Below are 55792 nucleotides of genomic sequence, written 5' to 3' on the forward strand. Positions count from 1 at the left end.
GCGCTCGACCCCGGCTCCCGGCGCGGCAGACGGTCCGAGCCCGAGCGGAAGAGGAAGGCGGCCCGGAAGGCGGAGGGCGGCGCGTGAACCTTGCGGACCCGATCTTCGACACCGGAGCTCCCGGCCTGGACGAGCCGGTGCTCACCGTGCGCGACCTCAGCGTCTCGTTCCCGAGCGAGGCCGGGCGCGTCCCGGCCGTGCGCGACCTGAGCTACGACGTGGCGGCGGGCGAGGTGCTCGGGATCGTCGGCGAGTCCGGGTCCGGGAAGTCGGTGTCGTCGATGGCGGTGATGGGCCTGCTGCCCGGCAGCGCCCGCGTCACCGGCTCGGTGCGGTTCCGCGACACCGAGCTGCTCGGCAAGCCCGACGCCGACCTCTCCCGGATCCGCGGCCGCAGGATCGCGATGGTCTTCCAGGACCCGCTGTCCGCACTCACCCCCGTCTTCACGGTGGGCGACCAGGTGGCCGAGGCCCTGCAGATCCACCACCGCGGCATGGGGCGCGACGCGGCGCGGGCGCGCGCCGTCGAGCTGCTCGACCTGGTCGGGATCCCGAACGCGAAGGCGCGAGCGACGTCCTTCCCCCACGAGTTCTCCGGCGGGATGCGCCAGCGTGCCGTGATCGCGATGGCCATCGCGAACGACCCGGACCTGATCATCGCGGACGAGCCGACGACGGCGCTCGACGTCACGGTGCAGGCGCAGGTCCTCGAGGTGCTCAGGACGGCCCGGGAGGTGACCGGGGCCGGGATCCTGCTCATCACCCACGACCTCGGGGTGGTCGCGGGCGTGGCCGACCGGGTGATGGTGATGTACGCCGGGCGCGCCGTGGAGACCGGCCCCGTCGACGAGCTGTTCGCCCGGCCGCGGATGCCCTACACGCTCGGCCTGCTGGGCTCGATCCCGCGGCTCGACGTGGGCGAGCGCCGTCCGCTGGTCCCGATCGACGGCCAACCGCCGGCGCTCACCGACCTCCCGACGGGCTGCTCGTTCGAGCCGCGGTGCCCGCTGGCGGTCGACCTCTGCCGCGAGGTGGAGCCCGCCCTCGACCCGGTCGGCACCGGTCACCGGGCCGCCTGCCACCGCAGCAGCGAGCTCGAGCGCCGCGACGCCGCGGAGGTGTACGACGCGCCGGTGGTCGACGCCCCGCCCGAGGTGCCGCGGGAGGACCGGCCGGTCGTGCTGCGCGTCGAGGACGTGCACCGGCACTACCCGGTGACGAAGGGCGCGATCCTGCGCAGGCGGGTCGGGAGCGTCCGCGCCGTGGACGGGGTCAGCTTCGACATCCGGGAGGCCGAGACCCTCGGGCTCGTCGGGGAGTCGGGCTGCGGCAAGACCACCACGCTCATGGAGATCCTGGACCTCCGCTCGCCGCAGCGGGGACGGCTCGAGGTGCTGGGCCGCGACGCCGGCACGCTGAGCCGGACCGACCGCACCCGCCTGCGGCGCGACATCCAGGTGGTGTTCCAGGACCCGATCGCCTCGCTCGACCCGCGGATGCCGATCGCCGACATCCTGGCCGAGCCGCTCACCACCCACCACGTACCGCGGGAGCGGATCCGCGAGCGGGTGCCGGAGCTGCTGCGCCTCGTCGGTCTGCGGCCCGAGCACGCGAACCGGTACCCCGCGGAGTTCTCCGGCGGGCAGCGGCAGCGCATCGGCATCGCCAGGGCGCTCGCCCTGGAGCCGAAGCTCCTCGTCCTCGACGAGCCGGTGTCCGCCCTGGACGTGTCGATCCAGGCCGGCGTGATCAACCTGCTCGAGGAGCTGCGCGTCCGACTGGGCCTCGCCTACCTGTTCGTCGCGCACGACCTGTCCGTGGTGCGGCACATCGCCGACCGCGTGGCCGTGATGTACCTCGGGCGCATCGTGGAGATCGGCGACGTGCGCACGGTGTTCACCGCGCCACAGCACCCCTACACGCAGGCGCTGCTCTCGGCGATCCCCGTCCCGGACCCACCCACCGAGCGGGCCCGCGAGCGGATCCTGCTCACCGGGGACCTGCCCAGCCCCGCGGACCCGCCGTCGGGCTGCCGGTTCCGCACCCGGTGCTTCCGCTACGCGGCACTCGACGCCACCGATCGGGCACGGTGCGAGAACGACGATCCCCGGCTGCTGCCGCCCGGCACCGACCCGGCCCCCGACCACGCAGTGGCGTGCCACTTCGCCGCCCCGCACGCCGTGCTGTGAGCCCGACGCCGTGACCGAGAGGGAAACCCGTATGAGAACCCGGCCCCGTTCCCTTGCGCTGACCGCGATGGCCGCCGCCACCGCGCTGGCACTGGTCGCCTGCGGCGGCGGCAACGGTGCGAACGACCCCGGTCTCGCCCCCGCGGAGCAGCAGCCCCAGGGCGTGAACGACGTCAACCCGCTCCCCCGCGACCAGGTGCGCGACGGCGGCGACCTGCGGTGGCCGCTCGACGCCATCCCGGACAACTTCAACATCAACCACGTCGACGGCAACCTGCTCGAGAACCGCTTCGTCGTCGACGCGCTGCTCCCGGGCGCGTTCACGCGCCAGGCCGACGCGAGCGTGGCGCTCGACGAGGACTACTTCACCTCCGTGGAGCTGACCGCGGAGAGCCCGCAGGTCGTGACCTACACGATCAACCCCCAGGCGAGCTGGGACGACGGCACGCCGCTGACCTGGAGCGACCTGCAGGCCCAGTGGCAGGCCCTCAACGGCACGAACCCGGCGTACCTGCCTGCCGACACCGCGGGCTACGACAGCATCGCGTCGGTCGAACGGGGCGTGGACGACAAGCAGGCCGTCGTCACGTTCGCCGAGCCGTTCGCCGAGTGGCGCGCGCTCTTCGAGCACATCTACCCCGCCGCGACCAACCTCGACCCCGACGCGTTCAACACGGGCTGGCTGACCGGGATCGGCACGACGGCAGGGCCGTTCCGCACCGAGTCGGTGGACACCACGGCGCAGACCATCACGCTGGTCCGCAACCCGAACTGGTGGGGCGAGCCCGCGAAGCTCGACCGGATCATCTTCCGGGTGGTCGAGCGCAGCGCCCTGGCCGATGCGCTGGCCAACAACGAGATCGACTTCTACTCCATCGGCTCGGACGTGAACCTGTTCGCCAGGGCGCAGACGATCCAGGGCGTCACGGTGCGGCAGGCCACCGAGCCGGTGTACAACCACATCACCTTCAACGGAGCCCCGGGCGCGATCCTGTCCGACCCCGCGCTGCGGCACGCGCTCGTGCGCGGCATCGACCGGCAGGCGATCGCGAGCGCGCTGATCGGCCAGATCGTGCCGGACGTCGAGCCGCTCAACCAGTACATCTACCTGCAGGGCTCCGCCGACTACGTCGACCACGCGCAGGACGTGTCCTTCGACCCGGCCGCGGCGAACGCCGAGCTCGACGCGCTCGGCTGGGTGTCGCCCGGGCCGGGCCAGCCCCGCACCCGCGACGGGCAGACGCTGACCGTGCGCTACGTCGAGACCACGGGCAACCCGATCAGCGAGCGCATCGTCGGGCTCACCGCCGCCCAGCTCACCGCGATCGGCGTGAACCTCGAGCGCGTCCCCGTCGCGTCGGCCGACCTGTTCGACCAGTACGTCACGCCGGGCAACTTCGACATGATCGGCTTCGCCTACTCCGGATCGCCGTTCCCGATCGTGAGCAACCGCTCGGTCTTCGTCTCCGGCAGCGAGTCGAACGTCAGCCGGATCAACACCCCGGAGATCGACGCGCTGTTCCAGCAGGCCGCCACCGAGCTCGACGACGCGGCACGCACGGAGCTCAACCAGCAGATCGACCAGGCCCTCTGGGAGGCGCTGCCGCTCCTGCCGCTCTACCAGGCCTCGGGCGCGTACGCGGTGCGCGAAACCCTGGCCAACTTCGGCGCGGGAGGGTTCGCCGACGACGTCTACACCGACATCGGCTTCACCGGCTGATGGCGACCGCGGGCGTGGCCGTTCCCCGCCGCAGCCCGGCGCTGCGGCACGGGCTGGCCACGTCCGCGTTGGTCCTGCTCGTGTGCGCCCTGCTCGCCGTCGTGGCGGGCACGGCGTTCACGTCGGCGGCCCACCGGCTCGACGCCGCCACCGCGCGCACGTTCGGGACGGTCACCGCCGCGGACGGCGACGGCGCGCAGCTGCGCTGGACGCCCGCGGGCAGCGCGGAGCGGACCGACACCCTCGAACTGGCCGGCCCGGCCCCGCCGGCGGGAACGCGGACCGAGGTGGCGTACGACCCCGCGGCTCCTGACCGTCCGCTGATCCCCGGAGCGGCGGTCCTCGCCGCCGCCGACCGCTCGCTCGGCACGCTGTTCCTCAGCGCGGCCACCGCGCTGGTCGTGCTCACCGCCTGCGGCTGGCAGCTCGCCAGCAGGCGGCGGGCCATGACCCGGGTAGCGCGGACGGTGCCCGTGCGCCGGGTCCAGGTGCAGACCGGCCTGCTCACCCGGTCGTGGCTGGAGACCGACACCGTGCCTCGGCGCTTCATCCCCGTGCACTTCGACCCCGTGCTCGTCACGCTGCCCTCGCCCACGACCGTGCGGCTGCACGGGAACCCCCTGGACCACCGGCTCGTCACGGTCGAGATCAACGGGCACGTGCTGCACCCGTCCGGGCCGGTTCGCGCGGTCGAACCGCGCGGCCGTCGGACCGACAACCCCGCCCAGCCGGACGAGTCCACCCGGCAGCGCGCCGCCCTTCTGGCCGCGCGGTCCCGTCAGTGGCGAGCCGATCTGCCGATGCTCGTGCCCGCGCCGGTCATCGCGCTCCTCTGGACCTACGTCGACGGCGGCGGGCTGAGCACCTGGCTGTCCGCCACGGCGCTGCTCGGCGCCCTCGGCCTCTGGCTCGCCGCCCTCCGCGGCTCCGACCCCAGCAGCCACCGGACGTACTGATCGTTCCCACCCGAACACGTGCGCGGTCACGACGACGCCGATGTACGTCTCGTACCGATCACCGCGGCTTGATCGGACCGAGCCGCACGTCACCGCCCCACGAACCGCCGCCACGTACGACTCGCACCGATCGCCGCAACGTGACCGGACCACCTCGCCCACCACCGTCACGTACGGCTCGCCGCGAACCGCCGCCGCCCGCCCATGCCGTGGTGTGCGCCTCGGACGGATCAGTGCCCCGGTGGCCTACGCCGGGATCGTCAGGTCCGCGATCCGCGCGCGGTGGGTGCCTGCGTCGCCCCACTGGGCGGCGAGCCGCTTGGCGCGCTTGTAGAAGAAGTGCGCCTCGTGCTCCCAGGTGTAGCCGATGCCGCCGTGGTACTGGATCATCGCCGCGGTGGACTGCAGGGCCACGTCGCTCGCCTTCGCCTTCGCCACGCTGACGGCGAGCGGCGCGTCCGGCAGCCGCTCGTCGACGGCGTGGGCGGCGTAGAGGGTGGCGTGCTCGGCCATCGTCACGCCGACGTGCAGGTCGGCGAGCGCGTGCTTGATCGCCTGGAACGAGCCGACGGGCACGCCGAACTGCTCGCGCTCCCGGTCGTAGGCCACGGTCCGGGTGAGCGACTCGCGGGCGATGCCGACCAGGTCGGCCGCGACGAGCACGGTGGCCCGGTCCGACAGCTCGGCGAGGACCTCCGCGCTCGTGCCCGCGAGGGCCTCGCCCGCGCCCGCGTCGAGGTCGGCGAGGCGGGTGGTGCCGTCGTAGGAACCGCGTGGGGTGGCCGCGGCGCCCTCGACCAGCACGAGGCCCTCACCGGCACGCGCGACGACGACGTCGGCCACCGCCCCGTACTCGACGGCCGGCAGCACACCCGGTGCGCTGCCCCGCGCGGCGAACGCCCCGACGGCCTCGCCCGCGGCGAGCCGGGGCAGCCAGGCCGCCCGCTGCGCGTCCGAACCCGCGAGCCGGACGGCCTCGGCCGCCAGCACCGTGCCCCGCCACGGCCCGGGCGCCACGCCCGCGCCCAGCGCCCGGGCGATGACCTGCGCCTCGACCAGGCCCAGCCCGAGGCCGTCGTGCTCCTCGGGCACGAGCACGGCGAGCCAGCCCTGCTCGCCCGCCGCCTTCCACAGGGAGTCCGGGTTCCCGGCCGACTCGGGCGCCTCGACGACGGCGCGGACCGCGTCCAGGTCGAACCGCTCGGCGAGGTACCCGCGCACCGCGGCGTCGAACTCGCGCTGGTCCTCGGTGAGTGCGAAGAACATGACCGGCTCCCTACCGAGGCAGGCCGAGCACGCGCTCGGCGGTGACGTTGCGCTGGACCTGCGACGAGCCGCCCCAGATCGTGACCGACCGGGACCACATGGCCTGCGCGTGCAGCGGCCGCAGGTCGATCCCGTCGACGGCGTCGAGCGTGGCGTCCTCGCCGAGGACCTGGTCGTAGACCTCCCAGAGGTCCTGGAACGCCTCCGACCACTGCAGTTTCGTCATCGACGCCTCGAACCCGAGGTCGCGGCCCTGCTCGACCTGCGTGAGCACGTGCATGGCGTGCAACCGCAGGCACTCCAGCTCGGTGAGCACGCGGGCGAGCTCGTCGCGCACCACCGGGTCCCGGTCGCGGCCCAGCTTCCTCGCCACTCCCACGATCTCGTCGTACTGCCGCCGGAACTCGGTGTACTGCGCGATCCCGGACGCGCCCCGCTCGAACGACAGCAGCAGCATCGCCGTGCGCCACCCGTCGCCGATGTCGCCGAGGGAGTCGGTGGCCGGGACGCGGGCGTCGTCGAAGAACACCTCGCCGAACTCGCTCGCCCCGCTCATCTGCTTGAGCGGGCGGGCGTCGACGCCGGGCTGGTGCATGTCGATCAGCAGCATCGAGATGCCGCGGTGGCGCTGCGAGCCCGGCTCGGTGCGGACCATCGTGAAGATCTTGTCGCCGTGCACGGCGTTGGTGGTCCACACCTTCTGCCCGTTGACGACGAAGTGGTCGCCGTCGCGCACGCCGCGGGTGGAGATCGCGGCGAGGTCGGAGCCTGCGCCGGGCTCGGAGAAGCCCTGGCACCAGATCACCTCGTTGCGCAGCAGCGGCCCGATGATCTCCTTCTTCTGGGCGTCGGAGCCGATGGCCATGACGGTGGGCGCGAGGAAGGTCAGGCCGAGCGCGTTGACGGTGCGCGGCGCGTTCGCCCGCACCGTCTCCTCGTCGTAGATCGCCTTCATGCCCGGCGTGCCGCCGCGCCCGCCGTACTCGGTGGGCCAGGAGATCCCGGCGAACCCGGCGAGGGCCTTGTCGCGCTCCCAGTCCCGCCGCACGCGGAAGCTCTCGTCCTCACCGAGCGACTCCCAGAACCCCGGACGCCCCCACTCCTGCGGGATGTTCGCCTGCAGCCACGACCGCAGCTCGCGGCGGAAGTCCTCCTCCGCCGGCGTGTAGGTCAGATCCATCGCGGCCTCCTCGCAGCGTCGGCGCTCGTCGCCCGGCCCACCCTGGCATACCCACGGGTAACCTGCGCGGCCCGGCCGAATCACCTGACGGTGGGTGAGCGAGATGTCCGTTCCCAGGTACCCTCCGCTCATGCGCACTGAGCGGGTGACGGTGAGCCTGCCGGCCGAGCTCGTGGCCGAGGCTCGCAACGCCGTGCGGCGGGGCGCCGCGCGGAGCATCTCGTCCTACATCGCCGACGCCGTGTCCGCACGCCAGCTGCGGGACCGGTCGCTCGCGACGCTCGCCGACCTCTACGGCGGCCCCCCACCTCCCGACGAGCTCGCCGAGGCGCGGCGGACGCTGCGCCTGGTCTCCCGCGCGGCCGCCGTCTGATGCGGCGGCCGGCCCGCGGGGCCGCCGCATGATCGGCGGGCGGGTCCTCGACGCCACCGCCCTCGCCGCGTTCGCCATCGGGCGGCCGGTCTACGTACGGGCCCTGGTGTGGGCCGCGGTCGAGGAGAACATCGTGCTGGCCGTGCCCAGCACCGCGCTCGGGCGGGCGTGGTCGCTGCTCGAGCCCGAGCACCACCCGGCGCTGCAGGTGCTGCTCGACCTGCCCAACACCGTGATCGACGAGCTCGGCCCGGCCGCGGCGCAGGAGTCCGGTCTGCTGCTGGCCGCGTCCGGCCACGACGACATCGTGGCGGGGCAGGTCGCCTCCAGCGCCCGCCGCCGCGGCTGGCCGGCGGTCACCGGCGAGCCCGGCACCCTGCGCAAGCTCGACGCGTCGGTGGCGATCGAAGAACTCCCCTGACGAACGGCACTCTCGTCGCCACCTAGCCGACGAGAGTGCCGTTCGTCGCAGGTCAGGCGCTCAAGCGGGCGCGCAGGTGCGCGAGCGACCCCTCGTCGAGACCGTGGGCGAGCAGCCAACCCGCTGACCCGCCCGCGCCGTTCGTGCCGTACTCGGCGTCGAGGTGCGCGAGGACCACCGCCATCGCCTCGGCCCTGGGCAGGTGCGGGGTGAGGTCCTCCGGCATCGGCTCGCCGGACGCGGCCGTCCAGCGCCGGAACAGCGCCTCCACCTGCTCGGCCGAGAGGGCGTAGTCGGCCACCACGGCGTCGCGTTCGACGCCCACCGCGTCCAGGACGAGCGCGACGAGCACCCCGGTGCGGTCCTTGCCCGCCGCGCAGTGCACGAGCGTCGGGCCGGCGTCCGCCGCGGCGAGCCTGCGCACGGCGGTGACGACGTTGTCCGCGCGGTCGCGCAGGTAGCCGAGGTAGTTGTGCACCAGCGGGTCCACGTCGTCGGACTCGGGCAGCTCGCGGCCCTCCTCGGGGATGAAGGAGAGCGCCAGCGTCTCGACGCCGGCCCTCGCGAGCGCCGTCGGGCCGCCGTCCGCGTCGATCTCGCGCTGCGTGCGCAGGTCGAGCACGAGCCGCAGCCCGAACTCGTCGACGAGGTGGGTCACGTCGGCGGGTGTGCAATGGCGCAGCGAGCCGCTGCGCAGCAGGACACCGGACCGGGTCGTGCCGCCGTCGCGCATCGGCAGCCCGCCGACGTCGCGGACGTTGTCGAGACCTTCGAGTGCGAGCCAACGCTCCACGGGTGCAGCCACACCTCCACCCTCGCCCATGAGCGGTCCCGGCCGCCAGAGCGGAACGCGCCACACGCGCGCGTACCGCGGATCGGCGCGCACGGGCAGCGTGGAGCGTCCGAAACAGCCGATCATGCGGTGGCCGGTCCCGTCGGAGTGCACGCAGGTCCCCGGCGTGCGGCGCGATCATGGCGCCGGGCGCCCGGCGAGGCGGACCGGCCGCCCGGCGCACGTGCCGGACGAGTGCGGGACACCACACCGTAGGCTGCGACGGATGAGTGGCCGACGATGGTCACGCAGTGTCGCCGCCCGGACCCGAGGAACTCGATGACGGACCCCCGCGCCAACCTGATCCGCCAGCAGCTCGCCGACCTCGGCAGGCGGCATGCCGCCGACGAGAGCGGTGGGGCCGCGCCACGCAACACCCGCGTGCTCATCATCGGGAACTTCGGCAACGGCAACACCGGCGACGAGGCGATGCTCGCCCGCACGTTGCAGGAGCTGCCGGAGGGCACCGACGTCCGCGTGGTGTCGCGCAACCCGCGGATGGTGGAGGCGCTGCACCGCGTGCCGGGCGTCCCGATGGAGGGCATCTCCTTCGTCAAGGCGCTCAAGTGGTGCGACGGGATCGCGGTGGTGGGCGGCGGCCTGTTCGGCACCGGGGCGTCGTCGCTGGTGAAGATCCTCCCGGCGATCGTGTGGGCCGCCACGGCCCGCGGCCGCGACATCACCTACCTCGCCATCGGCGTCTACCCGGGCACGCCGGAGCGGGTGCTCGACCTGCTGCGCCGCTCGGTGCGCAAGCCCGGGCGCATCAGCGTCCGCGACGAGGTCTCCGCCGCAACGCTCGGGGACCGGATCGTCGCGCCCGTCGTCGGCGACCTCGCCATGGGCCTCAAGCCGGCCCCGCCCGCCGACGCCCGGCGCGCGCTGGCCGCCGCGGGCGTCGACCCGGCGGTGCCGCTGCTGCTCGTGGCGCCGAAGGCACTGCCCAACCCGATCCTGGTCGACGCGCTGCAGGACGCCGCGGAGATCCTCGCCCGCCGCTGGATCGAGCGCGGCGGCGCCGTCGCCGGGCTCGCGATCAGCACCCACGCCGACTACGGCCTGGGCCTGGCCCGCCGCGACGAGGTGCTGGTGGGCGAGCTGGGCCAGCGACTCGGCCGCCGGGTGCCGGTGATCGGGCCGCAGCTGCCGCCCGCACTGGCCAAGGCCGTGGTCGGCGAGGCCGACGCGCTGTTCGGCCTGCGCATCCACTCGCTGGTCTTCGCCGTCTCGACCGGTGTGCCGTGCCTGGGCGTCGGCTGGGAGGAGCGCACCACGGCGTTCCTGGCCGAGCACGAGCAGTCGGCCATCAGCACCCGCCCGCCGGTGGAGGACCTGCACAGCTGGGTCGACCAGACCCTTCCCGCGCGCTGGTCCGCCCGGCCGAGGCTGCTCTCCTCGTAGCCCGGCGCGCCTTCTCTTCCCCCGGGTCGCGTGGGCGCGCCGTTCCCGGCTCGAGGCGAGCTGCCCCACCCCACCCTGGCCTTCGGTGCGATCACTTCAGCGCGGAGCGACACCGGGCCGTGCGGCCGTGGCCGGGTTGGCACAACTAGCGAGTGACGTGGTCGCCCGGGCGGCTGTCCCCGACCGGGCTCCAGCCGGTTCCCGACGAGAACGCCCCTGCCGGGTGCCACGCATCTGGCTGTGGTGCCGTTCACGCCCCTTGCCACGCCATGATCAGCGGAAACTCCCACCCGGACGAACGGCACCCTCGTCGGTACCTAGCCGACGAAAGTGCCGTTCGTCATGCGGATCCCGTTCCGGAGCCCCTGGGTCAGGCGCGCACGACCGGGCCGATCGGCAACGGAACGCGCCTGTGCAGATCCGGTCGACGTCATGGGTCTTCGGTCGCGATCGCAGACTCGTGGTGTCGATATCGTCGTGGGATCTCCTGTGGGCTGGCCGTTCCCGGCTCGAGACCACTGCCGCCCGCTCCGGCCCGGTCCTCGCCACCCGTCGGTGAGGTGGCCGGGTTGGGTCGACTACCGGATGTTGTGGTCGGCCGGGCGGCCGTCCCCGACCGGGCCCAGGCCTGTCTGGACGAGTCCGTCGCTGCTGGGTGGGTGCGCACCTGGCGGTGGACCCGGTCCGGTCCGCGGCGATCCAGGCGCACTTGCTCGGCGGAAACGGGACATGTGCTGCAGGGGGAGCCCGTTGCCGGATGGTCAGGCCGGGAATGATCGGCGGGAGCGGTGCGAGGGCGACAGATCTGTCGCCGTGACACCACTCCTGGCGATCATCCCGGCGAGAAGCACGTGAACGCGTCGCGAGGACGCTGCGACTCGCGCCGATCACGCAGCGCTCGGCAGGACAGCTAGACGCCGTCCGCAGGGGTCCTGCGCAACATCGGGGGCAGCAGGCGGGCGCCGGGGCCCAGCTCCGACACCCGGTCCTCCGGGTTGTAGAGGCGGCAGCGCTGCAGGGAGAGGCACCCGCAGCCGATGCAGGAGTCGAGGCCGTCGCGCAGGGCGACGAGGGCCTGGATCTGCTCGTCGAGCCGCCCGCGCCAGGACTTGGACAGCCGCGACCAGTCCGCCTTGGTGGGAGTGCGCCCGTCGGGCAGCTGGTCGAGGCCCTCGCGGACCTCGTCGAGGCCGACGCCGATGGTGCGGGCGGCGCGGATGAAGGCGAGCCTGCGCAGCACGGACCGCTCGTAGCGGCGCTGACCACCCGACGTCCGGGTGGTGCGCAGCAGCCCTTCGCGCTCGTAGTACCGCAGCGCCGACTGCGGGAAGCCGCTGCGGTGCGCCACCTCCCCGATGGTGAGGAGGTCCTTCGTGTCCATCCGGCGCCACCTTCCTTGACCTCAACCTGACTTCAAGTAGCACCGTACAGGCATGAGCTGCGCACCCGCCATCGTCACCGCGGACCCGCGGTGACCGCTCCCACCCGGCGAACGGGCCGGCCGGCCGCCGAGCCGCCGGAGGAGAGGGGCATCGCCCGCGACGAGGTCCGGCTGCTCGTCGCCCGCGAGCGCGGACCGCTGCGGCACACGACGTTCCGGGCGCTGCCCACCGCGCTGCGCCGCGGCGACCTCGTCGTCGTCAACACCTCCGACACCGAGCCCGCCGCCGTCGACGGCCTGCGCGCCGACGGCAGCGCCGTCACGCTGCACGTGTCGGGCCCCGCGCCCGACGACCTGCACGTGGTCGAACTGCGGACACCGGACGGGCGCACCGTCACCGACGGGGTGGCCGGCGAGTCCGTGCACCTGCCGTGCGGCGTGGTGGCGGCCTTGGTCACCGGTCATCCCGACCCCCGCGCCGTCTCCGGCAGCGGGCCGTGGCGGGCGCGCATCCCGGTGGCGGGAGGCCTGCGCCCGTGGTTGGCGTGCACCGGACGGCCGATCTCGTCGTGCGGGTCGCCGCGGTGGCCGTTGGAGAGCTACCGCACCATGTTCTCCCGGCCGGAGCCGGAGTTCGGCAGCGCCGAGATGCCGAGCGCGGGCCGGCCGTTCACCCCGGAGGTCCTGTACGGCCTGCGCGCGCGGGGCGTCGGCGTGGCGCGGCTGGTCCTGCACGCCGGGCTCTCCTCGCCGGCCGCCGGTGCCGCTCCGCTGCCGGAGCGCTACCGGGTGCCCCCGGCCACCGCGGACGCGGTCAACGCCGCGCACGCCGGAGGTGGGCGCGTCGTGGCGGTCGGCGCGACGGTCGCGCGCGCCCTCGAGACGGTGGCCGACCCGTCCGGCCGCGTCACGGCAGGCGCCGGCTGGACGCACCTCCTGCTCGGAGCGCGGCGCGGCCCGCGCGTCGTCGACGGGCTGCTGACCGGCTGGCACGACCCCGCGGCGGCACACCTGATGGCACTGCTCGACGCCGTCGCCGGCGCGCGCCTCGTCGACCGCGCGTACGCCGCGGCCGTGGAGCACGGGTACCGGTGGCACGAGTTCGGCGACTCGTGCCTCCTGCTCTCGACATGCCCCGCTCATCGCGTTCGGTGACCGCTCGCCGTCGGCGGTGTTGCCGCTCGCGGTTGCCTCCAGCCGACGAGCGGCACCTGAGCTGCGGTGAAACGCAGGTGATCCTCTTGTACGCACCGACGACTCGTCATAAGGTGTTGCCCAGCGTCACGATCTGATCACGAGCGCAGCAGGACCGGGACTCCCCACCCGGTCCCCGGACCCCCGACCGGCAGCGCCGCGAGCAGATCGCTCCCCAGCGCTGAAAGGGTTGCTACGTGGCAGGTCACCGCTCCCCCCGTGGTGTGCGCGCGCCCCGCACCTCCCAGACGGGCCGCCACCAGGCCGCTCACCGGCCGCCGCCCGCCGGGCCGTCGCTCGGCACGACGGTGCTGGCCACCACCGCGGCCGTCGGCGCCGTCGCCACGGGCGCGTTCACCGCGCTCCTCCCCACCCCCGCCGACGGAACCACCACCACCGCCGCGGCGGACGCCCCCCTCGACGCCATGCTGGCGGCCGAGAGCAGCGCGCTCGAGTCGGCGGCCGCAACGGGCGTGGCGTCGGTCGCCGTACTCCCCGTCGAGCTCGCGGCCGAGTCGGTCCCGGCGGACGAGCACCTGGCCCGCCTCGTCCAGGGGGCCGAGATCGCCGAGCTCCACGCGGAGCAGGCCCGCGAGGAAGCCCGCATCGCCGCGCTGATCGAGCGTGGTGGGGTGGACGGCTGGATCGCCGAGGCCCTGCAGGTCCTCGACCTGCCGCAGGACCTCGCCTCCGGCGTCAAGAAGATCGTCATGGCCGAGTCGGGCGGCAACCCGCGCGCGATCAACAACTGGGACAGCAACGCCCGCCGCGGCACCCCGTCGCAGGGCCTGATGCAGACGATCCCCTCGACCTACAAGCACTACGTGCACCCCGAGCTCGACGGCCGCCCGATCACCGATCCGGTCGCCAACATCACCGCCGGGGTCCGGTACATGATCGACAACTACGGCATGGACACCCTCGAGAAGGGTGGCCGCAGCAACAGCGCGGGGAGCTACGTCGGGTACTGAGCGGCCCCCGGCCCTCGCTCGCCCGGGTTCCGCCGCTCCGCCGCGCACCTTCCACCCCGAGCTGCAGGGCCTGCGCGCGCTGGCCGTCACGCTCGTCGTCCTCCACCACGTCTGGACGGGCCGGGTGTCCGGCGGCGTCGACGTGTTCTTCGTGATCTCGGGCTTCCTGCTGACCGGGCAGCTCGCCCGCGCCGCCTGCCGGGGTCCGCTCGAGCTGCGCCGCCGGTGGAGCCGCATGATCCTGCGGCTGCTGCCGGCCGCCGCGACCGTGCTGCTGGGCACCGTCGTCGCCGGGGCGGTGCTGCTGCCCGAGGCGCGCTGGCAGCAGACCGTGCGCGAGATCGTCGCCAGCGCGTTCTTCGTGGAGAACTGGCAGCTGGCCGCCGACGCCGTCGACTACGCCGCCCGCTCGAACACCACGAGCGTGGTGCAGCACTTCTGGTCGCTGTCCATCCAGGTCCAGTTCTTCGTGGTGTGGCCGCTGCTCGTCGCCCTGGTGGCGCTCGTCGCGCGGCACGCCGTCCACCGCCTGCACACCCACCTGACGCTGGTGCTGCTCGGGGTGTTCATCGCCTCCCTGTCCTTCTCGGTCGCGCTCACCGCGACCGACCAGCCGCAGGCCTACTTCCACTCGCTGACCCGGGTGTGGGAGTTCGCGCTGGGCGGGCTGCTGGCGCTGTGGATCGACCGCATCCCGTGGACGCGCGACGAGCGCGTCGCCTTCGGCTGGATCGGCGTGCTCGGCCTGCTCGCCTGCGGGTTCGTGCTCGACGGCGCCTCGGTGTTCCCCGGCTGGGCCGCCCTGTGGCCGGTCGTCTGCGCGGTGCTCGTGCTGCAGGCAGGCGTCACGCGCTCCCGCTACGGCGTGGACCGCCTCCTGACGTGGCCGCCGGTGCGGCGGCTCGGCGACCTGAGCTACCCGCTCTACCTGTGGCACTGGCCGCTGCTCGTGCTGTACATGGCGAGCCGCGAGCGCGACGTCGTCGGGCCGCTGGGCGGCCTCGCCGTGCTCGCCCTCTCGGTCCTGCTCGCGGTGCTCACCTCGCGCCTCGTCGAGGCCCCGGCCCTGCGGCTTCCCGTCGGCGTCGGCGACGCCTACCGGTTCGGCGCGGCCACCTTGACCGTCGTCCTGCTCGCCGCGTCGCTGTGGCAGGCGGCCGCCACGCAGCGCGACCGTCCGTCCGACGGGCTCGGCGGACCCGAGAACCCCGGCGCCGTCGCGCTCGCCGACGGTGCGCCCGAACCGGCCCCGTTGCTCCCGGCGCCGGTGTCGGTGAACGAGGACTGGGTGCGGGTCGACGAGTGGGACTGCTCCCCGCTCCCCGGGTTCCGCACCGACGTCTGCACCCAGCCGGTGGAGTCACCGCCGGACCGCCGGATCGTGGTGGTCGGGGACTCGCACCTGCAGCAGCTCACCGGCGCGCTCATCCCGATCGCCGCGCAGCACGGCTGGCAGCTGACCACCATGCTCCGCGGCGCCTGCCCGTTCTCGACCGCGTCGGAGGTCGACCCGGACGACGCCGGGTGCGCGGCCTGGAACGACGCGGCGGCGGCCGAGATCGCCGCGCTCCGACCCGACGCCGTCGTCACCCTCGCCAGTCGCGACGTCCGCAGCGGCCGCACCGAGCAGACGCCGTCCGGATTCGTCGAGCGGTGGGCGGAGCTGGACGAGCTCGGCATCCCCGTGCTCGCCGTCCGCGACAACCCGCGGTTCGACCACTCGGTGCCCGACTGCGTCCGCCGGCATGGCCGTGACGCGCAGGGGTGCGGCGCGGACCGGGACGACGTCTACGCGCCCGAGCCGCCCTACGCGCTCCGCGAGGACGTGCCGGGCGGCGTCACCTTCCTCGACCTGGCCGACGTCGTCTGCGACGAGACCCGCTGCCCGGCCGAGATCGGCAACGTCCTGGTCTACCTCGACGACAACCACCTCACGGCCGCCTACGCCGCAACCCTCGCGCTCGTCATCGAGGACCAGGTCGTCGCGGCCGTCGGCTGACGCGCCTACGTGCCGTGGACCGGCCGCGCCCGCTGCCCGCCGACGGCGACGACGTCCCCGGCGCGCAGCTGCGCCCCCCGGCGCGTCTCCAACCGCCCGTTCACCTGGACCTCCTCGGCCTCCAGCAGCTCGCGGGCGTGCGCACCGTGCTCGGCGAGCCCGGCCAGCTTGAGGAACTGGCCGAGCCGGATCGGGTCCTCGACGATCGGGACGTCCTGGATCGGTGCACGGCTCATCGTTCCATCGTCCCGCACGGTGCCAGCAGCGCGAGCACGTCGGCCGTGGACCGCACGTCCCCGAACGTGCGGTAGACCGTCCGCAACGATGCGTTGTGCGCGGAGTCCACCACGTCGGCCGTGGCATCGGCCACGACGATCACGCGATGGCCGAGCGTGGCGGCGTCGCGCGCGCTGGACTCGCAGCAGACGCTCGTCACCGTGCCCGCCACGAGGATGGTGTCGACGCCGCGCTCGGCCAGGGCGGCGGGGAGCGTGGACCGCCCCGGGAAGAACGCGCTGGACGCGCTCTTCTCGGCCCAGACGTCTCCCGGCCGCGCGTCGAGCCCCGGCCACAGGCGCGCCGGCAGCGGGCCGGTGCCGCCGGACCCGGCGAACGCCGCCGCGACGGCGTCACCGAAGAATCCGACCGCCCAGTCCGTGGCAGGAGCGACCGCGGGCAGCACCCACGCCACCGACGCCCCGGCCGCACGTGCCGACGACGCCAGCGCGTTGACGTTCGGCACGATGCCGTGGAAGTACGGACCGGTGTCGGCGAAGAACGTCACCATGTCGATCACGACGAGGGCGGTGCGGGCCGGGTCGAGCGTCTCGTAGGCGTACCGACGCCCCCGCCGCGACTCCTGGCGGGCGTACTCGCGCTCGGGAACGGACCAGTCGTGCGGCCTGCTCGTCACCGGCCGAGCATCGCAGGGCGGGAGCTAGATTCCGCAGCGTGGTCGTCGCGCGCTCGATCGTCCTGTTCGTCCTCGCCGCCCTGGCCGAGATCGGCGGTGCCTGGCTCGTCTGGCAGGGCGTGCGGGAGCACCGCGGCCTGCTCTGGGTCGGGGCCGGAGTACTGGCGCTGGGGGCCTACGGCTTCGTCGCCACGCTGCAGCCCGACCCGCACTTCGGACGGATCCTCGCCGCCTACGGCGGGGTCTTCGTGGCCGGCTCCCTGCTGTGGGGCGTCGCGGTCGACGGCTTCCGGCCCGACCGCTACGACGTCATGGGCGCCGCGATCTGCCTCGTCGGCGTCGCTGTGATCATGTACGGGCCCCGCGGCGCCTGAAACGGGTTGGCCCGGCGGCGCGCCGGGGTCACCCTCATCCCATGGTCGATCAATCCCCCGAACACGACGCCGCACAGCACTGGGAGTCCCACGCCGCCGAATGGACCCGCTGGGCACGCGAGCCCGGTCACGACGTCTTCTGGTCCTACCGCGAGCGGTTCCGCGAGTTCGTGCCGGCGCCCGGCGCCTCGACCCTGGAGATCGGATGCGGTGAGGGGCGCATCTCCCGGGAGCTCACCGACCTGGGTCACCGGGTGACGGCCACGGACATCTCCCCGAGCCTGCTCGCCGCCGCCGAGCAGGCCGGCTCCGCCGACCGCTACCGGCTCGCCGACGCCGCCGACCTGCCCTTCGACGACGGCGAGTTCGACCGCGTGGTGGCCTACAACGTGCTGATGGACGTGCCGGACATGCCTGCGGCCGTCGCGGAGGCCGCCCGCGTCCTGGCTCCGGGCGGCCACCTGACCATCTCGATCGTCCACCCGTTCATCGACCGCGGCGCGTTCGCCGACGACGGGCCCGAGGCCGTCTTCGAGGTCAGGGGCAGCTACTACGAGCGCAAGCACTTCGTCGGCACCGAGCAGCGCGGCGGGCACGTGATGCACTTCGCCGGCTGGTCCCACCCGCTGCACGACTACACCGCCGCTCTCACCGACGCGGGCTTGGCGATCACGGCGCTGCACGAGCCCCGCCCGGGCGAGGCCGGGAACGGCGACGCCGCGGTCGCGCGGTGGAACCGCCTGCCCCTCTTCCTGTGGCTCGACGCCACGCACCTGCGCTGACGGCTGGCTCAGGATCGGCGAGGCCTCTGGGAGAGCACGCCGGCCAGGACGACGACGAGCAGGCCGGCCGCCGGGACCACGACCAGGCCCAGGCGCAGGCTGCTCGCGTCGGCGACCGCACCGACCACGGGCGGCGACAGCAGGAAGCCCAGCCGCATCAACCAGGAGACGACGGTCAGGCCCGTGCCCGCCTTCAGGCCCGGGAGCTCGTCGGCCTCGTGCATCGCGGCGGGCACCAGTGTGGCCACGCCCAGGCCGGCCGCCGCGAACCCCAGGATCGTCCCGGGAACGGTCGGGAACGCCAGTGCGAGTCCCATGCCGCCCGCGGCCACCAGCCCACCGGCGATCGCGACCGTGCGCTGCCCGAACCGGTCGACGAGCCGGTCCCCGCACAGGCGCCCGACGAACTGCGCACCCACCAGGGCGATGTACCCCCAGGCCGCGACGGCGACGGGGGCGGCGAGCGGGCCGGAGAGGTAGATCGCGGCCCACGAGTTGCCCGCGTCCTCCACGACGGTGGCGGCCATGGCGATGAGCACCAGAGCCGCGACGACGAGCGCCGTACGGCTGCCGATCCCCCGGCTGCCGCCGGATGCGTTCCGACCGGCGGCGGTGGCCTCGTCGGCGGGCTCCGTCTCCGGGCCCGGGAGGCAGAACCGCAGGGCCACCAGTGCGACGACGGCGAACAGCCCCGCGGAGACGGCCAGGTGGATCCCCCGCGGCAGGCCCGCGGCGATCGCCCCGGCGGCCATCGCGCCGCCGGTCACCGCGCCGATCGACCAGACGGCGTGGAAGGAGTTGATGATCGAGCGGCCGTACCGGCGCTGCACCCGCAACCCGTGGGCGTTCTGCGCCACGTCGGTGATCGCGTCCATCGCCCCGGCCAGGAACAACGCGGCGGCGAACGCCCACACCGAGGGCGAGACACCGGCGACGAGCGCGCCCGCACCGGTCAGCACCGTGCCGGCCGTCGCCGCCCTCGCCGACCCGAAGCGGCGCACGAGCACCCCGGCGGCCGCTCCGGCGAGGATCGCGCCGGTGGGGAACGCCGCGACCGACAGCCCGTAGACGGCGTTGCTGAGGCCCAGGTCGTCCTTGATCTGGGGGTAGCGCGGGATCAGGTTGGCGAACAGCGCGCCGTTCGTGAAGAACAGCGCCGCCACCGCGGCACGCGCGCGCCGGTCTTCCAGGGCCGGCCCGGCCACGGACTCCACGCTCATGCGTACGATCGTACGCATCGCGTCGGAGTGGCGAGCTGTGAACACCGCCTCAGGAGCACGGGGAGGCAGGACCATGACCGGGAACGAGCGCACCACGCCGACCCGCCGCTTCGACCCGCACCGGCGCGACCGCATCATCGACACCTGCCTCGACGTGATCGCCGAGTCCGGCGTCGCAGGCACCTCCCACCGGAGGGTGGCCGCGGCCGCCGGCGTCCCGCTCGGGTCGATGACCTACCACTTCGCCGGCATCGACGAGCTCCTGCACGAAGCCTTCACCCGCTTCGCCCACTCCGTGAGCGACCGGTTCGTGCAGCAGATGGCCGCCGCCGACGACCTCGCCTCCGCGCGGCGCGCCGTCACCGACCTGATCACCCGCCACACCCTGGCCGACCAGCGCGACCTCGTCCTGACCCAGGAGCTCTACACCCTGGCCGCCCGCGACCCCCGCTACCGGCGGATCACCAACGCCTGGATGGCCCGCAGCCGCGCCGCGCTCGAACGGCACTTCGACCCGACGACCGCGCGCCTGCTGGACGCGCTGATCGAGGGCCTGACGCTGCACCGCGCCCTCGACACCGAACCCCATGACAGCGCCACGGTGTTCGAGGCGGTGCACCGCATCACCGGGGGCGCCGGGTGAGCCGCAGCGCGATCAGGTCAGGGCCAGGTGCACGGCCCACCACGCCAGCCCGGCCAGCAGCAGCCCGGCGACCACACTGCCGACCAGGTTCGCCGCCGCGGAGGCCGGGCGCCGACCTTCGAGCAGGGCGACGCTCTCGTAGCTGAAGGTGCTGTAGGTGGTCAGCGCGCCGCAGAACCCGGTGCCCACCGCCGCCTGCAACGCGGCCGGGACCACCCCGACCGGGAGCGCCGTGGCGGCGCCGGTGAGCGCGCCGAGCACCACCGAGCCGACCATGTTGACCGTCAACGTGCCCCACGGGAACCGGCTGCCGCAGCGGGCCTGCACCGCCCGGTCGAGCGTGTACCGCAGTGGTGCGCCGACCGCGGCGCCGAGCGCCACCCACAGCGCCGTCAACCCGCTCACCTGCCGGCCCCCGCCCGCCACGCAGCGTGCCCGAGCAGCAGCCGGGTCCCCACGACCCCGAGCACGCACGCCACGACCGCCAGCACCGGCGTCGCGACGGCATAGCCCAGGGCGGCGACCGGCCGGCCCGCCTGCACCAGGGACAGCGCGTCCACGGTGGCGGTGGAGAAGGTGGTGTAGCCACCCAGCACCCCCACCCCCAGGAACGGCCGGACCAGCCGGTGCGGCGCCACCCGCTCGGTGATCACGACCATCAGCACCCCGATCAGGACGCACCCCGACACGTTCGTCAGGAACGTGGACCACGGCCAGTCCGCCTGGCCGTGCGGCAGCACGACCGCGAGCGCGTAGCGCGCCTCGGCACCCAGCACGCCACCCGCCGCGATCGCCCCCAGCACGTCCCACCGGCGCCCTGCGGTCTCGCGGCGCTGCGCCGGTACCCGCAGATCGACGTCGGGGTCGACGACCCCGGGCCCGCCGCCCTCCGGCTGCCGCGGCTCGGACGCCTCGGCCCGCTCCTGATCACGCCTGCCCTCGACCACCGCCGCCCCTCGCACGCATCCGCCGGAGCAAGTCCGTGCTCGCCGGCGCCACCCGCAGTTCCGCCATGCCGGTAGGAGCCATCAGCCCGGGCGGGCGGTCGAAGGCGAGCCCCATCGCCTGCGCGGCAACGCTACTCGGCCGACCGGCTCGGCGTGCCGGACCTCATGCGCCTGGCGACGTCGCGCACTGCAGGACCCGGACATGCGAAGACCCCCAGGAGATCTCCTGGGGGTCTTCGCGGTAGTAGCGGGGGTAGGATTCGAACCTACGACCTCTGGGTTATGAGCCCAGCGAGCTACCGAGCTGCTCCACCCCGCGCCGTGGTGTACCTCTTTGCTGTTGTGCCTCTAACTGTACACCTCCCCGAAACGCTCCTGCAGGGGGGTCCCCTACGGCCGGAGCAAGCCGCTGACCAGGCCGGGAACCGTGTTGCGACGATCGCGCACGCTGATCCGGGCCGTGCCGGTGCTGGGGCGGCGCGGCCTCTCGGCCGTGGTGGCCCTCCGGCCGACCGGCGCGCGCCGCGCTGACACACCGACTTCCGCGTTCACGCAGCAACTGCAGTCGGTGTCCGAGCGCAGGAATCGGTGTGTGAAGCCGATGTCGGTGTGGGAGCTGCGGCCCGACGAACGTACGTGGCGGAGAGCGATCTCGGGAACGCTGAGACGCCTCGCCGTGCACGGTCAGCCCTCGATGCAGCCCGGCAGCTGCCGCGACGCGTCGAGGAACTCGATCCCCAGCACCCGACCATCGGAGGCCAGGTCGACGACAAGGCCGACATCGCCTGCCCGGCTCGTCACCGGGATGCTCTCCGCGACGTCACCCTCCGCCCGGGGGCCGAGCGCCAGATAGGCGGCATTCGCCGAAGGGTCGTACGTGAGATCCATCGCATCCGCTCCTGCCGAATATCGTGCCCGGGCGGGTGGTCGTCGGTCACGCCCCCGGTTTCGGTCCACGCACCCCGTCGACGGGTGGCGTCGGCGCAGACGGGGGGCGTGGACGAGCGTCGGGACCCGGAGCCGGCCCCGGAACCACCGAAGGAGCCGCACTGCCGCTCAGAAGCTCTGAGACAGCAGTACGGCTCCAGGGTGTGCCGGCTTTTCGGGCCGGGTCAGCCGCCCGGCGTCGGAGCGGGAGCCGCGGGGGCTTGCCCGTTCGCCTGCTGGAACTGCTGCACCGCCGCGTCCAGCGCCTGCAACGCCCGGCCCTGTGCGGCGAAGTCACCGCTCTGGTTGGCCGCCCGCAGGTCGGCGATGGCCTGCTGGATCGCCGTGGCCGCCGTGGCGACCTGCGGACTGGGCGTGCCCGGAGTTCCTGCGGGAGCCGGCGCGGCACCGGCCTCCGCCGGCGCCGGGGCGCCCGGCGCCGTCGGCACCGCCGCGCCGGCACCCGCGCCGAACACCTGGTCGAGCGCTGCCTGCAGACCCGGGGCGAAGCCGACCCGGCCGTTGTAGAAGACCAGCACCCGCGCCAGCTGCGGATAGCTGCTCTCCTGGTTGGCCCGCTCGATGTACACGGGTTCCACGAACAGCAGTCCGCCGGCCACCGGCAACGTCAGCAGGTTGCCGTACTCCACCGTGCTCTGCCCGTTGCGCGAGAGCAGACCGATCTGCTCACTCACTTCGGGCGAGCTGATGAGCCGGCTCTGCACGAGTTGTGGGCCCTGGGTCGTGGTGTTGTCGGGCAATCGGAGCAAGGTCATCTGCCCGTACGTCTCGGGATCGGAGCTCACCGAGAGGTAGGCGGACAGGAACTCACGTTCCTGGAACACCAGCGCGCTGGTGAGCTGGAACCCGGGATCGGTGGAGCCCGGCTGCCCGGGTTGGCCGGCCAGCACGTAGTACGGCGGCTGCGGGAGCGCACCGCCGCTACCACCCGTGTTCTGCGGCGACGGGTCGGACGGCACGTTCCAGAACGACACGTTGTTGTAGAAGTCGCCCGGCGTGTCGACGTGGTAGCGCGTGAGCAGCTCCCGCTGGACCTTGAACTGGTCCTCCGGGTACCGGAGGTGCTGCCGCAGGCTGTCGCTGATCTCGGCGGCCGGCTTGACGCTGCCCGGGAACGTCTTCATCCAGGTCTGCAGGACGGGGTCGGCCTCGTCGAACGCGTACAGGTCGACCGTGCCGTCGTAGGCGTCGACGGTGGCCTTCACCGAGTTGCGCAGGTAGCTGACGTCGCGGTCGAGCTCCGGGCGGACGCCGCCCTGGCCGGGCTGCAGCGCGTCGGCGGTCGACTCGCCGAGCGGGGTGCGCTCCGCGTAGGGGTAGTTCTCGAGCGTGGTGTAGCCGTCGACGATCCACTTGATGCGCCCGTCCACGACGGCCGGGTACGGGTCGCCGTCGGTGGTGAGCCACGGCGCCACCGCCTGGACCCGGTCCGCCGGGTCGCGCACGTACATGATCTTCGAGTTCTCGTTGATCGAGCTGTTGAACAGGATGTTCCGCTCGCCGTAGAACAGCGCGAAGACCAGCCGGTTGACGATGTTGCCCAGCGGCACGCCGCCCTGGCCCGCGTAGGTGTAGCGCTCGGTGTCCGAGTCGTACTCGACGGGCGGCCCGCCCTCCTCGGCGCCCACGATGGAGTAGGTGTCCATCAGCTCGCCGTAGTAGGTGCGCGGCTCCGCCACGCGGAGGCTCTCGGGGATGTCCGGGTTGTCCGCCGTGCCGGTGTCGATGCTCGTGAACACCGGCAGGCCGCCCTCGCCGCCCTCGTCCTCGAGCTCGGCGTTGATCGCGTTGGCCGGCGCGACGACCATCCCGTTGCCGTGCGTGTAGACCAGGTGCTGGTTGATCCACTCGGTCTGGTTGCCGGAGAGCCCGCTCGTGTCCAGCTCCCGCAGCGCCACGACGTAGTCCTGCAGCTGCCCGTCGACCTGGTAGCGGTCGATGTCCAGCTGCGCCGGGAAGCCGTAGAAGGCACGCAGCTGCTGGAACTGGGTGAACGTCCGCTCGACCTTCGCCGGGTCGAGCAGCCGGATGTTGGGGATCGTGGCCGTCTCGGCGCGGACCTCGGCCGGGGTGGCCTCGGACTGCCCGCTGTAGGAGATCTCGTTGATGTCCGTGAGCCCGAACGCCTGACGGGTGGCCTCGATGTTGCGCTCGATCGACAGCGCCTCGCGCTGCTGCGCGTTGGGCGCCACCGAGAACTGCTGCAGCACCTGCGGCCAGGCCGCCCCGATCAGGACGCTGGAGAGCACCAGCAGCACGGTGGCGATGGCCGGCAGCTGCAGGTTGCGGCGGAACACCGCGGCGAAGAAGGCCGCGGCGCAGATCACCGAGATGAACAGCAGGATCAGCTTCGCCGGCATCACCGCGTTGAGGTCCGTGTAGGTGGCACCGGTGAAGATGTCGCTGCGCTGGCTGAACAGCAGCTCGTAGCGGTCGAGGTAGTAGGCCACCGCCTTGAGCAGCACGAAGACGCCGGCGAGGATCGCCAGCTGCGCCCTCGCCGCCGACGAGACCTGGCCCGCCCGCCCGGTGAGCCGGATGCCGCCGAAGATGTAGTGCGTGACCAGCGACACCACGAAGCTGATGGCGACCGCGACGAACAGCCAGTCGAGCACGTAGCGCAGGAACGGCAGCTGGAACGCGTAGAAGCTGACGTCGATGTTGAACTCCGGGTCCGTGACGCCGAACGGCGTGGAGTTCAGGAACATCTGCACGGTCTGCCAGTCGCCCTGGGCGGCGAGGCCCGCGATCACGCCGATGACCACGGGGATGCCGATGGCGAACAGCCGCAGCCGCTGGATGATGACGGTGCGGTAGCGCGCGATCGGGTCCTCGGGCCCGCTCACGGGCACGAAGACCGGCCGCGTGCGGTAGGCGATCCACAGCGACAGCGCCACGAGGCCGCCGATCAGCAGGGCGCCGACCAGGAACTGCACGATCTGCGTGAACAGGACCGTGGTGAACACGCCGCGGAAGCCGACCTCGCCGAACCACAGCCAGTCGACGTAGAAGTTGATCAGACGTGAGCCACCCAGCAGCAGCAGCACCAGCAGCCCGGCGACGGCGAGCAGGATCCGGGTTCGGCGGGTCAGCGACGGGGCTCCCACCGGGGGCCGCATGGCCACAGGGCACGCTCCAGCAGTTCGGGTGTGGGCTGCGAGGCGCCCGTACCGGTCCGGTGCGGCGGCGACGTGCTCGGATCGCCCCCGGCCAGGCTGGCCGCGCGCCCTGCTGTCCCAACTCTACGGACACGGTGTGGAGTTCCCGTTCGGGCCTCTTATGTCCGGTTCGTTACCTGCGACACCGACTCGCGCGGAGTCGGGTCAGCAGGACGGGACGGGCTGTCCGGCGTTCAGCGCCTCGAGGGCGAGTACCGCGTCGTGCAGCGCGGTGACGCGGATGAGCTGCAGGCCGGGGTTGGTCTCCACCGCCTCGGCGCAGTTGGCGTCCGGGACGAGGAAGACCGTGGCGCCCTCGTCGTGCGCGCGCGCCATCTTGAACGGGATCCCGTTGATCGGTGTGACCGTCCCGCTCGCGTCGATCGCGCCGGTGCCCGCGATGAAGCGGCCGCCCGTGAGCTCGCCGGGGGTGAGCTTGTCGACCACGGCGAGGGAGAACATCAGACCCGCCGACGGTCCGCCGACCCCGCCGAGGCTGATCCGGATGTCGCCGTCCCGCAGCACGGCGCCGAGGATCACACCGAGCATGCCCTGCGCGCCGTCCGGCCGGGCCACCAGGGTGATGTCCTGCTCCCGCACCTCCGCCCCGCGCCGGAACCGCACCGTGACCGCGTCACCGGGCCGCGTCGTCGTCAGCAGCTCGGAGACCTCGCTCACCGAGTCCATCGGCTGCTGCGCCACCGCGAGCAGCTCGTCGCCGGGCTGGAGGACGGCGGCCGCAGGGGTGTCGGGCACCAGGGCGGACACGACGACCGTGGCGGGGATCTGCAGCTCCGCGAGCGCGGCCGCCTCGGCGTTCGCCTCCGACGAGGAGAACTGCGCGGTGTTCTGCTCCTGGATCTCGTCGAGCGACATGTCCGACGGGAAGATCGGCTCGCGCGGCACCACCTGGCTGTCGGACGCCGCCCAGAACCCCAACGCCGAGAACATCGTCAACCGGTCGGTGACCGACACGGTGGTCATGTTCAACTGTCCCGACGTCGGGTACGACGGCTGGCCCTCGACCGTGACGACGGGATCTCCCTCGATCTCGCTCAAGGTGTCGTAGGTCGGCCCGGGCCCCAGCGCCACCATGGGCACGGGCAGCGTGGCACCGAGCACCCCGAGGGCCAGCGCCAGCATGCCCGCGGAGGCGGCGGTCCACGTCCGACGATTCACGACCTCACAGCCTATGGGGCGGCCTCGTGGGGTCTTCGCACGGTGGCGGATTGCGGCCCAGCGCGAACAGCTGAGCAGCGGCGACCCGCGTACCGTGGACGCCATGAGTGACATCCCGTTCGGCTTCGGATCCGCCGACCGCGACCCCGACGACGAGCGGCGCCGCGAGGCCGAGCGCCGTGGCGACGGGCCCGCCGATCCCTTCGGGTTCGGCGACATCCCCGGCATGCCCGGGGGTGGATTCCCGGGGATGCCGGGCATGCCCGGCGGGGCGGGTGGCTTCGATGTCAACCAGCTCGGCCAGATGCTCACCCAGCTCGGGCAGATGCTCAGCCAGGCGCAGAACAGCGGCGACGGTCCGGTCAACTACGACCTCGCCGCGCAGATGGCACGCCAGCGCCTCGCGGCCACGACCTCGTCGCTCACCGGCGCGCAGCGCGCGGCCGTCAGCGACGCGGTGAAGCTCGCCGAGCTGTGGCTCGACGCCGCCACCGACTTCCCGGCGGGCGCCACCGAGACCAAGGCGTGGTCGGCGAGCGAGTGGGTCGACGCCAGCCTGCCCACCTGGAAGCGGCTGTGCGACCCGGTCGCCCAGCGCGTCTCGAGCGCGTGGGTGGAGGCCATGCCCGAGGAGGTCCGCTCCGCGGCGGGTCCGATGATCGCGATGCTCGGCCAGATGGGCGGGCTCGCGTTCGGCAGCCAGCTCGGCAACGGCCTCGCCCAGCTCGCCGCCGAGGTCCTCACCTCCACCGACATCGGCGTGCCCGTGGGGCCCGACCGGGTGGCCGCCCTGCTGCCGGAGAACGTCGAGAAGCTCACGAAGGACCTCGACCGCCCGTCCAGCGAGGTGATGATCTTCCTCGCCGCGCGCGAGGCCGCGCACCAGCGCCTGTTCGCCCACGTGCCGTGGCTCAAGGAGCGCCTGCTGGGCACGGTCGAGGAGTACGCGCGCGGCATCCGCGTCGACTCCTCGCGGATCGAGGAGCTCGCCCGCGGCATCGACCCGTCCAACCCGGCCGCGATCGAGGAGGCGATGCAGTCGGGCATGTTCGAGCCGGAGACCACACCGGAGCAGAAGGCCGCCCTCGCCCGGCTCGAGACCCTGCTGGCGCTGATCGAGGGCTGGGTCGATGCGGTCGTGGCCGAGGCCGTCGGCGAGCGGCTCCCCGGCGCTGACGCGCTGCGCGAGACGCTGCGCCGCCGCCGTGGCGCCGGTGGTCCCGCCGAGCAGGCGTTCGCCACGGTCGTCGGGCTTGAGCTGCGCCCCCGCCGGCTCCGGGCCGCCGCCGAGCTGTGGAAGCTGCTCGGCGAGCAGCGCGGCGTGGCAGGCCGCGACGCGCTGTGGGCCCACCCCGACCTCGTCCCGTCCGCGGACGACCTGGACGACCCCGCCGGGTTCGTCGGGCGCGCGGAGCTGGCCGACCCGATCGCCGAGCTGGAGAAGCTGGCAGGCGAGAAGGCTCCGGAGGAGGGCAGCGGCGCCGAGCGCGCTCAGCGCGCCGACGAGTCCGACGGACCCGACAAGACCGACGGCCCCGACGACACCGGGGGTCCGCGGCAGAGCTGACCGCGCGCGGCGGGCCCGAGGGCGCACTCGGTCCACGCGGCAGGCCTGGGACGCCCGCACACACCTCCGCGGCCCGCACAGGCACCCGGATGCCTGTGCCGGCATCGTCAGGTGCGTGCGAGCGGACGGGACCGGGTGGCCGGCGCGACGGCGAGCGTCAGCCTGCCGCCTCGGTGGCCTCCGGCTCGTCGCCGTCGGTGCCCGTCAACCCGAGGCCTGCGGCCGCGGACAGACCCTCCAGGTAGCCGATCGCGCGCTCGGCGCGGGGGTAGCGGTGCACCCAGGCCCAGAAGCGCGCGTCGTGGCCGGGCTCGAGCAGGTGCGTGAGCTCGTGCACCAGCACGTAGTCGACCACCCAGCCCGGGGCGTCGCGCAGCCGCTCGCTGATCCGGATGGTGCCGTCCGCCGGGGTGCAGGACGCCCACCGCGTGCGCATCGGCGGCACCCAGCGCACCGACGTGGGCCGGGCCTTGCCGTCCAGGAAGCGCCGCGAGAGCTCCGTGCAGCGCCGCTGCAGCGCGTCGTCGCCGGTGCGGCCGGGCGAGCGGCGGCGCGCCTCGCTGCGCTCCAGCCTGCGGACCATCTCGTCCACCCACCGGCGTTCCTCGGCGTCGCTCATCCAGCCGGGGATGAACACGACGACCGTGTCGCCCTCGCGCCGGGCACTGACCATGCGCCGGCGGCGGTCACTGCGCCGGACCTCCACGACCGCGGGCTGCGCCATCGGGCCAGCCTAGTGCCCCGTGCAGGCCGGGCCGGATTCATCCACAGGGGCTGTGGACAGCGGGAGCGGGCCGACGGGTCCCTGGTCGACGATCGGGTCATGACCGCGCCTCCCGCTCCGCTGCCGGACGCACTCCGGCTGCCGCCCCACCGCTCCGTGCTGCGACTCGGCCCCGGTTCCCGGCTGCTGGGCCTCGATCCCGCCTCGGCGCTCGCCGTCGAGGACCTCCCGCACGCGCTCGCCGAGATGCTGGACGAGCTCGCCCGCCCCGTTCCCACCGCGCAGCTCGTCGGGCGGGCCGTCGCCCGCGGCGCGGCCGCGGTCGAGGCGGAAGGGCTGCTGCGCGAGCTCCTCGCGGCCGGTGCCGTGATCGACGCCGCGGGAGCCGAACGCCGGGAACGGCGGCGCGCGGAGAGCACCGTGCTCGTCGCCGGGGGCGGCCCGCTCGCCGTCGGGGTGCTGCTCGGGCTGGCGGCGGCCGGGGTCGGCGCGGTGCACGTCACGACGTCCGGCACCGTGCTCGCCGCGGACCTCGGCACCGGCTACGTCGACGCCGACCGCGGCCGTGCGCGGGAGGCGGCCACCGCCGCCGCGCTGGAGCGGCTGCTCCCCGGAGCCCGCACCGGGCCGCCGCCGCAACGGGTCGTGCCCGATCTCGTCGTGCTGGCCGACGCGGCCGCGTCCGATCCGGTGCACGTCGCCGCGCTGCACGCGGACGGCACCGCGCACCTGCCGGTGCGGCTGCGCGACGGCGCCGGGATCGTCGGGCCGCTGGTCCTGCCCGGGCGCACCACCTGCCTCGGCTGCCTCGAGCTCGAACGGTGTGCGCGCGACCCGGGCTGGCCGACGGTGTCCGCGCAGCTGGTCGGCACACCGGGGAACGCCGATCCGGCGTGCGTCGCCGCCACCGCGGGACTCGCCACCGCGCAGGCCCTCGCCGCGCTCGACGCCCTCACCGGCCCGGGAGCGGAGCCGGTGCCCACGGTGGACGCCACCGTGGAGCTCGACGTCGATCAGGCCGTTCTCACCCGGCGCGGCTGGTCGCCGCATCCCTCCTGCGGGTGCGGTGCGGCGCGCGGTGGGACGAGACACGGTGCAGCGACATGCGCGGAAGGTCGCGCTGGGGACACAATCGAGGGGTGAACGAGCTCACGAGCCGCAACACCGGGGCCCCCGCCGAGGTGACGACGTGACCGACATCCCCCGTCGGACGGCGGCTCGCACGGCCAAGCTCGCCAGCTTGCCGCTCGGCGTGGCCGGCCGCGCGGCCGCCGGCTGGAGCAGGCGGCTGGCGGGCGGCGACGGCGACGAGATCTCGGCCCAGATGATGGCCAAGAGCGCCGAGCAGCTGTTCGCCGTGCTCGGTGAGCTCAAGGGCGGCGCGATGAAGTTCGGCCAGGCCCTGTCCGTGTTCGAGGCCGCGATCCCCGACGAGTACGCGGCGCCGTTCCGCGAGTCGCTGGTGAAGCTGCAGTCCGCGGCACCCCCCATGCCGAGTGCGGACGTCCACCGGATGCTGGCCGAGCAGTTCGGCCGTGGGTGGCGCGAGCGCTTCCGCGACTTCGACGAGACCCCCGCGGCGGCGGCCAGCATCGGGCAGGTCCACCGCGCGGTCTGGCGCGACGGCCGGGACGTCGCCGTGAAGGTGCAGTACCCCGGCGCCGACGAGGCACTGCGCTCGGACCTGCGGCAGCTGTCCCGGATGAGCCGCATCATGCAGCCCCTCGTACCCGGCCTGGAGATCAAGCCGCTGATCGCCGAGCTGCGCGAACGCATGGAGGAGGAGCTCGACTACCGCGACGAGGCCGAGCACCAGCGGGCGTTCGCTGCCGCGTACGACGGCGACGACAAGATCAAGGTCCCGCGGGTGGTGGCGTCGGCCCCGCGCGCGATGGTCACCGAGTGGGTCACCGGGCAGCGGCTCTCCGACGTCATCCGCGGCGGCAGCCAGGACGACCGCGACCGCGCGGCCGCGCTGCTCGCCGAGTTCCACTACTCGGCGCCCGCGCGCGTCGGGCTGCTGCACGCCGACCCGCACCCCGGCAACTTCCAGGTCCTCGACGACGGGCGCCTCATGGTCCTCGACTACGGCGCCGTCGCCCGCCTGCCCCACGGGCTCCCGCGGCCCCTGTCGGTGATGGTGCGCCTCGCGCTGGAGGACGAGCCGGTCGCCCTGCTGCAGCTGCTGCGCGACCACGGCTTCGTGCGGGCGGCGTCACCGCTGGCCGCCGAGGAGGCGGTCGAGTACCTCGCGCCGTTCACCGAGCCGCTGCGCACCGAGACGTTCCGGTTCAACCGGCGCTGGCTGCAGCGGCAGGCGGAGCGGGTGGGAGACCTGCGGCGTCCGGAGTTCCAGGTGGGCCGCGAGCTCAACCTGCCCCCGCAGTACCTGCTGGTGCACCGCGTCACGATGGGCACGCTCGGGGTGCTCTGCCAGCTCGACGCCGACGTCGCGCTGCGCGGCATCGTCGGGCGCTGGCAGCCGTGGGTGTTCGACGCCGAGGACGAGTCGGCCGGCCGCCACGCCTGACGCGACACTCCCCCTGTCCGAACGCAACACTCGCGCAGTCCGAACGGGAGACTCGCGCTGTCCGGGCGGGAGACTCGCGCGGGCGGAGGCGAGTCTCCCGTTCCGGCAGCGCGAGTCCCTCGTCTCGTCAGGCCGGCGTGGTCAGGTAGGCCACGAGCATGTCGCCCAGCAGTTCCCGGTAGTGCTCGCGGCGCAGCGGATCCAGCGGGTCCCGATCGAAGATCGCGGTGAAGGTGTGCCGGTTGGCCGTGCGGAAGACGCAGAACGAGCTGATCACCAGGTGCACGTCGAGCGCGTCGACGTCGTCGCGGAAGAGCCCGGCCGCCCGACCCCGCGCCAGGATGCGGCCGAGCACGTCGAGGGCCGGGTTCGCGAGCCCGGACAGGATCGACGAGGTCGCGATGTGCTCCGCGCGGTGGATGTTCTCGATGCTCACCAGCCGGATGAAGTCCGGATGGGCCTCGTGGTGGTCGAACGTGAGCGCCGCCAGGCTGCGGATGGCCTCGCGCGGCTCGAGGTGGTCGACGTCGAGCTCCTGCTCCAGCGCGCGGATGCCGGTGTACGCGCGCTCGAGGACCGCGACGAAGAGCTGCTCCTTGCTGCCGAAGTAGTAGTAGATCATCCGCTTCGTCGTGCTGGTCTTCGCGGCGATCTCGTCGACCCGGGCGCCCGCGTACCCGCGGTCGGAGAACTCCCGGGTGGAGACGTCGAGGATCTCCGCTCGCGTCCGCTCGGCGTCGCGCTGCCGCTCGGGCGGCGGACCCTCGGGCAGGGGTGCGGCCACGGAACCCTCCTCGCAGGTGGTGGCCCGACTCTAGAACGCGGGCGCAGGGCTTCCCGCGGGCGACGCCGGACGGTACAACTAACTAGCCAGTACGTTCACACCACGCCCGCGACGGCACACCGCAGAGCTGACGAACACGACGGAGGAGGGCTCCCGTGCCCGGGTCGGCCGAACGAACCGCGATCGCCACGGTCTGCCTGTCCGGCACCCTGGAGGACAAGCTCGCCGCCGCCGCGGCCGCGGGCTTCGACGGGGTGGAGGTGTTCGAGCCCGACCTCGTGGCCTCGCCGCTCTCCCCCGGTGAGATTCGGGTGCGCTGCGCCGACCTGGGCCTGACGATCGAGCTCTACCAGCCCTTCCGCGACCTCGACTCCACCGACGCGGACCGGTTCGCCGCCTCGCTGCGGCGTGCCGAGCGGAAGTTCGACGTGATGACGGCGCTGGGCGTCGACACCGTGCTGGTGTGCTCGTCGGTGTCCCCCGACGCCGTGGCCGACGTCGACCGGCTGGCCGAGCAGCTGTACGTCCTCGCGGAGCGGGCGGGCGCGCGCGGCCTGCGGCTGGCGTACGAGGCGCTCGCGTGGGGCACGTTCGTCAACACCTTCGAGCGGTCGTGGGAGGTGGTCGCCCGCGCCGACCACCCGGCTCTCGGGCTGTGCCTCGACAGCTTCCACATCCTCTCCCGCGGCTCCGACCCGGCGGGCATCGCGGCGATCCCCGGCGACAAGCTGTTCTTCCTGCAGCTCGCCGACGCGCCGCACCTGTCGATGGACGTCCTGCAGTGGAGCCGCCACCACCGGCTGTTCCCCGGCCAGGGGTCGTTCGACCTGCCCGCCTTCCTGGCGCCCGTCCTGGCGGCCGGCTACCGCGGGCCGCTGTCGCTCGAGGTGTTCAACGACGTGTTCCGCCAGTCCGACCCCACCCGCACCGCGGTGGACGCCCGCCGGTCGCTGCTGGCACTCGCCGAGGCCGTCGCGGACCGGGTTCCGACCCTCGGCGCCGGGCCGGGGGCGCCCGCGCCGCCGCGGCTGGGCGGGCACGCGTTCGCCGAGCTCGGGGTCGACGACGCGGGCGCACCCCAGGTCGCGTCGGTGCTCGCCGCGCTCGGCCTGACCCGCACCGGGCACCACCGGAGCAAGCCGGTGGACCTGTGGGAGCGCGGCGACGCCCGGGTGCTGCTCAACACCACCGCCCACCGGGCGGCCGGGGCGGCGATCACCGCGTTGGGGATCGAGTCGGCCGACCCCGTGAGCTCGGCGCGACGGGCCGAGGCGCTCTGCGCGCCCGTGCTCGAGCGCCCGCACGCCGCGGACGAGGCCGACCTCGCGGCTGTCGCGGCCCCGGACGGCACGGAGGTGTTCTTCTGCCGGACCGACACGGCGGCCGGGTGGCGCTCCGACTTCACCCCGACCGGTGCCTCCGCGGCGCACGGCACCGGCATCACCGGCATCGACCACGTCGGGCTGACCCAGCCGTTCGACCACTTCGACGAGGCCGTGCTGTTCTACCGCTCGGTGCTCGGGCTGCGGCCGGAGTCGGCCACCGAGGTCGCCGCGCCGTTCGGGCTGGTGCGCCACCGCGGCGTGCGCGACGCCGACGCGGGCGTGCGGATCGCGCTGTCGGTGGCCCTGCTGCGGCGCGGGGAGTGGTCGCCGGGGGTGGTGGCGCCGCAGTACGTGGCGTTCGCGACCGACGACGTGCTGGCGACGGCCCGTGCCGCGCGGGAGGCGGGCGCTCCCCTGCTCGCGATCCCCGACAACTACTACGACGACCTCGACGCCCGGCTGGCCCCGGACCCCGGCCGGCTCGCCGCGATGCGCGAGCTCGGCGTGCTCTGCGACCGCGACGAGCACGGCGAGTACCTGCACGTCAGCACCGAGGTGCTCGGCGGGCGCGTCTTCTTCCAGCTCGTGCAACGGGTGGGGGCGTACGACGGCTACGGCACCGCCGACGCCCCCGTCCGGATGGCGGCGCACCGGCGGCTGCGGTCGGTGCGTTCCCGACGGTGACGGTCGTGAGCGAGCGCAGCGAGCGAACCATGGACACAGCGTGGTCCGCGAAGCGGTCGACCGAGCGCAGCGAGGGAGGACGGTGAGTGGATACGAGTGCCCGAGCACTCGTATCCACTCACGGGCGGTTATGCCGTCCGGGCCGCGGAGCGGGCCCGCTCGGCGCGCCGTGCGGCGTACCCGGCGAGCGACGCCCAACGGCGACCGGCGGTGAACCGCCGGGCCAGCGCGTACTCCCGGGCGGCCGCCACCGCCTCTTGGTGTCGGGATCTCGCCAGTGCTTCGTGGAGCAACATCTCGATTCCTTCCCGGCCCCGCACGGCGGGTCGCGTCGGGGTGACTGTGGTCGGTGTCGTGAAGTCGGTCATCGGTATCGGTCTCCTGGATGGCGGGTCCTCGCGGGACCTACGGGCTGGGCGGTGCGGATCAGGCGCGGTCAGGGCACCTGTGATCAGGCGGACATGGCCGCGGCGTAGGCCCTGTCACGGGCCAGGTCGGCCTTGCTCGGGCGGCCGCGAGGCCTCTTGCGCGGGATCACGACCCCGCGCTCGAAGATCTCGCCGCCCCAGACCCCCCACGGCTCCTCCCGGCTGAGCGCGCCGGCGAGGCACTCGGCCTTGATCGGGCAGGCCGTGCAGAGCGCCTTGGCCCGCTCCAGCTCCGCGGGAGCCTCGGCGAACCACAGGTCCGCGTCGCCGGAGCGGCACGGGAGGTCCAGCCCGGCGCGGGGTGCCGCGTCGAGCAGGGACCCGAGCGCGGTGGCGGAGTCGCCGCCGAGCTCCTCTGATGTGATCGTTCCGCCGTCCAACGGAACTGATCGGACTAGCACTTCAACCTCCTGCGGTAGTGGTCGTGCAGGACAAACAAAAAGGCCGCGGATCCCTGGTGGGGTCCGCGGCCTCGGTTCTTCTGGCCCAGTGGCTGTGGGCGTCTAGAGATGACGACGCTCCTCTGCGGACACACCTGTGCTGTTATCGGTTCCGAAGCCACCGCGGATGACGACGGCCGGGCGCTGCTTCCACGCGCGCGCGTACGTCGGGACCACGGACTCCACGTGCAGGCGGGTGCCGCGGCCGGTGGCGACGGAAGTCGTCATCAGGGTCATCGGGGCACCCCCTTCAGGGTGAGGTCGTGGCAGAGGACGGGCTGTCGAGGTCCGTCGAGGAGCTACGTTAGAGACACCAGGTCAGGCCGCACAACTGATTTAACGGAACTTCTCCGATCAACTACCCGACTCGGCGACGAGACCGAGCACGGCCTCCCCGTACCGGTCGAGCTTGCGCGCGCCGATGCCCGGGATCCGCACGAGCGAGGCGGTGTCGGCCGGGCGGTGCTCGGCGATCGCGGTGAGCGTGGCGTCGGTGAAGACGACGTATGCCGGTACCTGCTGTTCCTTGGCCTCGTCGGCCCGCCAGCCGCGCAGCCGGTCGAGCAGCTCGACGTCCACATCGGACGGGCAGTCGCCGCACCGCCGCAGCTTCAGGGCGTCCGTGCCGATCAGCGGCGAGCCGCAGACGCGGCAGCGCGGCTTGGACGCGCCGCGCCCGCCGTTCGCTATGCGCGAAGCCGGGTGCTCGTCGGGGATGAGGCCGTAGAGGAACCGGCTGCGCCTGCGCCGCCGCGGCCCACCGGGCTGGCGCGACAGCGCCCACGACAGCGCGAGCTGCCGCCGGGCCCGGGTGATGCCGACGTAGAGCAGCCTGCGCTCCTCCTCGATGGCCTCGTCGTCGCCGTCGGCGTGCTGGATCGGCAGCGTGCCGTCGACCAGCCCGACCAGGAACACGACGTCCCACTCCAGGCCCTTCGCGGCGTGCAGCGACGCGAGCGTGACGCCCTGCACGGTGGGCGGGTGGGCGGCGTCGGCGCGCGTCTCCAGCTCCGCGGCGAACCGGGGCAGGTCGGCGGCGGGCTCCACCGCCACCAGCTCCTCCGCCAGCTCGACGATCGCCAGCAGCGACTCCCACTGCGCCCGCTGCTGCGCTCCCGACGGCGGCTCCGCGGTGAGCCCGACCGGCCCGAGCACCGCGCGCACGGCGTCGACGAGCGGCGCGTCCACCGGACCGGCGGAACGGATCGCGATCATCGCCCGGCGCACCTCGGCGCGCTGGAAGAACCGTTCTCCCCCGCGCACCTGGTAGGGCACGCCGACCTCGGTGAGCGCCTGCTCGTACACCTCGGACTGGGCGTTGATGCGGAACAGCACCGCGATCTCGCTGGCCTGCGTGCCGTCGGCGACCATCCGCGCGATCTTCTTCGCGACGGCGGCGGCCTCGGCCGGCTCGTCGTCGTGCTCGGTGAAGTCGGGGTCCGGCCCCGGCGGGAGCTGCCCGACCAGCTGCAGCCTGCTGCCGGCCACGCGACCGCGCGCGGCGCCGATCAGGGTGTTGGCCGCGGCCACGACCTGCGGGGTGGAGCGGTAGTCGCGCTGCAGCCGAACGACGACGGCCTCCGGGAACCGGCGCGGGAACTCCAGCAGGTGGCGCGGACTGGCCCCGGCGAAGGTGTAGATCGTCTGGTTGGCGTCGCCGACGACGGTGAGGTCGTCGCGCTCGCCGAGCCACGCGTCGAGCACCCGCTGCTGCAGCGGCGTGACGTCCTGGTACTCGTCCACCACGAAGCAGCGGTAGCGGTCGCGGAACTCCTCGGCCACGCCCGAGTGCTCCTCGAGCGCCGCGGCCGTGTGCAGCAGCAGGTCGTCGAAGTCGAGCATCTCGGCCCGGTTCTTCAGCGCCTCGTACCCGGCGTAGACCGCCACCACCTGCTCGACCGGGCCCGGGGTCTCGCGGCGCAGCTTCGCGACCGCGGCCGCGTAGCCGTCCGGGGTGAGCAGGCTGGCCTTCGCCCACTCGATCTCACTGGCGAAGTCGCGCAGCGACGCGGCGTCGGTGCCCGCCTTCGCCCGCGCCGCCGCCTGCCCCACGAGCCGCAGCTTGCCGTCCAACAGCTGCCACTGCGGGCCCCCGACCACCCGGGGCCAGAAGTACCGCAGCTGGCGCAGCGCGGCCGCGTGGAACGTGCGCGCCTGCACCCCCGGGACGCCCAGCGCCCGCAGCCGCGTGCGCATCTCGCCGGCCGCGCGCGCGGTGAACGTGACGGCGAGGACCTGGCCCGGCGCCACGTGCCCGGTGCTCGCCAGGTGCGCGATGCGCCGGGTGATCGTGCGCGTCTTCCCGGTGCCCGCGCCGGCCAGCACGCACACCGGCCCGCGCGGGGCGGTGACCGCGGCGAGCTGCTCGTCGTCCAGGCCGGCTTCGAGGGTGGGCGCACTCACCGCCCCATCCTGACACCAGGGGAAGACAGGACCGGCGGCGGTCGTTGAAGACAGCATGGCTCAGGTGACGATGTACTCCACGACGTGGTGCGGCTACTGCCGCCGGCTCAAGCTGCAGATGGACCAGGCCGGCATCACGTACACGGAGGTCGACATCGAGCGCGATCCCGAGGCTGCGGCCTACGTCGAGAACGTGAACGGCGGCAACCAGACCGTGCCCACGGTCCGCTTCGCGGACGGCACGGCGCTGACGAACCCCCCGTTCGCGGTGGTGGCGGACAAGGTCGCCGAACTGGCGGCGTGACGGCACACATCGAGTAGGGACGGCACACAGGCCCCGCGGTCTGTGCCGTCCCTACTGCCTGTGTGCGGTGGCGCGGAAGCGGGAGTTCAGGCGCGCTGCCACCGGGGGGAAGTTCTGCAGGTCTGCCCAGGTCCAGCGTACCATGCCGAGGTCCTCGGCGCGCAGGGCGTCCTCCCGCACCTTCTCCGCGACCAGCACCTCCACCGGGTCCTGGCCCGGCCGCAGCGTGCGTCCGTACTTGACCAGGCCGTCGAACTCGGCGACGACCCGCCGTTCCGGCCAGGCGAAGTCCACCCGCCCGATGAAGGCGCCGGTCGCGGCGGCGTGGACCTTCCACTGCAGCACCGGCGGCGCCACACCGGCCGCCGCGAGGGCCACGCGGCTGCGCGATTCGCCCACGCTCTCGCTCAGGCCCTCCGCGAAGGCGATCACTCGGCGCGCGGCGGGGCTTCCCGGCCACCGGGGCGCGCGCTCGAGCGCCGCGATGAGGTCGGCGCGCTCGACGCGGTCGCGGCGCCTGTGGAACATAGCGGAGTCGGCCAGCACGACGGCCTGCTCGAACGGCAGCGACCGCGCGAGGTCGGCGACGGTGCGTGCGAGGGACGTGACGCGAAGACCGCCGATCGTGACGACCTCCGCCGGATCCAGTGCCGCGGTGTGCACGTGGACGAGCACCCCGCAGCGACCCCCGTTGCGCCGAGCCCGCGTGACGTGGACGCGGCCGAGCGGTACGCGCCAGATGCTCAGCCCGTGGAGGACTGCGGCGGACACGTGGCTCACGACGGCATCGCCCGCGAGCTGGGCGAGCGCCGCCTCGACCTGCAGCACGTGGCGGGCGAGGACGTCGTCGGGCACCGCGCCCTCGACGTAGACCCCCCGGCGCAGCGGGGTGAGCCGGCCCTCCCGGACGAGGCGGCGCACCTCGTCGTCGGAGAACCCGGCGGCGAGCAGCTGCGACCGGCGACTGAGCTCCACGCCGAACAGAATCGCGCGGCAGGCACCGCGGCGGGCCCGAACGAGGAGATAGGGCCACGGCACACATCGAGTAGGGACGGCGCACAGCGCCGGCGGTGTGTGCCGTCCCTACTGGGTGTGTGCCGTCGTCAGAGGGCGGCCCAGCTCTCCAGCATCGATCTCGCGATGCTCACCCTCCCCGGGAGCAGGAGCGGGCGTTCTCCCTGCGGGCTCGCGCCCCAGTCGCCCGCCTCCAGCGCCCTCCGCAGCTCGGCGCGGCTCACCCACATCGCCTCGGCGATCTCGCCGTCGGCCGGGACGAGCGGGACCTCCGGGTCGGCCACCGCGGAGAAGCCGACCATCAGCGAGCGCGGGAACGGCCACGCCTGGCTGCCGAGGTAGCGGACGTCGCGGACGTGCGCGCCGACCTCCTCGTGGATCTCCCGCAGCACGCACGCCTCCAGCGACTCCCCCGCCTCCACGAACCCGGCGAGCACCGAGTAGCGCCCCTCGGGCCAGGTGGGCTGGCGGGCGAGCAGGACCTGGTCCGCTCCGTCGTGCACGAGGCAGATGATCGCCGGGTCGGTGCGCGGGTAGTCCTCGTGGCCGTGGGCCTCGCAGACCCGGTGCCAGCCGGCGTTGCCGGGGTGCATCGGCGAGCCGTCACGCCCGCAGAAGCGCGCGGCGTCGTGCCAGTTCAGCACGGCCACGGCACCGGTGAGCAGCCCGGCGCCCAGCGCGTCGAGGGCAGCACCCGCGGTGCGCAGGTCGGCCCACTCGCCCTGGTCCTCGCCGGCCTCGCGGCGCACCGCCCAGTACGCGACGCCGTCGGCCTCGCCGAGCAGCACGGCGTCGGGCGGCGGCGCGTGGCCGCTGGTCGGACGGGTGCGCAGGCGCGCGCTGTCCTCGGCGACGGTGTCCCACGGGCCCTCCGGCGGCCCGCCGGCACCCCAGTCGACGGGCGTGCGGCCCTTGTCGTCGACGACGACGAGCCGCGCCGAGGGCCAGTCCCGCAGCTGCCGGTCGGCGTCGAGGCGCAAGGGCTCGTCGCGCAGCACCGCGGAGCGCGACAGCACCGGCGGCGCGATCAGCGGGAAGCTCACGAGTCGCTGATCCCACCCAGCGCCCGCACCCGGGCGCCGATGACGTCCGCGTCCCCGACGACGACCCCGGTGAACGCGGTGGGCGCGAAGAACTCCAGCGCCGCCTCGGCCACCTGGTCCACGGTGACCGCCTCGAGCCGGCTCGGGTGCGCGCGGAGCCAGTCGATGCCGAGGCCGTCGGCGGCCAGCGCCGACAGGGTGGACGCGAGGCCGCCCTGGTTGTCCAGCGAGATCAGCAGCGAGCCGACGGCGTAGGCGCGCGCGGCGTCGACCTCGGCGGCCGTGGGCGGCACCGCCGTGAGCCGGCCGAGCTCGTAGCGGGTCTCGAGCAGGGCGGCGGCGGTGACGTCGCTCGCCACGTCGGTCTCCACGCCCAGGACCGCGCCGCCGGGCACGAACTCGACGCCGGAGTGGGCGCCGTAGGTGTAGCCCTTGTCCTCGCGGATGTTCTCCATCCAGCGCGAGGAGAAGTAGCCGCCGAACACGAGGTTCGCCAGCTGCAGCGCCGCGTAGCGCGGGTCGTCGCGGGGCAGGGCGGGCGCCGAGAGCCGCAGCTGCGACTGCACCGATCCGGCGCGGTGCACCAGCTGCAGGTCGGCGGGGGTGATCGGCGGCGGCGGGGACAGCTCGCGGGCGGGGCCGGCACCGGCCCAGCCGCCGACGGCCTTCTCGACCTCGGCCAGTGCCACGGCCGGGTCGATGTCGCCGACGAGCGTGAGGATCGAGCCGCCCGGCACCAGGGCGGCGGCCTGCAGTGCCCGCACCTGCTCGGCGCCGACGGCGGCGACGTCCTCGCCCGTGGGCATCTCGCGGGTGATCGGGTGGTCGCCGAACCGCTTGCGCTGCAGCGCCTCGCGGGCGACCGTGCGCGGCTGCGCGCGGGCCACGCTGATCCGCTCGACGAGCCGGTCCCGCTCGCGGGCCACCTCGCCGTCGGGGTGCGTGGCCGCGGTGAGCACGTCGGCGAGCACGCCGAGCAGGTCGGGCAGGCCGTCGGCGAGCCCGGACCCGCCGATCTGCAGCCGCTCGGGGTCGACGCTCACGCCGAGGTCGGCACCGACCGCCGCGAGCTCGTCGTCGATCCCGACGCGGTCGCGGCCCTCGGTGCCGGTGAGCAGCGTGGACGCCAGCAGCTCCGCGACGGCCGGGTGCTCCGGCGCGTCACCGGCGAACGGCACGCGCAGCCGCAGCTCCACCATCGGCACGCCGGGCCGGTGGGCCGCGAGCACCCGCAGCCCGTTCGGCAGCGTGCGCTCCTCGACGTCGGGCAGCGGCACGGCGCGGGTGGCGCCGAGCGGCGGCAGCGGACGGGGACCGGCGTCGGTGCGGCCGATCTCCTCGGCGCTGCGGTGCGTGGTGACGCTCATTCGCCTTCGCCCTCCTTCGGCTCCACCAGCAGCACGCCGCGCCCGCCGGAGCGCAGCGCCGCCGCGGCGGCGCGCACCTGCTCGGGGGTGACGGCGGCGAGCCGGTCGGGCAGTTCGACACCGATCTCGGCGCGGCCGTAGAGCAGCTCGCGGGCGCCGAGGCCCAGCATGCGGTACATGACGCGGTCGTTCTCCTGGTGCAGCCCCGCGGACCAGCGCGCCACCTGGCGCGACAGCTCGTCGGCGCTCGGGCCCTCCGCGGCGAGCTTGTCCAGCTCCTCGTCGACGGCGGCGAGCACGCGGTCCGGGTCGACCGCGCCCGGGTGCACGGCGGTGATCGTGAACGTGTCGGGGTCGCGCGCGTCCAGCGGACCCATCAGCCCTGCGCTCGCCGAGATGTCGGTGACCAGCCCGTCGGTGTGCACCAGCCGGCGCTGCAGGCGCGCGGCCTCGCCGTCGCCGAGCACCGAGCCGAGCAGGGCGTGGCCGAGGTAGCCGTCGAGGTCCGCGGCCGGGTCGGGCATCCGGTAGCCGACGGCGAGCGCCGGCAGCGGGGCGTGCGCGTCGGGCACCGCCTCGCGGCGCTCGCCGGTGGGCCGCGGCTCACCGAACGAGGGCCGCACCGGCGCGGGACGGCTCGGGATGTCGCCGAAGTGCTTCTCGACCAGCCGCAGCGTCTCGTCGACGTCCAGGAAGCCCGCCACCGTGACCTGCGCGTTGGCCGGGGCGTAGAAGGTGTCGAAGAAGGCGGCGGCGTCGTCGAGCGATGCCTGCTCGAGCTCGGTGAAGTCGCCGTAGCCGTTGTGGGCGTTGGGGAAGGTGTCGTAGAGGACCGGCGGCAGCAGGATCCAGGGGAACCCGCCGTAGGGCCGGTTGAGGACGTTGAGCCGGATCTCCTCCTTCACCACGTCCACCTGGTTGCGCAGGTTCTCCTCGGTGAGCTTGGGTGCGCGCAGCCGGTCGGCCTCGAGGAACAGCGCCCGCTCCAGCGCCGCGGCCGGCAGCACCTGGAAGTAGTCGGTGTAGTCCTGGTGCGTCGAGCCGTTGAAGACGCCACCGGACCCCTGCACGTGGCGGAAGTGCGCCAGCTTCTCCAGGCTCTCGCTGCCCTGGAACATCAGGTGCTCGAACAGGTGCGCGAACCCGGTGCGCCCCTCGGGCTCGGAGCGGAAGCCGACGTCGACGTGCACCGCGACGCCGACGACGGGGGTGGCGGGATCGGGGACCACGAGGACCCGCAGCCCGTTGGGCAACGTCGTCCGATGCAGTTCTGGGGCAGGCACGCCGCCGAATGTATCCCGTGGCGAGCGCCCCGGTCAGGCGGGCGGGAGGACCACGAACTGGCGCAGGCTCAGGTCCACGTAGGTCACCGGGCCGCGGGGGCCCGGGGTGTGGTCGACGTTGATGCCGGTCTCGGGCAGGCCGAGGAGCTTGTAGCCGTCGAGCAGGCGGGTGGTGGTGTTCCAGAAGACCCCGGTGCCCGGGTAGGCGTCGATGAACGACTCGGCGGCGGCGCGGTCGGTGGCGCAGACGGTGGCGGCCAGGCCGGACGTCTCACGGGCGGCGGTGGCGGCGGCGTCCAGCGGCCCGTCCACCGCGGCGACGGTCACGTGCGCCTCGGCGCCGGCGTCGAGGGCCCACTCGTGGCCGAGCGGGTGGGAGTGCGGGGGCAGGCTCGGGGTGATCTCCCGCTCCCGCAGGGCCGCCTCGGCCACCGGCCAGAGCCGGTCGTAGGCGGGACGGTCGATCAGCAGCAGGTTGAGGCGGTTGCAGACGCCGAGGCGGTCGGTGCCCTCGGTCACCAGGCGCGTGACGTCGCCCGCGTCGGCGCTGGCGTCGAGGTAGAGCACACCGCCGCCGTCGGCGTGGGCGAGCACGCGGGTGCCCGCGGTGGCGCCGAGGGCCGAGAGCTTGCGCGTGACCTCACCGCTGCCCCGCACGACCACCAGCGGCACGAGGTCGGGCAGCCCGACCAGCGCCTCCGCGCCCGCGTGGCCCGGCGTCGGCACGAGCTGCACGGCGCCGGCCGGCACGCCGTGGCGCTCCAGCGCCGGGGCGATGACGAGCTCGACGAGCGCCCGCGCGGAGCCGAGCGCGGCCGACCCGGTGCGCAGCACCGCCGCGCTGCGGGCCTTGAGCACCTGCGAGGCGACGTCGACCGTGACGTTCGGGCGGGCCTCGAACACCGCCCCGATCACGCCGACCGGCACCCGCCGCTCGTGGACGCGCTCCCCGCTGGGCAGCGTCCGGACCTCGCGCTGGGTGGGCGGCTCCGGCGTGTCCGCGAGGACCTCGAGCTGGGTGGCCATGTCGGCGAGTCGCTCGGGGGTGAGCCGGAGGCGGTCGAGCAGGCCCTGCGCCATCCCGGCCCGCTCGGCGGCCTCGACGTCGGCGGCGTTGGCCGCGAGCAGCTCCCCCTCCCGCTCCCGCAGCAGGCCTGCGGCGGTGCGCAGGGCGGCGTCGACGGCCGGGCCGCCCGCGGCCCGCACGCCCGGCGCCGCGGCGGCGGCGCGCTGCGCGGCCTCCCGCACGGCGGTGGCCTCGGGGGTCTCGGTCGGGGTGGCGGTGCTGGTGCTCACGGAGGACAGGTTGCCACGCGACCCCGCACCCCCCACCCGCGAGTCTCCCGTTCGGGCACGCCGAAATGCGCATTCCGACCACTGTCGAGACGCGCAACTCGGCCTGTCAGGACGGGAGACTCGCGGGGGTCAGGGGGTGGCCAGGGTGGCGCCCTCGGTCAGGGAGCGCAGCTTGGCCCAGGCGATGCGCGGGTCCACCCCGTCCCGGCCGGTCGCCGTCGTCGCCATCCCGCAGTCGGTGGCGGCGAGCACCCGGTCGGGTCCGACGATCCGCGCGTAGTGCGCGATCCGCTGGGCGACCAGCTCGGGGTGCTCGACGTAGTTGGTGGTGCTGTCGATGACGCCGGGCATGAGCACCGTGTCGTCGGGCAGGGCGCGGCCGGCGAACACCGCCCACTCGTGGGCGTGCCGGGGGTTCGCGGCCTCGAACGAGATCGTGGCGGCGCGGGCGGTGAGCACGATGTCCAGGATGTCGCGCAGCGGGACGTCGCGGTGGTGGGGCCCCTCGTAGTTGCCCCAGCACATGTGCAGGCGGACGCGCTCGCGCGGGACGTCGCGCAGCGCGGTGTTCAGCGCGGCGACGTTCTCCGCCACCCGCTCGCGGTGGGCGCGCAACCCCTCCTCGCCGTCGGGGAAGGCGGCCCGGCCCGCGGCCAGGTCGGGGCAGTCGACCTGCAGCACGAGCCCCGCCCGGTGGATCGCGTCGTACTCGGTCTTCATTGCCTCGGCCAGCGCGGCCAGGTAGGCGAGGCGGTCGCCGTGGTGCTCGTCGTCGACGAACATCGCGATGACGCCCGGCGAGGCTGCGCTCAGGAACAGCTCACCGGCCCCGGCGGCGTCCCCGGCGGCCCGCAGGGTCGCGATGTCCGCCTCCACCGCTCCCGGGTCCGCGTAGGCGACCGGGCCGCGGCAGACCGGGATCCGCACGTCGCGGAACGGGGTCCGGTCGGAGAGCCGCTGCGCATACTCGGGGAACCCGTCGAGCGCCGGGTTGGGTCGCGGCTGCCGCGTCTCGACCGTGGCCAGGCCGGTGAGCCTGCCCCGCACGTACGTCACGTAGCTGATCTTGGCGAGCTCCCCGTCGTTCACGACGTCGAGACCGGTCTCGACCTGCCGGCGCACGCAGTCGGCGACGGCGGCGCGCACCTCGTCCTGGTCGAGCGGCGCTCCCCCGCGCTCCCGCTCGGTGAGGGCGGCCAGCAGCGGAGCCGGGCGCGGCAGGCTGCCGGTATGCGTGGTGCGGACCAGTGGCATGCCGACCTCCACGGGGAACGCAGTTGACCTCGACCCGTGTGCAGGTTGCACGATTCTCCCCGTGACCGCACCCACCACCGTCCGCGCCGAGCTGTTCGGACCCGACCGACGTGCGACGACCGTCGGCATCGTGCTGCTGATCAGCCTCGTCGCGTTCGAGGCGATGGGGGTCGGCACGGCGATGCCCGCGCTCGTCGACGACCTCGGCGGCGTCTCGCTCTACGCGCTGCCGTTCGTGTCCTTCATGGCGGCAGCGGTGTTCGGCACCGTGCTCGGCGGGCGCTGGTGCGACCGCGCCGGGCCGCGGGTGCCGCTGGTGGCGGCGCCGCTGCTGTTCGGCCTCGGGCTGCTCGTCGCCGGCACGGCCACGACCATGACCCAGCTGATCGTCGGCCGGGTGCTGCAGGGGCTCGGCGCGGGCGCGCAGGGTGTGGCGGTCTACGTGCTGGTCGCGATCGTCTACCCGGAACGCGCGCGGCCCGCGGTCTTCGCGCTGCTCTCGTCGGCGTGGGTGCTGCCTGCGCTGCTCGGCCCGCCGGTCTCCGGTGTCGTCACCGAGGCCGTGTCGTGGCACTGGGTGTTCCTGGGGCTGGTCCCCCTCGTGCTGGTGGCCGTGGGCCTGGTCCTGCCGGGCATCCGGATGCTGGAGCGCCGCGTCCCCGATCCCGACCGCGCGCAGCGCCCCGGAGTGGTGCTCGCGGCGCTCGCCGCGGCCGCCGGGGTGGCCGCGCTGAGCTGGGCCTCCCAGGAGGCCTCGCTGCTCGCAGCCGGTGTGGCCGCCGCCGCGATCGCGGTCCTCGTGCCGGCGCTGGCGCGGCTGCTGCCGCGCGGGGTGTTCCGGCTGCGCCGCGGCATCTCCACGGTGGTGGCGATGCGCGGCCTGCTCGCGGCTGTGTTCTTCACCGTGAACTCCTACGTGCCGCTGATGCTGAGTGCCACCCACGGGTGGTCGCTGGCCGCGGCGGGCATCCCGCTGATCGTCGGCGCGTTGAGCTGGTCGGCCGCCTCGGCCTGGCAGGGCCGGCACCCCGACCTGCCCCGCCCGCAGCTGCTGCGCGCCGGGTTCGGGGCGCTCGCCGTGGGCACGGCGGGCATGTTGCTGGTGGCTCCGGCGTGGGGCGTGCCGTGGCTCGCGCTGCTGTTCTGGGGGATCGCGGGGGCCGGGATGGGGCTGGGGTTCTCGTCGGTGTCCTACCTGCTGCTGCAGCAGTCGGCGCAGGACGAGGTCGGGTTCCACTCGTCGGCCGCGCAGATCGCCGACCAGCTCGGCGGGGCGGTCATGATCGGGGCCGGCGGGGCCCTCCTGGCGCTGCTCGGCCCGCCCGCCGTGGCGCTGCCGGTGCTCGTGGCCGGGCTGACGGCGGTGGCCGTGCTCGGCGTGGCGACGGCGCGGCGCACCGCGGTGTGAGCCTGGGCGTCAGACCGGCTCGGCGAAGACGACGACGTTGTCCGCGTAGTGCCGGGTGGCGCGGTCGAACGCGCCACCACAGGTGATCAGCACCAGCCGTGCGGGTCCGCCGGCGGCGAACACCTCGGGTGGCAGCTCGGCCTTGGCGTACTGGCGCCGGGCCGTGACCCGGTAGCGGAAGTCGCGCCCGTCGGCGCCGCGCAGGACGAGCTCCTCCCCCGCGCCGACGTGGCGCAGCACGGCCAGCGCGCCCAGACCGGCGTCGCGGGAGTCGACGTGCCCGGCGATCACCGTGGTCCCGGCCGCGCTGCCGGCGAGCGCGCTCGGCGACCACCATCCCACGGTCGAGGGCGGCTCGGGCACCAGGAGCGCGCCGGCGGGCCCCGTGGTGACCGCGACGACCGGCGCCCGCACGTCGCGGGCCGGGAGGGTCAGCTCCACCGGCGCGGTCCCCGGCACGACAGCTGGTCGGGGTGGTGCCGGCTCGGCGAACGAGAGCAGGCGCGCGCCGTCCGGCGGCGCGAGGGGGCCCGCGGGGGGTGAGAGCCGCGATCCGGCCGGGACGGGGCCGGGCGCCGCGATCTCCCCGACGACCGGGGCGGGCACGGCCGCGACGAGGTTCACCCCGGCCAGCACGCACAGCACGCCCGCGGCCGCGAGCGCCTGCGCCGTCCGGCGTCCGGCCCGTGCCGCGGGCCCGGCGTCGCGGCGGGGGACACCGTCGTGGTCGGCACCGCCGTCGCGCCCTGCGGAACGCCGATCGCCCCGCGTGGCCGGGGCGGCGGGGACGTGCGGGGCAGCGGCACCTCGTGCCCCGCGGCGCGCTGCCGGCCCGCCGCCCTCCGGGCCGTCGCCGGGGTGTCCGCCGCTGCCGGGGCTCCTGCGGTCAGGGTGCTCGCCCCCGGTCCGGCGAGCGCCCCTCCCGGTGGTGGCCTCGCTCGCGGCGGGGCCGGCCGGGCCGCTGCCGCAGGCCGGACGGGCGCGACCGTCGGTCCTGCCCGTCACGCGGCCCTCCGGGGCCCCTGCCGGCCGGTGTCGGCGGCGCGCAGCCCGTCCTCCGATCCGGCGTCGACCGTCAGGCGCGGCGGCGCCACCACAGCGCACCGGCGAGCAGGGCCACGCCGAGCCCGACCAGGCCGGCGGCCATCGGCGCGACGTCGGCACCGGCCGCCTGACCGCCACTGCCGGCGTCGACGGCCTCCGGCGTGCCGGCCCCGGCCGGTGCGGCGGCCTGCTGGAGCTCGGCCTCGAGCGCGTCGAGCCGGTTCAGCGCCTCCTGCGCGGCGGCCTTCGCCTCGTCCGAGGCGTTCTCGTCGGCGAGCACGGCGTTCGCCGCGTCCCGTGCCTCCTGCTGCATCTGCATGGCGGCCCGCAGCCACGCCGCGTCGAACTGCTCGCCGGTCCGGGCGCGCAGGTCGGCGAGCGCCGCCTCCTGCTCGGCAGTGGGCTCGGCCTCGAGCGTCCCGCCCGCGCTCGCGCTCATCCGGTCGAGCACGGCCTGCCCGTCGGTGGCGAGCTGCGTCCCGAGGTCGCGCACGGGCTGGCTGACGCCCTGGGCCTGGCCGAGGCCGCCGAGCGCCGCGAGCGCGGCAGCACCCTGGCCCGCGGCGGCGAGGGGGTCGCCCTGCTGGGCGCTGCCGCCCTGCTCACCCGCGGGGTTCTGCTGGTCCGCGGGAGCGCCGGGCGCGGACGCCGGTGGCATCTCGGCCTGGTCGGGCGAGCCGCAGCCCGACACGGCGCCGAACACGACGCCGAGGACGGCGGTCACCGCGATCGCGTGCGCGAAGATCTTCCTGATGGGACGCGTTCGCACGGTTCCTCCTTCGTCGGGCGGACGCCCAGCACCGTTGCGCCGAATGGCCTAATGCGCAGCACGGAACCGGGAATTCCGCCCGGACGTGTGAAGGATCAGGACGGAGGCGGGGCCGCGGCGAGGTGCACGACCTTCACGGCGGTCATCTCGTCGAGCAGCTCGGGGCCGAACCCGAACCCGGAACCGCTCGCCCGCCGCGGTTGCGACGCCCCGCCGGGAGCGCCGCCGAACACGTCGTTGACCTTCACGGTGCCCACCGGCAGCTCCCGCCACGCGGCCTGCGCGTGGGCCTGGTCGGCGGTGAGCACGGTGGCGGCGAGCCCGTAGCGGTCCTCGCCCGCCTCCCGCAGCGCGGTGGCGAAGTCCGGGACGACGCGCACCGGGGCGACCGGGCCGAACGTCTCCTCGCACAGCACGGCCATGTCCGGTACGCAGCCGATCAGGACGGTGGGCGGGTAGAACGCCCCGGGCCCGTCCGGGACCGCGCCGCCGGTGAGCGCGTGCGCGCCGGCGTCCAGGGCGCCCTGGACGTGCCCGTGCACGTGGTTGCGGTGCGCCCGGTCGACCAGCGGGCCGATCCGCTGCGCCCACTGCTGCGCCTCCCGGGTGAGCGCGGCGAGGAACGGGTCGGCCACCGACGCGTGCACGTAGATCCGTTCGACGGACACGCAGATCTGGCCCGCGTTGGCGAACGACCCGAGCGCGGCCTGGGCGGCCGCCCACTCCGGGTCGACGCCGTCGTCGACGATCAGGGGGTCGTTGCCGCCGTTCTCCAGCAGGGCGCGGGCCCCGGTCCGGGCGCACACCTCGGCGATCCGCCGTCCGGTGGCCGTACTGCCGACGTGCGCCACGACGTCGACGGGCGCCCCGGCGAGCTCCGCGCCGACGGCGCCGTCCCCGTCGACGATCTCGAGCACGCCGTCGGGCAGGTGGGCGGCCACGAGCTCGGCGAACCGGCGCCCGGTCCGCGGGCAGCGCTCGCTGGGCTTGTGCACGACGGTGTTGCCGGTGGCGAGCGCCGCGCCGATCAGCCCGGCGGCCACGGCGACCGGGTCGTTCCACGGCGTCAGCACGGCGACGACGCCGCGGGGCTCGGGGATCATCAGGTCCGTGGCGTCCCAGCCGCCGTGCAGGCTGCGGCCGCGGTGCACGGGCCCGAGCTCGGCGTACTGCACGAGCGTCCCGATGCCCGCGTCCACACCGCCCCGGGCGTCGTCCGCGGGCTTGCCGGTCTCACCGGTGTTGAGCGCGGCCAGCTCGTCGGCCGCTTCCCGCACGGCCTGCGCCGCCGCGTGCAGGGCGGCTCCGCGTTCGGCGGCCGGTGTGCGGGCCCATCCGCTCGCGGCGGCGCGCGCCGCGCGTACGGCCTCGTCACAACGCTCCGCGGACGCCACCGGGACGCGACTGGCGACCTCTCCGGTGCGCGGGTCCAGGACGGTCAGCTCACGGTTCTCCAGCACGGTCACCCGGGAGCAGTACCCGGGAGGATCACCCGTGATGCGGCGGAGGCGGACCCCACGGCGGGGGCGCGCCGGGACCGGGCGGTGTCCAGGGCGGGGCCTGCGGCGGCCACGGCGGCTGGGGACCGGGCCCACCCATCGGGAACGGCCCGCCCCTGGGCGCGGACGCCGGTCGCCGTGACACCAGCAGCAGCACCGCCGCCGCGAGCGCCAGCAGCCCGGCCAGCAGGATCAGGTACCCGCCTGCGCCGACGCCTGCCGTGGCCCGGAAGCCGCTGTCCGGGCCGGCCTGCGCGACGGCCGCGCGCACGTCCCGCAAGGACGTGAGCAGGTCCATCCAGATCACCGCCACGACCCCGACCAGCAGGCCGCCCACGCCGACCCCGAACGACCGGCCCGTGCCCGGGTCCCGGCGGGAGCTCAGGAACAGCACGACCGCGGCGGCCAGCGCGAGCACCGCGGCCACGGTCAGCGGGACCCCGTGCAGGGATCCGGACGAGGTGGGTGGCTCCTCCGGCGCGGGCTCCACGGTGATGCCCCAGCCGGTCGTCGTGCTGGTCGTCGGCGCCGTGTAGTCCGACTCGTAGTGGTAGACGTGGAACGCGGCGAAGCTCCCACCCAGCGCCAGCGCGGCGGCGACGGCGAGCAGCGCGGTGGCGACCAGGCGCGGCACCTGCGGCCCGGGCGGGTCGAACTGCGGATATCCGTACACCCCCGACATGCGCTCACTGTCCCAGGCGCCTCGCCGCGCGGCCAGGACGGCGGCCGTCAGGTCCGGTGCGGCAGCTTCGCGGGCGTCGACGGCGGCGGCACGACCGGGCCGATGTCGCCGTCGGGCGCGGTGTCGAGATCGATGATCACCGGGGCGTGGTCGCTCGGCCCGCTGCCCTTGCGCGCCTTGCGGTCGACCCAGGCGGCGGCCACCCGGCCCGCGGGCTCGGCACCGGCGAGCACCAGGTCGATGCGCATGCCGAGGTCCTTGTGGAACCGGCCCGCGCGGTAGTCCCAGTAGGTGAACACCCGCTCGCCGGGCCAGCGGTCGCGCACCACGTCGTGCAGGCCGAGGCCGGCGAGCTCGGCGAGCGCCTTGCGTTCGGCCGGCGTCACGTGCGTGGAGTGCACGAACAGCGCGGGGTCCCACAGGTCGTCGTCGGTGGGGGCGATGTTGACGTCGCCCGCGACGACGGCGGTGGACGGGTCGGTGATCGACCCCCGCAGTGCCGCGAGCCACTCGAGCTTGTAGCGGTAGTGCGGATCGTCGGGCGTGCGGCCGTTGGGCACGTACACCGAGGTGACCCGCAGGCCGCCGCAGGTGGCCGTCACGGCGCGGGCCTCGGGCGCCGACTCGGGCGTGGGGTAGCGCGGCTCGTCGGGCAGTCCGCGCACCACGTCGTCCAGGCCGACGCGCGACAGCAGCGCCACCCCGTTCCAGCGGCCCTCGCCGTGGTGCGCCACCGCGTACCCGCGCTCGGCCAGCGGCGCCGCGAACGCCTCGTCGAACGCCTCGTCGGACAGCTTCGTTTCCTGCAGGCACACGACGTCGGGCGCGCGCTCGTCCAGCCAGGGCAGCAGCCGGGGCAGCCGGGAGAGGGCGGAGTTCACGTTCCACGTAGCCAGACGCACCTGCGGCACGCTACCGTGCAGGAGTTTGTACGATGGCCGAACAAAGGGGTTACTCCATGTCGCTGCAGCCCACCCGCGAGGACCGGTTCAGCTTCGGGCTCTGGACCGTCGGCTGGCCCGCCAACGACCCGTTCGGCACGGCCACCCGCCCCGCGCTGGACCCGGTCGAGTCCGTGCACCGGCTGTCCGAGCTGGGCGCGTGGGGCGTGACCTTCCACGACGACGACCTCATCCCCTTCGGCACCGACGACGCCGAGCGCGACCGGATCATCGCGCGCTTCAAGGCCGCGCTGGCCGAGACCGGGATGGTCGTCCCGATGATGACCACCAACCTGTTCACCCACCCGGTGTTCAAGGACGGCGGCTTCACCAGCAACGACCGCGGCGTGCGCCGCTTCGCGCTGCGCAAGGTGCTCCGCAACATCGACCTGGCCGCCGAGCTGGACGCCACCACCTACGTGTTCTGGGGCGGCCGCGAGGGCGCCGAGGTCGACTCCGGCAAGGACGTCGCCGCCGCGCTGGACCGCTACCGCGAGGGCATCGACACGCTCGCCGCGTACGTCAAGGAGCAGGGTTACGGCATCCGCTTCGCCATCGAGCCGAAGCCGAACGAGCCCCGCGGCGACATCCTGCTGCCCACGGCGGGCCACGCGCTCGCGTTCATCGCCGAGCTCGAGCACGGCGACATCGTCGGCATCAACCCCGAGGTCGGCCACGAGCAGATGGCCGGGCTCAACTACACCGCGGGCATCGCGCAGGCGCTGTGGGCCGGGAAGCTGTTCCACATCGACCTGAACGGCCAGCGCGGCATCAAGTACGACCAGGACCTGATCTTCGGCCACGGCGACCTGCTCAACGCGTTCTCCACGGTCGACCTGCTGGAGAACGGCGCTCCCGGCGGGGGCCCGAAGTACGACGGCCCGCGCCACTTCGACTACAAGCCGCTGCGCACCGAGGACGTCGACGGCGTGTGGGCGTCGGCGGCGGCCAACATGAGGACCTACCTGATCCTCAAGGAGCGCGCGCTGGCGTTCCGCGCCGACCCCGAGGTGGCCGAGGCGATGGCCGTCTCCGGCGTGACGGACCTGTCCAAGCCGACGCTGAACCCGGGCGAGACGGTCGCCGACCTGAAGGCCGACCGCTCGGCGTACGAGGACTTCGACGCGGTCAAGGCCGGTGAGCGCGGCTACGGATTCGTGCGCCTGGCGCAGCTGGCGCTGGAGCACCTCACCGGCGTCCGATGAGCCTCGTCGCGGGGGTCGACTCGTCGACCCAGTCGTGCACCGTCGTGATCCGGGACGCCGCCACCGGCGCCCTGGTCCGGTCGGGCAGCGCGAAGCACCCCGACGGCACCGAGGTCGATCCCGCCGCCTGGTGGGACGCGCTGCAGGCCGCCGTCGCCGACGCGGGCGGGCTCGACGGCGTCGAGGCGCTGGCCGTGTCCGGCCAGCAGCACGGGATGGTCTGCCTGGACGCCGCGGGCGAGGTGGTGCGTCCCGCGTTGCTGTGGAACGACACCCGGTCCGCGGGCGCGGCCGCCGACCTGGTCGCCGAGCTGGGCGCGAAGGAGTGGGCCGAGGCGACGGGACTGGTCCCGGTCGCGTCGTTCACGGCCACCAAGCTGCGGTGGCTCGCCGAGCACGAGCCCGAGCACGCGGCGGCGACGGCCGCGGTGTGCCTGCCGCACGACTGGCTCACGTGGAAGCTGCGCGGCACCGGTTCGCTCGCCGACCTGGTGACCGACCGCTCCGACGCCAGCGGCACCGGCTACTTCTCCGGCGTCACCGGGGAGTACCGGCTCGACCTGCTGGAACGCGCGTTCGGGCGGTCGGACGTGCGGTTGCCGCGCGTGCTCGGCCCCGGCGAGGCAGCCGGCCGGACCCCGGACGGCGTGCTGCTCGGCCCCGGTGCGGGCGACAACGCCGGGGCGGCGCTCGGGCTCGGGGCCGGTCCCGGCGACGTCGTGGTGTCGCTGGGGACGTCCGGGGTGGTGTCGGCGGTCAGCGCGACGCCGACCGCCGACGAGACCGGCATCATCGCCGGGTTCGCGTCCGCGACCGGGGACCACCTGCCGATCGTGGTCACGCTGAACGCCGCGCGGGTGCTCGACGCCGCGGCGCGGCTCCTCGGCGTCGACCACGCGGAGCTCTCGCGGCTCGCGCTGTCGGCACCCGCCGGTGCGGACGGGCTCGCGCTCGTGCCGTACCTGGAGGGCGAGCGCACGCCGAACCGCCCCGACTCGACCGGGGCCCTGCACGGGCTGACGCTGACCAGCTCCACGCCGGCGCACCTCGCGCGGGCCGCCGTGGAGGGCCTGTTGTGCGGGCTGGCGGACGCCTTCGACGCGCTGGTCGCGGCCGGCGTTCCGGTGCGGCGGGCGTTGCTGGTCGGTGGGGCCGCCCGGTCGGATGCGGTGGCCCGCATCGCGCCCGCGGTGTTCGGCCGCCCGGTGCTGCGCCCGACCCCGGGCGAGTACGTGGCCGACGGCGCTGCCCGCCAGGCGGCCTGGGTGCTCTCCGGGGCCGAGGCCCCTCCGGAGTGGGCGGCCGCGGACACCGAGGTGTTCGAGGCCGAGCCGACGCCGCGGGTCCGCGAGCGGTACGCCCAGGTCCGCGACCTGACGGCCCCGCGGCTCCCGTGACCACGCCCGATGGCGACGAACGGCACTCTCGTCGGCTAGGCACCGACGAGAGTGCCGTTCGTCGGCGGTCGGGCGGGGGTGCGGCGGGACAGCACACGGTCCGGCGGCACAACCTCGCGCTCGTGCTCTCCGAGGTCGCCGGGCCGCAGCCGCTGTCGCGGGCCGGGGTCGCCGCCCGCACCGGGCTGACCCGGGGCACCGTGTCGTCGCTGGTCGAGGAGCTGATCGGGGCCGGTCTCGTCAGCGAGCTGGCCGCCACCCGCGGCGGCCCCGGACGGCCGGCCAGCCCGCTGCAACTCGACCCGCGGGGGCCCGCCGGGCTGGGCCTGGAGGTCGGCGTGGACGCGGTCGGCGCGTGCGTCATCGACCTCACCGGCGCGGTCCGCGCCCAGCGCACGGCGCCGTCCGACCACCGTGAGGACGCGCCGGACGCGGGCCTTCTCAGGGTCGCCGCCCTCGCCCGCGAGGTCGTCGCCGAGGCCGGGCTCCCGGTCGCCGCCGCGACCGTGGCGCTGCCGGGCGTCGTCAGCGCCGACGGGGTGCTCGAGCGCGCCCCCAACCTGCCGCGCTGGGTCGACGTCGCCGTCGGCGAGGCGTTGCGCGCCCGGCTCGGCGGCCTCCCGGTCCGCCCGGGCAACGAGGCCGACCTCGCCGCCCTCGCCGAGCGGTGGGCGGGCGGGCCGCCCGACGTCGTCGTCGTCTCCGGCGGGATCGGCGTCGGTGCCGGCGTCCTCCTCGACGGCAGGCTCTTCGCCGGTGCGGGCGGGCGGGCCGGCGAGATCGGCCACGTCGTCGTCGAGCCGGACGGGCGGGCCTGCCACTGCGGTGGCCGCGGCTGCCTCGAGACCGTCGCCGGGCTGGAGGCGCTGCTGCGCCGCGCGGGCGCCCCCGATCTGGACGCGCTCGCCGCGACGCACCCCGACGCCGTCCGCGCCGCGGGCCGCGCGCTCGGCATCGCGCTGGCCGGGGCGGTGCACCTGCTCGACGTGCCGGCCGTGGTGCTGGGCGGGGCCTACCCCCGCTGCGGCCCCCTGCTGCTCGACGCCGTGCGCGCCGAGCTCGACGCCCGGGTCTTCTCCCGGTCCCGCGTCGACGTGCGCTTCTCCACCCTCGGCCCGGACGCCGCCCTGCGCGGCGCGGCCACGACCGTGGTGCAGGAGGTCCTCGCCGACCCGGGAGCCCTGATCGCGGGGAACGGTGCCGGAGCGACCGAGCTGTCGTCCTGATCGGTTCCAGCGGCAGCGGCGCGAACGCGTGACTCGCCGTGTCGGAACGGGAGACTCACCCTGTCCGAACGGGAGACTCGCCGTGTCCGAACGGGAGACTCGCCGTGTCCGAACGGGAGACTCGCGGGGTGGGGGGCAAACCTTCCGGCGAGTCTCCCGTTTCGGCAGGGTGAAAGCCCCGTTCGGGCCGGGGCCGTCAGGACGCCCGGGGCAGGATCCGGATGCCGTCCGCGCGGATGGAGGAGGCGTCGGCGGTGCCGGTGAGCACCACGACGTCGCCGACGGCCGGCTTCTGGGACAGTGCCGCCACGTCGGCCGTGACGGTGAGGCCCTCCACCGAGGTCACGGTCGCGGTGGTGCCGGTGAGCGCCGTGACCGTGCCGGTGACGCTCGCCTGCGGGGTCCACACCGAGTCGGCCGTGGCGGCGTCGCCGGTGCCCTCGATCTCGACGACCACGCGCTCGCCGGTCTGCAGGTCGCCCAGCGCGCTGTTGGACGGGCCGCCGACCTCGGTGTCGCGGTCGGTGCGCAGGGTGCGCGGGCCGGCGCCGTCGACGTTCACGACGAGCGAGCCGTCGGCCACCGACGCGACGGTGCCGATGACCACCGGGTCGTCGCCGAAGCCGAACCCGCGGGGTCCGGGGGCGTCATCGTCATCGCGATCGTCGTCGCGGTCACCGCGGTCGTCGTCGCCCCAGCGGCCCGGGCCGCCCTCGCCCCACGGACCGCGCTCCACGGGGGAGGACCAGCCGGCCCGGTCGAAGCCGGGCCCGAAGCGGCCGCGGTCGTCGTCCGGCCAGAGGACGGCGGCGGTGACGCCGGCGATCACCACCAGGGCGGCGACGACCGCGGTGATCACGACGCCGCGACTGCGCAGCCGCGAGCGCCAGGGAGGGCGCTGCGTGGTCTGCGTGGTGGGCGGTTCGGTGCTGCTCATCTGCTGCTCCCCTCGGAGGTGTGCGTTCTCGTCCCCACCGACGCTGCGCCGCGTTCCTGAAGGCGACCTGAAGCTCGCCGACACCTTCAGCCGATCTTCAGGCGAGGTGGCGCGGGCGCCGGGAGAATGGGTGGCGTGACCGCGCGCGTGCTGGTGGTGGAGGACGCCGAGGCGATCCGCTCCGGCGTGGT

General features: G+C 74.5%; 53 protein-coding genes, 1 tRNA gene and 1 riboswitch (2 of these 55 running past the window's edge). Of the genes, 23 read left to right on the top strand and 31 right to left on the bottom strand.

Features of this window, described 5'->3' with window-relative positions; genetic code table 11:
* The 4 genes in view from FB558_RS39770 to FB558_RS39785 are tightly spaced (at most 31 nt apart) and all read left to right on the top strand, a layout consistent with a single transcriptional unit that may run on beyond the window.
* Positions 1-87: the 3' portion of an ABC transporter permease gene (locus tag FB558_RS39770; RefSeq protein ID WP_142063860.1), read on the top strand. Its footprint begins 897 nt before the window's first position; only the last 87 of its 984 coding nucleotides appear in the window; the start codon falls outside the window, past its left edge; the stop codon is at positions 85-87.
* Positions 84-2189 carry an ABC transporter ATP-binding protein gene (locus tag FB558_RS39775; protein WP_170231775.1) on the top strand — a complete coding sequence of 702 codons (2106 nt, stop codon included), beginning with the start codon at positions 84-86 and terminating at the stop codon, positions 2187-2189. The genes FB558_RS39770 and FB558_RS39775 overlap by 4 nt, the downstream gene beginning before the upstream one ends.
* 31 nt (positions 2190-2220) lie before the next feature.
* A complete protein-coding gene (locus FB558_RS39780; RefSeq protein WP_142063863.1) occupies positions 2221-3909 on the top strand; it encodes an ABC transporter family substrate-binding protein in 1689 nt (562 codons plus the stop codon).
* Positions 3909-4865: a hypothetical protein gene (locus tag FB558_RS39785; protein ID WP_142063866.1), complete on the top strand. Its 957-nt coding sequence runs from the start codon at positions 3909-3911 to the stop codon at positions 4863-4865. The genes FB558_RS39780 and FB558_RS39785 overlap by 1 nt, the downstream gene beginning before the upstream one ends.
* 246 nt (positions 4866-5111) lie before the next feature.
* Here FB558_RS39785 and FB558_RS39790 read toward each other — a convergent pair whose 3' ends face one another.
* Both FB558_RS39790 and FB558_RS39795 read right to left on the bottom strand, forming a co-directional pair.
* Complete coding sequence (locus FB558_RS39790; protein ID WP_142063870.1) at positions 5112-6131, bottom strand: acyl-CoA dehydrogenase family protein; 1020 nt, start codon at positions 6129-6131, stop codon at positions 5112-5114.
* Positions 6132-6141: 10 nt separating this feature from the next.
* A complete protein-coding gene (locus FB558_RS39795; RefSeq protein ID WP_142063873.1) occupies positions 6142-7311 on the bottom strand; it encodes an acyl-CoA dehydrogenase family protein in 1170 nt (389 codons plus the stop codon).
* Positions 7312-7441: 130 nt separating this feature from the next.
* On the opposite strand from FB558_RS39795, the gene FB558_RS39800 reads away from it, so the two are divergent.
* Entirely contained in the window at positions 7442-7684 is a 243-nt protein-coding gene (locus FB558_RS39800) for a ribbon-helix-helix domain-containing protein (RefSeq protein WP_142063876.1), read from the top strand.
* A 28-nt stretch (positions 7685-7712) separates the two neighbouring features.
* On the top strand, positions 7713-8105 hold the full coding sequence (locus FB558_RS39805; protein ID WP_142063878.1) for a hypothetical protein: 393 nt from the start codon (positions 7713-7715) through the stop codon (positions 8103-8105).
* A 52-nt stretch (positions 8106-8157) separates the two neighbouring features.
* Here FB558_RS39805 and FB558_RS39810 read toward each other — a convergent pair whose 3' ends face one another.
* Complete coding sequence (locus FB558_RS39810) at positions 8158-8910, bottom strand: tyrosine-protein phosphatase (RefSeq protein ID WP_246107104.1); 753 nt, start codon at positions 8908-8910, stop codon at positions 8158-8160.
* A gap of 306 nt (positions 8911-9216) precedes the next feature.
* Between FB558_RS39810 and FB558_RS39815 the strand changes: the two genes are divergently transcribed.
* On the top strand, positions 9217-10338 hold the full coding sequence (locus FB558_RS39815) for a polysaccharide pyruvyl transferase family protein (RefSeq protein ID WP_170231776.1): 1122 nt from the start codon (positions 9217-9219) through the stop codon (positions 10336-10338).
* Positions 10339-11248: 910 nt separating this feature from the next.
* On the opposite strand, the gene soxR is transcribed toward FB558_RS39815, so the two are convergent.
* Positions 11249-11719, bottom strand: coding sequence for a redox-sensitive transcriptional activator SoxR (gene soxR / locus FB558_RS39820; protein ID WP_142063885.1), 471 nt, complete (start codon positions 11717-11719; stop codon positions 11249-11251).
* A 90-nt stretch (positions 11720-11809) separates the two neighbouring features.
* On the opposite strand from soxR, the gene FB558_RS39825 reads away from it, so the two are divergent.
* From FB558_RS39825 to FB558_RS39835, 3 genes are all read left to right on the top strand, one after another.
* Positions 11810-12874: an S-adenosylmethionine:tRNA ribosyltransferase-isomerase gene (locus tag FB558_RS39825; protein WP_142063888.1), complete on the top strand. Its 1065-nt coding sequence runs from the start codon at positions 11810-11812 to the stop codon at positions 12872-12874.
* Between the two features lie 236 nt (positions 12875-13110).
* Entirely contained in the window at positions 13111-13884 is a 774-nt protein-coding gene (locus FB558_RS39830; protein WP_142063891.1) for a transglycosylase SLT domain-containing protein, read from the top strand.
* On the top strand, positions 13844-15883 hold the full coding sequence (locus FB558_RS39835) for an acyltransferase family protein (RefSeq protein ID WP_142063894.1): 2040 nt from the start codon (positions 13844-13846) through the stop codon (positions 15881-15883). The genes FB558_RS39830 and FB558_RS39835 overlap by 41 nt, the downstream gene beginning before the upstream one ends.
* Positions 15884-15888: 5 nt before the next feature.
* Here the strand turns inward: FB558_RS39835 and FB558_RS39840 are convergent, their stop codons facing one another.
* Positions 15889-16119, bottom strand: coding sequence for an RNA-binding S4 domain-containing protein (locus FB558_RS39840; RefSeq protein ID WP_142063897.1), 231 nt, complete (start codon positions 16117-16119; stop codon positions 15889-15891).
* A complete protein-coding gene (locus FB558_RS39845; RefSeq protein WP_142063900.1) occupies positions 16116-16796 on the bottom strand; it encodes a cysteine hydrolase family protein in 681 nt (226 codons plus the stop codon). The genes FB558_RS39840 and FB558_RS39845 overlap by 4 nt, the downstream gene beginning before the upstream one ends.
* Positions 16797-16834: 38 nt before the next feature.
* On the opposite strand from FB558_RS39845, the gene FB558_RS39850 reads away from it, so the two are divergent.
* Together FB558_RS39850 and FB558_RS39855 are read left to right on the top strand one after the other, a co-directional pair.
* The gene (locus FB558_RS39850; protein WP_142063903.1) at positions 16835-17170 is read left to right on the top strand and encodes a YnfA family protein; all 336 of its coding nucleotides are present in this window, start codon (positions 16835-16837) and stop codon (positions 17168-17170) included.
* 41 nt (positions 17171-17211) lie between these two features.
* A complete protein-coding gene (locus FB558_RS39855) occupies positions 17212-17952 on the top strand; it encodes a class I SAM-dependent methyltransferase (protein ID WP_142063906.1) in 741 nt (246 codons plus the stop codon).
* Between the two features lie 8 nt (positions 17953-17960).
* Here FB558_RS39855 and FB558_RS39860 read toward each other — a convergent pair whose 3' ends face one another.
* On the bottom strand, positions 17961-19172 hold the full coding sequence (locus tag FB558_RS39860) for an MFS transporter (protein ID WP_170231777.1): 1212 nt from the start codon (positions 19170-19172) through the stop codon (positions 17961-17963).
* Positions 19173-19245: 73 nt separating this feature from the next.
* On the opposite strand from FB558_RS39860, the gene FB558_RS39865 reads away from it, so the two are divergent.
* Positions 19246-19815 carry a TetR/AcrR family transcriptional regulator gene (locus tag FB558_RS39865; RefSeq protein ID WP_142063909.1) on the top strand — a complete coding sequence of 190 codons (570 nt, stop codon included), beginning with the start codon at positions 19246-19248 and terminating at the stop codon, positions 19813-19815.
* A 12-nt stretch (positions 19816-19827) separates the two neighbouring features.
* Here FB558_RS39865 and crcB read toward each other — a convergent pair whose 3' ends face one another.
* The 6 genes from crcB to FB558_RS39895 all read right to left on the bottom strand — a co-directional run bounded on the left by crcB (position 19828) and on the right by FB558_RS39895 (position 26047).
* The gene (gene crcB / locus FB558_RS39870) at positions 19828-20211 is read right to left on the bottom strand and encodes a fluoride efflux transporter CrcB (protein WP_142063912.1); all 384 of its coding nucleotides are present in this window, start codon (positions 20209-20211) and stop codon (positions 19828-19830) included.
* Positions 20212-20216: 5 nt separating this feature from the next.
* Positions 20217-20762: a fluoride efflux transporter FluC gene (locus tag FB558_RS39875; protein ID WP_342787734.1), complete on the bottom strand. Its 546-nt coding sequence runs from the start codon at positions 20760-20762 to the stop codon at positions 20217-20219.
* Positions 20763-20827: 65 nt separating this feature from the next.
* Positions 20828-20890: riboswitch (Fluoride riboswitch) on the bottom strand.
* Positions 20891-21007: 117 nt separating this feature from the next.
* Positions 21008-21081 (bottom strand) — tRNA-Met (locus FB558_RS39880).
* Positions 21082-21446: 365 nt separating this feature from the next.
* Positions 21447-21650 (bottom strand): DUF2283 domain-containing protein, encoded by a 204-nt coding sequence (locus FB558_RS39885; RefSeq protein ID WP_142063915.1) that lies wholly within the window; start codon positions 21648-21650, stop codon positions 21447-21449.
* Between the two features lie 224 nt (positions 21651-21874).
* The gene (locus FB558_RS39890) at positions 21875-24829 is read right to left on the bottom strand and encodes a UPF0182 family protein (RefSeq protein ID WP_170231778.1); all 2955 of its coding nucleotides are present in this window, start codon (positions 24827-24829) and stop codon (positions 21875-21877) included.
* A gap of 204 nt (positions 24830-25033) precedes the next feature.
* Positions 25034-26047, bottom strand: coding sequence for a YlbL family protein (locus FB558_RS39895; RefSeq protein WP_142063921.1), 1014 nt, complete (start codon positions 26045-26047; stop codon positions 25034-25036).
* 103 nt (positions 26048-26150) lie between these two features.
* On the opposite strand from FB558_RS39895, the gene FB558_RS39900 reads away from it, so the two are divergent.
* A complete protein-coding gene (locus FB558_RS39900) occupies positions 26151-27614 on the top strand; it encodes a zinc-dependent metalloprotease (protein WP_142063924.1) in 1464 nt (487 codons plus the stop codon).
* Positions 27615-27771: 157 nt separating this feature from the next.
* On the opposite strand, the gene FB558_RS39905 is transcribed toward FB558_RS39900, so the two are convergent.
* The gene (locus tag FB558_RS39905; RefSeq protein ID WP_142063927.1) at positions 27772-28338 is read right to left on the bottom strand and encodes a M48 metallopeptidase family protein; all 567 of its coding nucleotides are present in this window, start codon (positions 28336-28338) and stop codon (positions 27772-27774) included.
* Between the two features lie 99 nt (positions 28339-28437).
* Here FB558_RS39905 and FB558_RS39910 point away from each other — a divergent pair, with 99 nt between their 5' ends.
* Both FB558_RS39910 and FB558_RS39915 read left to right on the top strand, forming a co-directional pair.
* On the top strand, positions 28438-29481 hold the full coding sequence (locus FB558_RS39910; protein WP_142063930.1) for a TOMM precursor leader peptide-binding protein: 1044 nt from the start codon (positions 28438-28440) through the stop codon (positions 29479-29481).
* 46 nt (positions 29482-29527) lie between these two features.
* Complete coding sequence (locus FB558_RS39915; RefSeq protein WP_142063934.1) at positions 29528-30868, top strand: ABC1 kinase family protein; 1341 nt, start codon at positions 29528-29530, stop codon at positions 30866-30868.
* 127 nt (positions 30869-30995) lie between these two features.
* Here the strand turns inward: FB558_RS39915 and FB558_RS39920 are convergent, their stop codons facing one another.
* On the bottom strand, positions 30996-31652 hold the full coding sequence (locus FB558_RS39920; protein ID WP_246107105.1) for a TetR/AcrR family transcriptional regulator: 657 nt from the start codon (positions 31650-31652) through the stop codon (positions 30996-30998).
* A gap of 155 nt (positions 31653-31807) precedes the next feature.
* Here FB558_RS39920 and FB558_RS39925 point away from each other — a divergent pair, with 155 nt between their 5' ends.
* Positions 31808-33661 carry a bifunctional sugar phosphate isomerase/epimerase/4-hydroxyphenylpyruvate dioxygenase family protein gene (locus FB558_RS39925; protein ID WP_142063937.1) on the top strand — a complete coding sequence of 618 codons (1854 nt, stop codon included), beginning with the start codon at positions 31808-31810 and terminating at the stop codon, positions 33659-33661.
* A gap of 128 nt (positions 33662-33789) precedes the next feature.
* Here FB558_RS39925 and FB558_RS43650 read toward each other — a convergent pair whose 3' ends face one another.
* The 4 genes from FB558_RS43650 to FB558_RS39935 form a co-directional block, all read right to left on the bottom strand.
* Positions 33790-33957, bottom strand: a complete 168-nt coding sequence (locus FB558_RS43650) for a hypothetical protein (protein WP_170231779.1) — start codon at positions 33955-33957, stop codon at positions 33790-33792.
* Between the two features lie 155 nt (positions 33958-34112).
* Positions 34113-34490 carry a WhiB family transcriptional regulator gene (locus FB558_RS39930; protein WP_425468160.1) on the bottom strand — a complete coding sequence of 126 codons (378 nt, stop codon included), beginning with the start codon at positions 34488-34490 and terminating at the stop codon, positions 34113-34115.
* Positions 34491-34592: 102 nt separating this feature from the next.
* Positions 34593-34766: a hypothetical protein gene (locus FB558_RS43655; protein WP_170231780.1), complete on the bottom strand. Its 174-nt coding sequence runs from the start codon at positions 34764-34766 to the stop codon at positions 34593-34595.
* A gap of 117 nt (positions 34767-34883) precedes the next feature.
* A complete protein-coding gene (locus tag FB558_RS39935; protein ID WP_142063943.1) occupies positions 34884-36989 on the bottom strand; it encodes an ATP-dependent DNA helicase UvrD2 in 2106 nt (701 codons plus the stop codon).
* Positions 36990-37002: 13 nt separating this feature from the next.
* Between FB558_RS39935 and FB558_RS39940 the strand changes: the two genes are divergently transcribed.
* A complete protein-coding gene (locus FB558_RS39940) occupies positions 37003-37236 on the top strand; it encodes a mycoredoxin (protein ID WP_281288724.1) in 234 nt (77 codons plus the stop codon).
* Positions 37237-37287: 51 nt separating this feature from the next.
* Here the strand turns inward: FB558_RS39940 and FB558_RS39945 are convergent, their stop codons facing one another.
* From FB558_RS39945 to FB558_RS39970, 6 genes are all read right to left on the bottom strand, one after another.
* A complete protein-coding gene (locus tag FB558_RS39945) occupies positions 37288-38211 on the bottom strand; it encodes a type IV toxin-antitoxin system AbiEi family antitoxin domain-containing protein (RefSeq protein WP_170231781.1) in 924 nt (307 codons plus the stop codon).
* Between the two features lie 128 nt (positions 38212-38339).
* Positions 38340-39293: an NAD(+) diphosphatase gene (gene nudC, locus FB558_RS39950; protein ID WP_142063952.1), complete on the bottom strand. Its 954-nt coding sequence runs from the start codon at positions 39291-39293 to the stop codon at positions 38340-38342.
* The gene (locus tag FB558_RS39955; RefSeq protein ID WP_142063956.1) at positions 39290-40660 is read right to left on the bottom strand and encodes a M16 family metallopeptidase; all 1371 of its coding nucleotides are present in this window, start codon (positions 40658-40660) and stop codon (positions 39290-39292) included. Before FB558_RS39955 ends, nudC begins: the two co-directional genes overlap by 4 nt.
* Entirely contained in the window at positions 40657-41943 is a 1287-nt protein-coding gene (locus FB558_RS39960) for a M16 family metallopeptidase (RefSeq protein WP_142063959.1), read from the bottom strand. Before FB558_RS39960 ends, FB558_RS39955 begins: the two co-directional genes overlap by 4 nt.
* A 33-nt stretch (positions 41944-41976) precedes the next feature.
* A complete protein-coding gene (locus FB558_RS39965) occupies positions 41977-43239 on the bottom strand; it encodes an aldehyde dehydrogenase family protein (RefSeq protein WP_170231782.1) in 1263 nt (420 codons plus the stop codon).
* Between the two features lie 129 nt (positions 43240-43368).
* Entirely contained in the window at positions 43369-44493 is a 1125-nt protein-coding gene (locus tag FB558_RS39970) for a cobalamin-independent methionine synthase II family protein (RefSeq protein ID WP_142063962.1), read from the bottom strand.
* Between the two features lie 61 nt (positions 44494-44554).
* Between FB558_RS39970 and FB558_RS39975 the strand changes: the two genes are divergently transcribed.
* On the top strand, positions 44555-45901 hold the full coding sequence (locus FB558_RS39975) for an MFS transporter (RefSeq protein WP_246107106.1): 1347 nt from the start codon (positions 44555-44557) through the stop codon (positions 45899-45901).
* A 9-nt stretch (positions 45902-45910) separates the two neighbouring features.
* Here the strand turns inward: FB558_RS39975 and FB558_RS39980 are convergent, their stop codons facing one another.
* The 5 genes from FB558_RS39980 to FB558_RS40000 form a co-directional block, all read right to left on the bottom strand.
* A complete protein-coding gene (locus FB558_RS39980; protein ID WP_142063968.1) occupies positions 45911-46906 on the bottom strand; it encodes a class F sortase in 996 nt (331 codons plus the stop codon).
* A 70-nt stretch (positions 46907-46976) separates the two neighbouring features.
* Positions 46977-47714 carry a DUF4142 domain-containing protein gene (locus tag FB558_RS39985; RefSeq protein WP_142063971.1) on the bottom strand — a complete coding sequence of 246 codons (738 nt, stop codon included), beginning with the start codon at positions 47712-47714 and terminating at the stop codon, positions 46977-46979.
* 95 nt (positions 47715-47809) lie between these two features.
* On the bottom strand, positions 47810-49180 hold the full coding sequence (locus FB558_RS39990) for an aldehyde dehydrogenase family protein (RefSeq protein ID WP_425468161.1): 1371 nt from the start codon (positions 49178-49180) through the stop codon (positions 47810-47812).
* 22 nt (positions 49181-49202) lie between these two features.
* Complete coding sequence (locus FB558_RS39995) at positions 49203-49895, bottom strand: hypothetical protein (protein ID WP_142063974.1); 693 nt, start codon at positions 49893-49895, stop codon at positions 49203-49205.
* A 47-nt stretch (positions 49896-49942) separates the two neighbouring features.
* Positions 49943-50797, bottom strand: coding sequence for an exodeoxyribonuclease III (locus FB558_RS40000; protein WP_142063977.1), 855 nt, complete (start codon positions 50795-50797; stop codon positions 49943-49945).
* A gap of 56 nt (positions 50798-50853) precedes the next feature.
* Here FB558_RS40000 and xylA point away from each other — a divergent pair, with 56 nt between their 5' ends.
* From xylA to FB558_RS40015, 3 genes are all read left to right on the top strand, one after another.
* Positions 50854-52041 carry a xylose isomerase gene (gene xylA / locus FB558_RS40005; RefSeq protein ID WP_142063980.1) on the top strand — a complete coding sequence of 396 codons (1188 nt, stop codon included), beginning with the start codon at positions 50854-50856 and terminating at the stop codon, positions 52039-52041.
* Complete coding sequence (gene xylB, locus FB558_RS40010; protein WP_142063983.1) at positions 52038-53438, top strand: xylulokinase; 1401 nt, start codon at positions 52038-52040, stop codon at positions 53436-53438. Before xylA ends, xylB begins: the two co-directional genes overlap by 4 nt.
* A gap of 122 nt (positions 53439-53560) precedes the next feature.
* A complete protein-coding gene (locus tag FB558_RS40015; protein WP_246107107.1) occupies positions 53561-54664 on the top strand; it encodes an ROK family protein in 1104 nt (367 codons plus the stop codon).
* Between the two features lie 196 nt (positions 54665-54860).
* On the opposite strand, the gene FB558_RS40020 is transcribed toward FB558_RS40015, so the two are convergent.
* Complete coding sequence (locus FB558_RS40020; protein WP_142063989.1) at positions 54861-55601, bottom strand: hypothetical protein; 741 nt, start codon at positions 55599-55601, stop codon at positions 54861-54863.
* A 126-nt stretch (positions 55602-55727) separates the two neighbouring features.
* On the opposite strand from FB558_RS40020, the gene FB558_RS40025 reads away from it, so the two are divergent.
* Positions 55728-55792, top strand: partial view of a response regulator transcription factor gene (locus tag FB558_RS40025; protein ID WP_142063992.1) — the beginning only. 622 nt of this gene lie beyond the right edge of the window; only the first 65 of its 687 coding nucleotides appear in the window; its start codon is at positions 55728-55730; its stop codon lies beyond the right edge, outside the window.

The sequence above is a fragment of the Pseudonocardia kunmingensis genome (genome assembly GCF_006716445.1).
GTDB lineage: Bacteria > Actinomycetota > Actinomycetes > Mycobacteriales > Pseudonocardiaceae > Pseudonocardia > Pseudonocardia kunmingensis.

What these genes read in the sequence shown, in the direction of transcription:
- FB558_RS39780 (WP_142063863.1), top strand. Translation starts at nt 2,221, where the DNA reads ATGAGAACCCGGCCCCGTTCCCTTGCGCTGACCGCGATGGCCGCCGCC.
- FB558_RS39785 (WP_142063866.1), top strand. Translation starts at nt 3,909, where the DNA reads ATGGCGACCGCGGGCGTGGCCGTTCCCCGCCGCAGCCCGGCGCTGCGG.
- FB558_RS39790 (WP_142063870.1), bottom strand. Translation starts at nt 6,131, where the DNA reads ATGTTCTTCGCACTCACCGAGGACCAGCGCGAGTTCGACGCCGCGGTG.
- FB558_RS39795 (WP_142063873.1), bottom strand. Translation starts at nt 7,311, where the DNA reads ATGGATCTGACCTACACGCCGGCGGAGGAGGACTTCCGCCGCGAGCTG.
- FB558_RS39800 (WP_142063876.1), top strand. Translation starts at nt 7,442, where the DNA reads ATGCGCACTGAGCGGGTGACGGTGAGCCTGCCGGCCGAGCTCGTGGCC.
- FB558_RS39805 (WP_142063878.1), top strand. Translation starts at nt 7,713, where the DNA reads ATGATCGGCGGGCGGGTCCTCGACGCCACCGCCCTCGCCGCGTTCGCC.
- FB558_RS39815 (WP_170231776.1), top strand. Translation starts at nt 9,217, where the DNA reads ATGACGGACCCCCGCGCCAACCTGATCCGCCAGCAGCTCGCCGACCTC.
- soxR (WP_142063885.1), bottom strand. Translation starts at nt 11,719, where the DNA reads ATGGACACGAAGGACCTCCTCACCATCGGGGAGGTGGCGCACCGCAGC.
- FB558_RS39840 (WP_142063897.1), bottom strand. Translation starts at nt 16,119, where the DNA reads ATGAGCCGTGCACCGATCCAGGACGTCCCGATCGTCGAGGACCCGATC.
- FB558_RS39855 (WP_142063906.1), top strand. Translation starts at nt 17,212, where the DNA reads ATGGTCGATCAATCCCCCGAACACGACGCCGCACAGCACTGGGAGTCC.
- FB558_RS39860 (WP_170231777.1), bottom strand. Translation starts at nt 19,172, where the DNA reads ATGAGCGTGGAGTCCGTGGCCGGGCCGGCCCTGGAAGACCGGCGCGCG.
- FB558_RS39865 (WP_142063909.1), top strand. Translation starts at nt 19,246, where the DNA reads ATGACCGGGAACGAGCGCACCACGCCGACCCGCCGCTTCGACCCGCAC.
- FB558_RS39885 (WP_142063915.1), bottom strand. Translation starts at nt 21,650, where the DNA reads ATGGATCTCACGTACGACCCTTCGGCGAATGCCGCCTATCTGGCGCTC.
- FB558_RS39890 (WP_170231778.1), bottom strand. Translation starts at nt 24,829, where the DNA reads ATGCGGCCCCCGGTGGGAGCCCCGTCGCTGACCCGCCGAACCCGGATC.
- FB558_RS39900 (WP_142063924.1), top strand. Translation starts at nt 26,151, where the DNA reads ATGAGTGACATCCCGTTCGGCTTCGGATCCGCCGACCGCGACCCCGAC.
- FB558_RS39905 (WP_142063927.1), bottom strand. Translation starts at nt 28,338, where the DNA reads ATGGCGCAGCCCGCGGTCGTGGAGGTCCGGCGCAGTGACCGCCGCCGG.
- FB558_RS39910 (WP_142063930.1), top strand. Translation starts at nt 28,438, where the DNA reads ATGACCGCGCCTCCCGCTCCGCTGCCGGACGCACTCCGGCTGCCGCCC.
- FB558_RS43650 (WP_170231779.1), bottom strand. Translation starts at nt 33,957, where the DNA reads ATGTTGCTCCACGAAGCACTGGCGAGATCCCGACACCAAGAGGCGGTG.
- FB558_RS43655 (WP_170231780.1), bottom strand. Translation starts at nt 34,766, where the DNA reads ATGACCCTGATGACGACTTCCGTCGCCACCGGCCGCGGCACCCGCCTG.
- FB558_RS39935 (WP_142063943.1), bottom strand. Translation starts at nt 36,989, where the DNA reads ATGCTGTCTTCAACGACCGCCGCCGGTCCTGTCTTCCCCTGGTGTCAG.
- FB558_RS39940 (WP_281288724.1), top strand. Translation starts at nt 37,003, where the DNA reads ATGTACTCCACGACGTGGTGCGGCTACTGCCGCCGGCTCAAGCTGCAG.
- FB558_RS39955 (WP_142063956.1), bottom strand. Translation starts at nt 40,660, where the DNA reads ATGAGCGTCACCACGCACCGCAGCGCCGAGGAGATCGGCCGCACCGAC.
- FB558_RS39970 (WP_142063962.1), bottom strand. Translation starts at nt 44,493, where the DNA reads ATGCCACTGGTCCGCACCACGCATACCGGCAGCCTGCCGCGCCCGGCT.
- FB558_RS39995 (WP_142063974.1), bottom strand. Translation starts at nt 49,895, where the DNA reads ATGTCGGGGGTGTACGGATATCCGCAGTTCGACCCGCCCGGGCCGCAG.
- xylA (WP_142063980.1), top strand. Translation starts at nt 50,854, where the DNA reads ATGTCGCTGCAGCCCACCCGCGAGGACCGGTTCAGCTTCGGGCTCTGG.
- xylB (WP_142063983.1), top strand. Translation starts at nt 52,038, where the DNA reads ATGAGCCTCGTCGCGGGGGTCGACTCGTCGACCCAGTCGTGCACCGTC.
- FB558_RS40020 (WP_142063989.1), bottom strand. Translation starts at nt 55,601, where the DNA reads ATGAGCAGCACCGAACCGCCCACCACGCAGACCACGCAGCGCCCTCCC.